The organism is Mucilaginibacter lacusdianchii, from assembly GCF_009770985.1.
GTDB lineage: Bacteria > Bacteroidota > Bacteroidia > Sphingobacteriales > Sphingobacteriaceae > Mucilaginibacter > Mucilaginibacter lacusdianchii.
Genome location: NZ_WSRW01000002.1, coordinates 1,441,786 through 1,498,981, shown reverse-complemented (window position 1 = coordinate 1,498,981; position 57,196 = coordinate 1,441,786). Strand labels below are relative to the sequence as shown.

The window sequence follows — 57,196 nt, the reverse complement described above, 5'->3', positions numbered from 1 at the left end:
CTATGTCGTCATTCATCATCATTACCGCCGTTACCTTGCTTGCATTAGGCATTGCGGCATTTCTTATCTTTAAAAAGCGTTCGCACAAAGCAGTAGTGACACAGTCATCGCAGCCATTAACGGATAATTACCAACAACTGTTGCAACAGCAGGTTGCTTATTATCAAAAGTTGGATGCGGCAAGTCAGGCCAGGTTTCAGGGTTTAGTAGCCGAGTTTATCCAAACTGTGCGGATAGAAGGGGTGGGCCTGGAGGTGGATGATTTGGATAGACTGCTGGTAGCATCCAGTGCCGTTATTCCCATATTTGGTTACCAGGAATGGCGTTATAAAAATCTGACAAACGTTATTTTGTACCCGGATACTTTTAACAACGATTTTCAGTTTGAAGGCGAAAGTCGCAATATCATGGGCATGGTAGGTTCTGGCTATATGAACGGGCAGATGCTGCTTTCGCGAGCTGCCTTATTAAAAGGATTCTCTTCACAATCGGGCAAGCAGAATACCGGCATCCATGAGTTTGTGCACTTGCTGGATGGTGCGGACGGGGCAACAGACGGTGTGCCTGAGTATTTGCTGGCTCATGAATATGCCCAACCCTGGCTACGTATGATGCATCAGGAAATTAACAGAATTGAAAAAGGGCACTCAGACATTGACCCGTATGCGGCTACCAATGAGGCTGAATTTTTAGCCGTAGCTGCTGAGTACTTTTTTGAAAAGCCCGAACAGCTACAGCAAAAGCATCCCGAAATGTACGAACAGTTATGCCGCTTGTTTGCGCAGAATCCGGCGGCTGATTTATAAAATATTGTGCAGTTTAAGGTACTGTAACAGCATAATGGTTTTACCGTCCCGTATATCGCCGCTATCTATCATAGCCATTGCTTTATCAATGGTTACTTCCAATACTTCAATATGTTCGCTTTCTTCTTCCAAACCACCGCCCTGGTGTATTTTCATAGATTGAGTATATTCCGCAATAAAGAAGTGCAGTATTTCGGTTACGGAACCAGGCGACATGTAGGCTTCAAATATTTTTCGCACATCGGTAATCTGATAGCCGGTTTCTTCTTCCGTTTCACGGCGTATGCAATCTTCTGCATTGTCTTTATCCAGTAAACCTGCACAAGCCTCAATCAGCATCCCGGTAGCATTGCCGTTGATGAAAGTAGGCAAGCGGAATTGCCGGGTTAAAATGACCGTTTTTTGCAGTGTGTTGTAAAGCAAAATAGTAGCACCATTGCCCCTGTCATAAGCCTCGCGACTATGCACCTGGCTGGTGCCGTCGGGCAAGGTGTGCTCATATGTTACTTTGTTAAGGATGTACCAGTTGTCTGATAAAATTTCAGTGTTTAGAATTTTAACTTGTTGGTTCATGGATTTTTGTGATGTTATGGTTGGTTGTTAGTCTATGTCGGAAATTTTATTGAGTTTGTTACACTGTTGGAGAAGTTAAATAATCAACAATCATCCCGGCCCAGCAACACCCGTTCAATTCGCGGGTCGGGTATGAACCACACAATGGCTACCAGTGTAAATAAGGCTAAGCTGATGTTGGCGTTCACAAAGGTTAGCCCTAAAGCAGCAGCATAAATAGCCATCGAAACTTTGCCTTTTGTATCCTTACCATATGCTTGTGCCAGTGCCGAATCGGGCCCGGCCTGTTTAGCCAGTATAGCCGCAAGTAAGGTAAACGCCACAGCGTTCATCAGCAGTACAAAACCGTAAAGTGCTACCGGCCATTGCGCAAAGTGGTTTTCACCCATCCAACCCGTTACGAACGGAATCATGGATAGCCAGAACAGTAAATGCAGGTTGGCCCATAACGCCGCACCACGTACCTGCTTTACGGCATGCAGCATATGGTGATGATTGTTCCAATAAATGCCCACGTATACAAAACTAAGTACATAGCTTAAAAAGGTAGGAATAAGTGGTTTAAGAGCGGTAAGGCTTTCACCATGCGGCGTTTTTAGTTCCAGTACCATGATGGTAATGATGATGGCAATTACCCCATCACTAAAAGCTTCTAAGCGTCCTTTGTTCATGTAGTAGGTTTTGAGTTGTATCGTATACATCGCAAAATAACAGGTTTAACCCGTACCACCCGCATCATTAGCACGCTGATCAAAAATTATTTCGGATATTTAGCACAATGTATATGCGTAAATGCGGCTGGTTGCTGGCACTATGGGCCATTATGTTAGTAGCCTGTAATCCAGCCGACGAGAATTCGAATAAAAAAGTATTTAATATTAACCTCGATCAGGGTCTTACCTCTATGGATCCGGCTTTTGCCCGTAACCAAAATGCCCTATGGATGGACAACCAGATTTACAACGGACTGGTGCAGCTTGATGATAATTTACACATTCAACCCTGCATTGCCAAAAGTTGGAATATATCGGCGGATGGCAAGCTATACACCTTTCAATTACGTAATGATGTTTACTTTCAGGATGATGCACAGTTCAAGAACGGTCAGGGGCGCAAGGCTACTGCTGCTGATTTTGTATACAGCTTTGGCCGCTTGGTAGATCCTAAAGTGGCCTCCTCTGGCTCGTGGATTTTTAGTGATAAAGTAGATGCCCAAACGGCCTTTACAGCGCCCAACGATACAACCTTTCAAATACATCTTAAACAGCCGTTTCCTCCGTTGATGAGTTTACTTACCGCGCAGTATTGCTCTGTTGTGCCGCATGAAGTAGTGGCGCATTATGGTAAAGATTTTCGGAATCATCCGGTAGGCACAGGGCCGTTTAAATTTAAGTATTGGAAAGAAGGAGAAGTAATGGTGCTGCTCAAAAACGAGCGCTATTGGGAAAAAGATAAACAAGGCCATACCTTACCGCATCTGGATGCTGTCCGCGCCACTTTCATCAGCGATAAGCAAACCGCCTTTATGGAATTCATCAAACAAAAGCTCGACTTTTTTAACGGTATTGACGGCAGCTACCGCGATGATATTTTGACTAAATCGGGTCAGGTAACTAAAAAGTATAATGGTAAGTTCCGGCTCGTCACCCAACCCTTTTTGAATACTGAATATCTGGGAATGTTGGTTGATACAACACTGCCCATTGTTAAACACTCGCCTTTACGTTTATTAAAAGTACGCCAGGCTATCAACTATGCCATCGATAAATCAAAAATGATCAAATATCTGCGCAATAGTATTGGTACCATTGGGTATGCTGGTTTTATACCCGAGGGCATGCCGGGGTTTGATGGCAAAACTGTACAGGGATTCACTTATAATCAGATCAAAGCCAGGCAACTGCTGGCCGAAGCAGGTTTTTCGGACGGTAAAAATATGCCCGAAATTGTGCTGAGTACCAATACCAGCTACCGCGATTTGATTGAGTATATACAAGGGCAGTTGCAGGAGGTTGGCATCCGCTCACGTGTAGAAATTATTCAAAGCGCCAGTTTGCGCGAGATGATTGCCAAAAACGGGATCAATTTTTTTAGAGGTAGTTGGATAGCCGATTATCCGGATGCCGAAAACTATTTGTCGGTTTTTTATTCTAAAAACAAGATACCGTTTGGCCCGAACTACACCGGCTTTCATAATGCTAAGTTTGATGCACTGTTTGAGCAAGCTTACCAAGTAAATAACGATGCCGAGCGCTTTAAGCTATACCAGCAAATGGATAACCTGATTATGCAACAGGCACCGGTAGTGGTATTGTATTACGATAAACTGGTAAATCTTTATCAAAACAGTATCAGCGGCTACAGCCATAATGCGCAGAATCTGCTGATTTTAAAAAATGTACAGAAGCAATAAACTGAATGGCACAAGCAATAAAAGTTCCGCATCCGCTCAGTATATTAATGGCGGTTATTGTTTTGGCAGCATTGGCTACATGGTTGGTGCCTGCCGGTAAATACGACACCTTAAGCTATGTCGAAAAAACGTTTACCTTAAACAAAAACGGGAAAGACGTAACTGTGCCCTTCACCCAAAAAACGCTCGATAGCTTACATATACAGGCATCTGTATCGGCGTTTGAACAGGGAAGCATCCGCAAGCCGGTATCCGTTCCCGGTTCTTATCACAAGTTGGATAAAAATGCACAAGGCATAGTTAACATTATTGAAGCGCCTATAAAGGGCATCTATGATACCATAGACATTATCCTGTTTGTATTACTGATAGGCGGTTTTATACAAGTGTTTAATACCACCGGCGCTATGGAGCAGGGGCTGAAGCAACTGGCCGTGCGTATGCAGGGGCGGGAGGGCTGGCTCATCATCATTATTACCTTTCTGCTGTCATTCGGCGGAGCCTCTTATGGTATGGCCGAGGAAGGCTTTGCCTTTTATCCGGTTTTGGTACCGCTGTTTTTGGCTGCAGGGTATGATTTGCTGTTGCCGGTGGCTGTTATTTTTGGTGGCACACAATTGGGCACCTTGTCGTCATTTTCCAATCCGTTTTCTACCATCATTGCGTCTAACGCCAGTGGCATCAACTGGACGGATGGCTTTAACGGGCGCTTACTGATGTTCGTCGTATCTACCGTTATATACATTGGCTTTTTGGTACGCTATGCACAACGGGTAAAACGAAACCCGGCTGCCTCGCTGGTGTACCGTACTGATGGGAATGTGCAAAGTCCTTTTCCTGCATTCGGTACTGGTTCGGCAGAGGGTACATCAAGCAAAAAGAATATTTTACTGTTGATCCTATTCTTTCTAGCCTTTGCTGTGATGATTACCGGCGTGGTAAAATGGAGTTGGTGGCTGCTCGAAATGTCGGCCGTATTTGTAGTAGCAGCTGTATTGATTGCTATTATTCAGCGCATGCCGCAAAAATTGTTTATTGATACTTTTATTAAAGGGGCTGAAGGACTGCTGAGTGTGGCCTTTATTATCGGCGCTGCACGCGGGGTAACGGCCATTTTAAACAGCGGCAACATCAGCGACAGTATTGTGTATTATGCTACGCAATTGATTAGCGGATTGCCGTCGAGCGTTTTTATAGTGATATTGCTGCTGTTGTTTTGTGTGTTTACGCTGTTTATATCCAGTACATCAGGCATGGCAGTGGTTACGATGCCTATCATTGGTGCATTGGCGCTGGCCGCCCATGTGCCCGGACGCGAGATTGTGAACAGTTACCTGTATGGCATGGGCATTATGGGTATGATTACACCCACTGGACTATTACTGCCCTCTTTGGCACTGGTAGGCATCAGCTTCAAAACGTGGTGGCGTTTTATATGGCCAATACTGGCAGTGCTATTGGTAGTTTGTGTAGCTTTTTTGCTGATAGGGATACAGCTATAATAATTTGCTACGTAACCTAAGTAAGCTACCCTAAGGCTTCCAAATGGTTAAATAACCATATTCTATGCGAATTACAATTATTTAACTCATATTTGCCTGTAACGTTCTTTACAAAGAAAAATCTTCCAGCAGCAAAGGTTTCCGGTTAGCGCCGGAACGAAAAAGGAACCGTGTGCAAATCACGGGCTGTCGCGCAACTGTAAGTTTTATGGTGAATGGAGAGTGGTAGAGTAGTAAGTGTTTTGCTTTTATTTTATTCTCTGTTTACCGCTGTTAAGCAATATGTCACTGTAGGTTATCCAATAAACCTATGGGAAGGCGCTTAACAGTAAAACGAGCCAGGATACTTGCCTATGCTGTGTAAAAGACCAATGCTTTCGCGATTGAAGCAGTAGTCAATGGACAAACACGAATGACCATAACACACAGGGAAGAGTTGCGCCCTAACGTGAAGGGCATTCTATTGTTTATTTCTACCCCATCTCCGAAAGCATACCAAAACGTAAGGAGCATTAATTTTTATTAATGTTTAACCCAAAGTTTATGCGTATGCTCAAAAACAACCTCGGCTACCCCCGTATGGGCAGCCACCGACAACTCAAAAAAGCCTGCGAGCAATATTGGTCGGGCAAAATTACCAGGGACGAGCTTAACCAAGCCGCCCGTAAAATTAAAGAAGAAAACTGGCAGCTACAGGTAAATGCTGGTATTGATCTGGTGCCTTGTAACGATTTTAGTTTTTACGATCAGGTGCTGGATATGAGCCTGCTGTTAGGCGCTATTCCAGCCCGTTACACACCCGTGCTGTCTACCGTAAAAACCAATCAGGAAATTGACCTGTACTTTGCCATGGCACGCGGTTACCAGAAAGATGGACTGGATATTACCGCCATGGAAATGACCAAGTGGTTTGATACCAACTACCACTACATTGTGCCCGAGTTTACGGTCAATCAGGAGTTTCGCATTTTTTCAGAAAAGATATTTGCAGAATTCAACCATGCCAAGCAAATTAGCGGAAAAGCAGCTAAGCCGGTATTGTTAGGTCCGGTGTCTTATCTGTTATCCGGTAAGGAAAAAGAAGCTGGTTTTGAAAAGATTGATCTAATCAAAAAACTGGTTCCGGTTTATATCGAGATCATTAACCGGTTAAAAATACACGGTGCCGAGTGGATCCAATTGGATGAACCTTACCTGGCTTTAGATTTAAGTAAAAAAGAAAAAGAAGCGCTGGTATATACTTACGGCGAAATTGCCCGTCGGTGCGGAGGTATTAAAATTTTGGTAGCCACTTATTTCGATGCATTGCTGGATAATACCCAACTGGCGGTAAATTTACCAATTGCTGCTCTGCATATTGACTTGGTACGTGCTCCCGAGCAATTAGACGAAATACTTGCTTTAGTGCCCGAAAGTCTGAGCTTGTCATTAGGTGTTATTGATGGCCGCAACGTGTGGAAAAATGATTTCAAAAAGTCATTAGCCCATATTACCAAGGCGATTGGTGTTGTGGGTACCGAGCGTATCATGATTGCGCCGTCATGCTCGTTGTTGCATACGCCGTTCGATCTGGATCAGGAAACCGAAATCTACCCCGAAATTAAAAACTGGATGGCCTTTGCCAAACAAAAGCTGCAAGAAGTAAATGCCCTTTATCAAATTGTAAATGGCAATACCGATTTGTACCATGCCAATCAGGAAGCTATTACAGCCCGTCAGTTTTCTGCCTTAACTAATAATGCGGCGGTTAAAGCCAGGGTAGAGGGTATTACCGATGCTGATGCACAGCGCAAAAGTGCTTTCCCAGTTCGTCAGCAATTACAACAAGAGCGGTTTAAGCTGCCATTGTTTCCAACTACTACCATCGGCTCGTTTCCGCAAACGGATGATATACGTCAGTTGCGTGCTCAACTGAAAAAAGGTGAACTGACCCAGCAAGAGTACGATACAGCCATCGAAAAAGCTACCATCGATTCTATTCATCTACAGGAGCAAATTGGTATTGACGTATTGGTGCATGGCGAATTTGAGCGTAACGATATGGTGGAGTACTTTGGTGAACAGCTGGACGGGTACCTGTTTACCAAAAACGGCTGGGTGCAAAGCTATGGCAGCCGCTGCGTAAAGCCGCCGGTTATTTACGGCGATGTAAGTCGGCCTAAAGATATGACCGTGCGTTGGAGTAACTTTGCACAGCAGCAAACTGATAAGCCAATGAAAGGTATGTTAACCGGACCCATCACCATTTTACAATGGTCGTTTGTACGGGATGATCAGCCACGGTCAGTTACCGCTAACCAAATCGCTTTAGCCATACGTGACGAGGTAGTAGCCTTAGAACAGGCAGGCATCGGCATCATTCAGATAGATGAACCGGCCATTCGCGAAGGATTACCACTACGCAAAGCCAACTGGCCAGCCTATTTAAATTGGGCGGTTAAAGCGTTCCGTATATCGGCTAGCGGTGTGCAGGATGATACCCAAATACACACGCACATGTGTTATAGCGAGTTTAATGATATCATTGAAAATATAGCCGCTATGGATGCCGATGTGATTACCATTGAAACCTCACGTTCGCAAATGGAGTTGTTGGAAGCGTTCAGTGATTTTGAGTATCCGAACGAGATTGGCCCAGGTGTGTATGACATCCACTCGCCACGTGTACCGTCTGTTGAAGAGATGGTCGACCTGCTCGAAAAAGCAGCCACATCATTACCTGCACAGAACATATGGGTAAACCCCGATTGTGGTCTTAAAACCCGCAAATGGCCCGAAACCATCGCTGCTTTGCAAAACATGGTAGATGCTGCCAAACAGGCACGTGAAAAACTGGCCGAGCCGCAAACTGCATAAAGTTATCTATACCTATCCTTATCCAAACAAAAAACGCCGTTGCTTTTGGCAACGGCGTTTTATATAAGCTACTTAAATTAATTAAGCTTGCACTTGTTGTTTGCGGATGATGTTTAACGCACCACCTGCTTTAAACCACTCAATTTGTTGTGCATTGTAAGTATGGTTTACAGCGAATGAATCTTCTGAACCATCTTTGTGATGCAACACTACGGTTAACTGTTTGCCAGGGGCAAATTCAGTTAAACCTTTGATGTCGATAACGTCATCTTCCTGAACTTTATCGTAATCGGCAGTATCAGCAAAAGTGATACCCAGCATACCTTGTTTTTTCAGGTTGGTTTCGTGAATACGCGCAAATGATTTTACCAGGATGGCACGAACGCCTAAGTGACGTGGCTCCATCGCAGCGTGCTCGCGTGATGAACCTTCACCATAATTCTCGTCGCCTACAACGATTGAACCGATGTTGTTGGCTTTATAATCGCGCTGAGTAGCCGGAACCGGACCGTACTCGCCGGTCAGTTGGTTTTTAACGCTGTCAGCACTGTTGTTAAAGTAGTTGATGGCACCAATCAGCATGTTGTTACTGATGTTATCCAAATGACCACGGAATTTTAACCATGGACCGGCCATTGAAATATGGTCAGTAGTACATTTGCCTTTAGCTTTAATTAACAGTTTTAAGCCGGTAATGTCGGTACCTTCCCACGCTGCGAATGGCTCTAATAATTGTAAGCGAGAAGATTTTGGATCAACCTTAACGTCTACCTGGCTGCCGTCTTCGGCTGGGGCCTGGTAACCTGCATCTTCAACAGCAAAGCCTTTTACCGGTAATTCAATACCCAGTGGCTCGTCTAATTTCACTTGCTCACCATTTTCGTTGGTCAGCGTGTCGGTTAACGGGTTAAAGGTTAAATCACCGGCAATAGCAAACGCAGTTACAATTTCAGGTGATGCCACGAATGCGTGTGTATTCGGGTTACCATCCTGGCGTTTTGCAAAGTTACGGTTGAATGAAGTGATGATGGCATTTTTACGGGTAGGATCATCTGTATGACGAGCCCACTGACCGATACAAGGGCCACAAGCGTTAGCTAATACTACACCGCCAATTTGTGCAAAAGTATCTAAATAACCATCACGCTCAACAGTGTAACGTACCAGTTCTGAACCTGGTGTTACAGTGTATTCAGCTTTAGTTTTCAGGTTCTTATCAGTAGCCTGTTTAGCAATAGATGCCGCACGGGTAATATCTTCGTATGATGAGTTGGTACAAGAACCAATCAAACCAACTTCCAGCTCGGTAGGCCAGCCGTTTTCTCTAACTGCGGTAGCAAATTTAGAGATTGGCCAAGCTAAATCGGGTGTAAACGGACCGTTTACATGTGGTTCTAGTTCGCTCAGATTAATTTCGATAACCTGGTCAAAGTATTGTTCAGGTGTTGCATAAACTTCAGCATCACCAGTTAAGTGTTCTTTAATGGCGTCAGCAAGGTCGGCAATATCTTCACGTTTAGTACCACGCAGGTAAGCTGCTGCTTTTTCGTCGTAACCGAAAATAGAGGTAGTTGCACCAATTTCGGCACCCATGTTACAGATAGTGCCTTTGCCTGTTGCAGATAATGACTGTGCACCTTCGCCAAAGTATTCTACAATAGCACCGGTACCACCTTTTACAGTTAAGATACCAGCTACTTTCAGGATAACATCTTTTGCAGAAGCCCAACCAGATAATTTACCGGTTAAGTGAACACCAATCAGTTTAGGAAATTTAAGCTCCCAAGGTAAGCCAGCCATAACGTCGCAGGCATCAGCACCACCCACACCAATTGCAATCATACCTAAACCGCCGGCGTTAGGCGTGTGCGAGTCGGTACCAATCATCATGCCACCTGGGAATGCATAGTTTTCCAGCACTACCTGGTGAATAATACCAGCACCTGGTTTCCAGAAACCGATACCGTATTTATCCGATACAGATGAAAGGAAATCGTAAACTTCTTTGTTAATATCTTTAGCAGTTGATAAATCTTCCGCCGCGCCAACTTTAGCCTGAATTAAGTGGTCACAATGTACAGTTGAAGGCACAGCCACCTGCGGGCGACCAGCTTGCATAAATTGCAGTAACGCCATTTGTGCAGTTGCATCCTGCATCGCAACGCGGTCAGGTGCAAAATCAACGTAATCCACACCACGTGCAAAAGCTTGTTTTGCTTCGCCTTCAGAAAGGTGGGCGTATAAAATTTTCTCGGTTAAAGTTAAAGGTTTGCCTGTAGCTTTACGGGCAGCCTCGCTGCGGCTGCTGTAACGCTCATACACCTTTTTGATCATATCTAAATCAAAAGCCATTGTATTGATTTTTAGGTGGTAAAAATGAACTATTCGAGTTCGAGAACCCTAAAAGGGTGAACGCCGCGAATGTACGAAATTTAACGCCCAAATGGTAGCTCTGGTTTTAGTAAACGTTATTTAGATTTGTTATGAATAGTAGGCGGTTGTAGGGGGATTACTGCTTTTAGAATAAACTGGAGGATATATGTATTCATACTGACATTAATCTTTTCAATCAATATATTGATTGAAAAGATTAATCAGGATTATTGTAATCTACTTTACTTGTAAAGACATCACATCAAAATGCCCAACAAAATACGTATAGCGCCAACCCCCAGTGGATACCTGCACTTAGGTAATATCCTATCGTTTGCTTTAACGGCTGCGTTGGCTGAGCGGGTAGATGCCCGCATACTGCTGCGTATTGATGATATGGACCGCCAGCGTGCCAACTCGGCGTATGTGCAGGATATTTTTGATACCCTCAATTTTTTAGAAATACCCTGGCACGAAGGGCCGCGCACCTTACAAGAGTTTGAAAGCGAATGGTCTCAGATTCACCGTATGCCGTTGTATCAACAGGCTTTAGAGCAGTTATTACAAACCGAACAAGTATTTGCCTGCAACTGTTCGCGCTCACAAATACGAAGTCTGAGTATTGATGAAAGCTACCCGGGTACCTGCAGCCATGAAGCAGTGCCGCTGGACGGTAGTGAAGTTAACTGGCGCATAACTACGCCAAGGTATTCGGAAATACAGATACAGCTTTGGCCACAAGGCAATCAATCTGCCAAGTTGCCTGCCTTGATGCAATATTTTGTAGTGCGAAAAAAAGATGGTTTCCCCGCTTACCAATTAAGCTCGCTGGTAGACGACGTGCATTTTGGTATCACCCACATTGTACGCGGTGTTGATTTGTTACCATCCACCTTAGCGCAGGTGTATCTGGCACAGATACTAAGGGCTGATAGCTTTACGCAGGTGCAGTTTTACCATCATGGTTTACTGATGGGGGCCGATCAGCAAAAGCTATCTAAATCGGCCGGTGCTACTTCTATCCGTTATTTGCGTGAGCAGGGATACAAACCAGAGCAAATTTACCAGCAGATTGCAAACCTAACAGGAATAGATGAGTTGGTTACCAATTGGCGGCAATTAGCTGAGGTCGTTTTCCATAAACGGATATAAATGCTTAGTTTATTTAGTATGATACTTATTTCTTTTTAGTTAAAACAAATATCGCTTGGGTAACTTCTTTAAAATAAAAAAGATACGTAATGAAAGTGTTAGTATTAAACCAAAAGAAGTATATTTTACAGGTATTTGTATTGCTTTTGAGTTTGTCTGTTGTATCCTGCTCTAAAAAGGTTGCTTTTATAAACTCAACCGTGGTTCCGGCGGCACAAGGCAAAATTACTATCGATAAAGATGACAATAACAACTATACCATCAATATCAACATTGGCCGGCTGGCAGAAGCGTCAAGGCTAACACCTCCCAAAAAAGCTTACGTGGTTTGGATGGAAACTGAAAGCAGTGGTACCAAAAACTTAGGTCAGTTAAGAAGCGAAAGCGGTTTTTTTACCAATTCCCTAAATGCATCTTTAAGAACGGTTACTCCTTTTAAACCAAAACGTGTTTTCATTACAGCCGAAGATGAAGTTAATATCCAAAATCCAGGTTCTCAAGTTGTTCTAACAACTAAGTCGTTTTAACGGCTGAAAGTTAATTTACAAACAGCTCATGAACCTTTACCGGTATAATTAACTAACTAATTGTACCGGTGAAGGGTTGCTTTTATTAACAGGCTGTAACTTATTATGCAAATATGCCATTGGCCTGCGTTAAAATAACAGGCATGCCCGACGTTACCATAATAGTATGCTCATGCTGGGCTACATAGCCGCCTTTGTTGCCGGTAAGTGTCCATTTGTCGGCACCGGTATCGGCCCAGGTAGATTTAGTTGAAATGAATGTTTCAACGGCTACAATGCTGTTTTTTTTAAAACGGGCGGTGTTAAACCGCTCATAATAATTCAGAATATCATGAGGCTCTTCGTGCAAGCTGCGGCCTACGCCATGGCCGGCTAAGTTTTTAATAACGGTATAACCCCGTTTAGCCGCTTGCGTTTGAATAAGCTTACCGATGTCGGCTATTTTAACGCCTCCGCGTATTTGGTTCAATGCAGTTTCCAAAATTTCTCTGGATGCAGTAACTAAAGGCTGATGATTGTTGATATCCTCACCTAATACAAATGAGCCACCATTATCGGCCCAAAAACCGTTCAACTCGGCAGATACATCTATGTTAATTAAATCCCCTTCTTTCAGAATTACATCTGCTGATGGGATGCCGTGTGCAACAACGTTGTTAATGCTGATACATGTGTATCCCGGAAAGCCGTAAGTAAGCTTAGGGGCCGATTTGGCACCCATTTGAGCTAACAACTGACCGCCGTACTCATCAAGCTCTTGGGTAGTTATGCCCGGTTTGCAGTATTCGCGCATGGCCTTTAGTGCCAGTGCAACACAGTCGCTTATTTGTTGCATTCCAAGTAATTCGGCATCTGAAGTAATAGACATAGTTGAATATTTTTGAACAAAGGTAAACAATTTAGGTGCCAGCAATACGCTTGCAGCTATATGATGGAGTTATAAGATAATTAATCAATGATTTTAAATAAGTAGATTTAAGCAGGCAGCTTCTCAAACCTAAATCCTGCCTTGCTCCAAGCCTCCAAAGCTTTGGGTAATACATACTCTAACCGGTTAAATGCTTTCAGGCTGTCATGAAATACTACAATAGCGCCATTGCTTGTATGTTTCAATACGCCTTTCAGGCACTCTTCGGGCTTCAACGACATATCAAAGTCTCCACTCAGTACATCCCACATAATAATCTGCAAATCGGGCCGGGCTGCTTTGAGTAATTTAATTTGTGAGCGTTTAATACGGCCATATGGTGGACGAAACAACGATGTGTTCAATAACTCATCAGCCAATAAAAAGTTATCCCGATAAATTACATCGTCGGTTTTCCAGCCCCTCAGGTGGTTAAAAGTGTGGTTACCTATAGCATGACCGTCGGCTTGTACATATTTAAATATATCGGGGTGTTTTTCTACGTTATCACCTATGCAAAAAAAAGTAGCCTGTGCATGGTACTGCTTCAGGGTTTTTAACACAAAAGGTGTAACTACCGGAATAGGGCCATCATCAAAGGTTAAATAAATAACCGGCTCATTCCGGTTGAGGTTCCAGGTAAGTTGCGGATATATTTGTTTAAGCAGCCAGGGCGTTTTAACCACGTACATGCACAAATAAAGCAAAAAAATATCAGGTAGCGTTTAATTACAAAGCTGTGCTTTAAAGTAATAAAATTAGTTAACGCAATTAATTTTAACGTCCGCTTTTTGGCCATGTATAAATTGCGCTGATTACACGCCTACTTGTGCTATTATTTTTTTTACTTTGCTGTGCCGGAAATTTATTTAACTGCACCGGCAGAGACGGATATTGCATGCAAGAAGCGCAAAATAATAAGATACTGGTAGTAGGAGGGGGCAGTTGGGCCACCGCTAATATTAAAATGTTAACGGATAACACCACTCAAAAAGAAGTTTTTTGGTGGATGCGCAATACACAGGCGGTAGAAGACCTGCAAAAATTCAGACATAACCCTAATTACCTCAGCTCGGTTGAAATTAAATTGCCGCCCGAAAATATCTCTACCGATTTAAAATCACTGCTACAGCAAGCAGACATGGTGCTGTTGAATGTGCCCGCCGCCTTTTTGAAAGAAGCCTTGTCTGACGTAACCCCAGCGGATATGGCCGGCAAAAAAGTAATATCTGCCATAAAAGGTATTGTGCCTGATGAGAATTTAATTATAGGTGAGTTTTTGCATAAATATTATAATGTATCCTTTCAGGACTTTTTGGTGATTAGCGGACCTTGCCATGCGGAAGAAGTAGCCCTCGAAAAGTTATCTTACTTAACTATTGCGTCGCAGGACACGGAGCTGGCAGCTCATTTTGCCGGTATGCTGAGTACACGGTATATTAAAACCATTGCATCCGACGATATTTATGGTACCGAATATGCCGCCGTATTAAAAAATATATATGCCGTGGCCAGTGGCATTTGCCATGGTGTGGGATATGGTGATAATTTTCAGGCTGTACTAATCTCTAATGCCATTCGTGAAATTAAGGATTTCGTAGATGCGGTGCACCCTATAGACCGGGATATTAAAGAATCGGCATATCTGGGCGATTTGCTGGTAACGGCCTATTCTCAGTTTAGCCGTAACCGTACTTTTGGTAATATGATAGGCAAAGGTTATACGGTAAAATCGGCACAGTTGGAAATGAATATGATAGCCGAGGGATATTATGCAGTAAATTGCCTACACCAGATAAATAAACAATACATGGTAAATATGCCTATTTGTGAGGCTGTATACGGTATTTTATATAAAAAACGTTCTCCAATACTGGAAATGAGACGTTTGGCAGAACAATTGAGTTAGTATCTAAAATAAGGAAACTAATTTCAATTGAAACCATGAAAAACGTATTAAAAATAGGGATACTGGCAGCCGGCTTATTTGCCGCTGTGCATACCGAAGCTCAAGTAGTAAAAAAAACTGAAAAGGCAGTAAGCAAAGGCGCCAAAGCTGTAGGTAACGGTGTAAAAACCGGCTACAAAGCAACCAAAAAAGGCGTTAAAACAGGCGCACGTAAAACTTCAGAAGTAGCATCTAAGGGTGCATCAGCTGTGGTTGATAAAAAATATGATGGTAAAGTAGGGCCAGGCGGTCAAACTATATATATTGATGACCATTCAGCTTATTACTACGTTAACAAAAAAGGTAAACGCGTTTACGTAAAAGAGTCAGAACTGGTAGTTAAACCATAATATATTGACAAGCGCCTGCCTGGCAGGCGCAACTTTTCTTATTAATTACCATGAAAAACTTTGCCTTGATATTTGTACATGTTGCCTGTGCATTTATCCTGTTTATGGCCGCCTGCTCTGATACTGGAAAAAGTAATTTAAAGGGCGATTGGCATACGCAAGACGGTAGTACCCGCTTGCGCATTACCGATAAACAATTTGTATTATTAAGTGAATCGGATGTGCCGGAGGATTATTTTTTGAAAGGCGACACTATTTTTACTTCGTTTGAAGGCAGCCAGCCTTACACCCGCTTTGTAATTCAAAAGTTAGATGATCACAGCTTGAAGCTGCTTTACCCCGATTCTGTAAGTATTGATTTTGTTAGATAAAACAAAAGCCTCCCCGAAGGAAGGCTTTGCTAACTAAACTAAAACTAAACTTTGCTTCATATAAATGAAGCTGAAAAACTATTACTTAAAACCGTTTCCGGCGTTCGCCACGATCTTCGCGACGTTTGCCTGAAAAATCGCGGAACCCTGAGCCACTGCGCTCATTGCCGCGGGTGTTACCACCCTCACGACGGTTACCACCATCTCTGCGATCGCCACCGCCTTCACGTTTCTTGTTAGACCATCCACCGCGGCTTTCGTTACGGTCACCATCGGCAGAAATTTCAATTCTTACCTGGCGGCCTTTAAATTCAGCCGATTTGAAAGCGTTAAATGCCTGATCTACATCGGCGTTAGGTACTTCGATGAAAGAGTAAACACCTTTTACGTCTATTTTACCAATGTTACGGCCAACTAAGCTGGTTTGGTTGCAGAAGTAACCCAGCAAATCGCCGCGGCCAAAACCATCAACCGAACCTAAGTTGATAAACAGACGGGTAAAATCTGCGCGCATACCTGTACGCGGGAATTTTTCGTTGCTATCACGACCGGCACGTGTATCTTCCGGTACATTCAAATCAGGTGCGTTTTTATAGTATTCTAAGAAGCTGTTAAACTCGATAGATGCAAAACGCTTAATTAAATCTTCTTTGCTCAGATCAGCAAACTCGTCCATAATGCGCGGAATGTACTGCTCAATTTGCTGTTCATTCACTTCAACATTATGTACTTTATGTATCAAACCAAAAAGTTGTTTTTCGCAAACATCAAAACCGGTTGGTATTTCGGCTTTAATGAATTTTTTGCCAATAACACGCTCAATCTGGCGGATTTTACCAATCTCTTTTGAGTTGATGATAGAAATAGATACACCTGTTTTACCGGCACGGGCGGTACGTCCGCTACGGTGGGTGTAGTTCTCAATTTCATCAGGTAATGAATAGTTAATAACGTGTGTAACGTCGTTAACGTCAATACCACGGGCAGCTACGTCGGTTGCAATAAGCAATTGCAAGCTGCGCTCACGGTAACGTTTCATTACTTTGTCGCGCTGTTGTTGCGATAAGTCACCGTGCAACGAGTCGGCATTGTAGCCGTCTTTAATCAGCGCTTCGGCGATTTCCTGAGTTTCAATTTTGGTACGGCAAAATACGATACCAAAAATCTCAGGGTTAAAATCTACAATACGTTTAAATGCTGCATATTTATCACGGGCACGTACAATGTAGTACTCATGTTCAATGTTGGCATTACCAGTATTTTTCGCACCCATAGTTAACTCATACGGGTCGGTCATATACTTTTTAGAAATGCGGCGAACTTCGCTTGGCATAGTGGCCGAAAACAGCCAGGTTTTTTTATCCTCGGGCGTAGTGGATAAGATACTATCAATGTCTTCCTGAAAGCCCATGTTGAGCATTTCATCAGCTTCATCCAATACTACATATTGTACCTGCGAAAAATCAATAGCCTTGCGGTTGATAATATCGAGCATACGGCCCGGTGTAGCAACAACAATCTGTACGCCACGTTTAATTTGGCGTAATTGGTCTGAAATACTGGCGCCTCCGTAAACAGCCACAACATTTACGTTGCTCATGTTTTTAGAGTAGTTTTTCAGATCATTGGTGATTTGTAAACAAAGTTCACGTGTAGGGCACAATACCAGTGCCTGTGGATAATTTTCTTCAAAATCCAGCAGTTCCAATAATGGTAAGCCAAAAGCAGCAGTTTTTCCGGTCCCGGTTTGGGCTAATCCGACAAAATCGTTGCTGCCTGTTAACAATACCGGAATTGACTGTTCCTGGATTGGCGTAGGATTTTCAAATCCTAACTCAGTGATGGCATTAACAATATCATGACGGATTCCCAGTTCAATAAATGGGTTGTTCATGAATTAAAATAACGTATTTAGCTACATTGCTAAATCGGGTGCAAAAGTAAGGATTTTAATTGGCTTTTCGAATGCGTAAATTAAAATGAGATTTGGGTGATGAATATAAAGCTTGAATTAAATGTAATATATTTACATACAATAGCTTAAATCTACATCATGAAAATTTTAGGAACCTTTTTATTGGGCGCACTATGTACAATATTAGTATTTGAAGCTTCGGCACAAAGCGCAAAATCGCCATTTGACACCACCATGTATGGCCGAAATGCCAAAGTGGGACGATACTTGAATACCCGCGGATTTAAAATGTATTACGAAGTATACGGCAAAGGCGAACCGTTACTGATTATTCATGGTAATGGTGGTTCTATAAATAACTTTTTATACCAGATACCTTATTTTGCTAAGAACTATAAAGTAATATTGGCTGACAGTCGGGCGCAGGGTAAATCGGTAGATAACAGCGATTCATTGAGTTATGAAATGATGACTGATGATTTAAATGCTTTGCTGGATAGCCTGCACCTGAAACAGTGCTATGTAATTGGCTGGAGCGACGGTGGTATCAACGGATTACTAATGGCTATCCGGCATCCTGATAAGGTGAAAAAACTGGCCGTTACCGGTGCTAACTTATGGCCCGATACTACCGCAGTTGACCCGGCAGTGTACCGCATGGTAATGCAACAGAACAAGATGATGGATGACTCACTGAGAAAGATGAAAAGCCCGCCGGCAGGGTTTAAGAACGCCCGCAAATTAATGCACTTGCTATCGTATGAGCCGCATATAAAAGTAGAACAACTCAAAACTATCAGTTGCCCTACACTGGTGATAGGCGGCGACCATGATGTGCTGCTGCCGCAGCATACCATGCTTATTGCACAATCTATCCCAAAATCATATTTGTGGATTTTACCCAACTCGGGCCATTCAACCCCGATCTTTTATAAGGATGATTTTAACAAAACAGTGGCCGATTTCTTTAAAAAGCCTTACCGGGTAATTGCTGGTGAGGGGCGCTTTAACTAGCGTAGCCTATCAGCCGAGCGAACCAGTGCCTCGTCCTTTTTTATAGCGCGGATAGCTAAAAATATCAACAATATACCCAGTGGTGGTAAAAACATGCCTACACCAAAATTGTCTGATTTTAATACCACGCCTGCCGCTTCTTCAGTAGCGTTTTTAACGGTTTGCGCCATCCAAAAGCTATAGCCCAATATCACCAAAATAGCGCTGTAGCACAAAGCAACTTGCTGCTTGCGGTTGCGATATAAAAAGATGATGGCCAAAGGCAAAAGAGCAATAACAGCCAACACCGCGGTAAGTGCTACAAACGAGCTGACATGCTGCTGTGCACCATTAACGTCCTGAAAGAGGCCGGTTATTTTGATAGAGGTTGGCTTACCGCCGATGTAAACATTATTAGCCAGGGTTACCATATATAAGGCAAACAGTGCCAGGCTGGCAAAAAACAGGTATATACTTTGTACGCGTTGTAACATAATTGATTAATTAGCACGGCAAATATAAAATTGTTTGGCAAATTATAAATTGAGCATTGTTAAGGGTTTGCTACCTTTGTAATGTGTCTCAATATCAACGATACTTTTTAGAACTGACTTATGAGGGTACACGCTACCACGGTTGGCAAATACAGCCAAATGCTGTAACCGTACAGCAAAAGTTGAATGAAGCACTGGCCATACTGTTACGCCACCCTGTTGAAACCACAGGTGCCGGACGAACGGATACCGGTGTACACGCTCGGCAATTATTTGTGCATTTTGATTATCCTGATAGCCTGAAAGCTATTGATCTTGTACGGTTCGAGGCTGGCATTAATGCACTGTTGCCTATTGATATTGCTGTTAAACGCGTCACTCCTGTACATCCCGATGCCCATGCGCGTTTTGATGCTATAAAGCGATCATACGAGTATCATATTCATTTTCATAAAAATCCGTTTAAAAACAACTACTCCTGGTTATTAAAAGGAAACCTGGATGTGGAGGCTATGAACCAAGCCGGGCAAATTATTATGGAGTACACTGATTTTAGCTGCTTTAGTAAATCAAACACTCAGGTAAAAACCAATAACTGCAAAGTGACCCGTGCAGAGTGGGTGCAAACTGGTGATGGACTGGTGTTTTACATATCGGCCGACCGGTTTTTGCGTAATATGGTACGGGCCATTGTAGGAACCTGCCTGATGGTTGGTCGCCATGAAATAGAGCCTGATGGTATCCGTCAAATCATCGAAAGCAAAAACCGCAGCAATGCCGGAACATCTGTGCCTGCCTGCGGGTTATACTTAACGGAAGTAAAATATCCTTATTTATAATTCATCAAGAATTATCATCTCAAACAACAGTGAGAGATGATAATGGCAAAGTAGAGTGACAAACAAAATCAAGCATTCCGTCATTCCATAAATTATTAAGTAAACAAATGTCTCAAGTAACCGGAAAAGCCATAGATTGGAAGCTGCTGTTGAGGATAATGCATTACGTAAAGCCGTACCGCACTACGTTTATTATAGCAGCTTTCCTTACCATATTTGTAGCCGTTATTGCCCTGGCGCAGCCTATCCTGATGGAAAAGGCAATGGACGATTACATTGTGACCAATAATTATAACGGTTTAGTATTTATTGTTGGTTTGATGATTGTTCAGTTGGTGGTACAAACCATCACACAGTATTACCAAACTTACCTGACCAACGCCCTCGGGCAATCTGTAATACGCGATTTGCGGATTCATGTGTTTAATCATATCATCAGTCTGCGCCTAAAGTACTTCGACCGTACGCCTATCGGCATGCTTATTACCCGTACGGTATCTGATTTGGAAACCATTGCCGATATTTTTTCGGAAGGTTTGATATCCATCATGGGCGACATGCTGCTTTTGATATCCATCATTATTTATATGTTGTCGAAGGATTGGAAGCTAACGATGATTACCTTAATTCCAATCCCTTTTTTGCTGGCCGCTACATACATATTTAAAGAAGCTATCAAATCGTCTTTTCAGGAAGTGCGCACCCAGGTAGCACAACTCAATACCTTTTTACAGGAGCATATCTCGGGCATCAGCATCATCCAATACTTTGCCCGCGAAGACCAGGAGATGCGTAAGTTTAAAGAAGTGAATGTTAAATATCGTGATGCCAACATCCGGTCTAACTGGTATTATTCCATCTTTTTTCCGGTAGTTGAAATATTTATGGCGCTGTCTATCGGTCTACTGGTTTGGTATGGTTGCAAACGCATCCTTACTGATCAGCAAATGGCGGATATGTCGGCATCACATAAAGGCATTACCCCCGGATTGATCATCGCCTTTATTGCCTTGCTTAACCTATTGTTCCGCCCGATACGCCAACTGGCCGATAAATTTAATACCCTGCAAATGGGCATGGTTGGAGCCGACCGTATTTTTAAGGTACTGGATACCGACGAGGTGGTAGTGAATGATGGCAAAGTAAAAAGTGGTGCCTTGCGTGGCGAAATTGTGTTTAACGAAGTATGGTTTGCTTATAACGATGACAACTGGGTGTTGAAAAATATAAGCTTTGCCGTAAAGCCTGGCGAAACTTTGGCGCTGGTAGGTGCCACTGGTGCCGGTAAATCATCTACTATTAACATCCTAAACCGTTTTTACGAAATAGGGCAGGGCCAAGTAACCGTAGATGGCGTAAATATTAAAGATTATGAATTGAATTATCTGCGATCACAAATTGCCACCGTAATTCAGGATGTTTTTCTTTTCTCAGATACCATTGCCAATAATATTAGTCTGAACAATCCGTCTATAACTCGTGAACAAATTGTGGCCGCTGCTAAAAACGTGGGTGCGCATGAATTTATTGAGCGCTTACCGGGCGGCTATGATTATAATGTAATGGAGCGCGGCGCCACCTTATCGGCTGGCCAGGCGCAGTTAATTTCGTTTGTACGGGCGTTGGTTTATAACCCGGCTATTCTGGTTTTAGACGAGGCTACATCATCTGTAGATACCGAAACCGAGCTGCTGATCCAAAACGCTATTGATAAGCTAATGCAAGGCCGTACTGCCATTGTAATTGCTCACCGGTTATCCACCATCCAGAGCGCCGACAAAATCATTGTGCTTGATCATGGTGAGATCAAGGAAATGGGTACCCATCAGGAATTGCTTCGTATCGAGAATGGTTATTATCGTAAGTTATACGATTTGCAGTTTAATTCGGCTGGGATTGAGCGGTAGAGGGAACGTGTGTTGTTTGGCTCTGCTATTTATTTTTCAGGTTTGTGTTGTTTGAACTTATTGCAGTGGTCATTTACTTACTTCGTCTGCTCATTGCCGCAGGGGCTAGTTCTTTTGTCATAGCTACAAAAGAACCAAAAAAGCCTAGCTGTTGCGATCACCTATCTGCCCGCAAGGCCGTCGCTGGCCCGGGCGCAACAGCGGGCCTTTGCGCTTCTTTTTGCTTTTATCCTCTTCTTTTCATTTAACATAAAGCACTGCCAGAACAAGACCTCAAAAAGTCGGCATTCAGCTTTTCCGGGTACCATTGCCTTAAGTTGAAGTACTGGCAGAATATAGGAAAAGGTGCGGCCGAGAGGTTTCTTTTTGGTTACTTTTTCTTTTCCGGCAAAAGAAAAAGTAACATCCACAGGCTGTGGTATAATTACTTAACCCATCCTAACAGGGCGCAACCAGAAGTCAAAGCACTAACAAAAGTATATAGAAAAGCCCTTAGCTATTAACTAAGGGCTTTCAAATATCTATTAATGGATACCTCTAAATATCCTGCTCCAACGTATCTTGTGTAGGAAGGACGCGTTATCATCCCAACTCATCCAGATAAATAAAGCCTTACCTACAATGTGATCTTCGGGCACAAATCCCCAGAAACGTGAATCTAATGAATCGTGGCGGTTATCACCCATCATCCAGTAATAATTCATTTTAAAAGTATAGCTAGTGGCTTTTTGGCCGTTGATGTAAATATCATTGCCTTTAGTCTCCAGCTTATTGCCTTCATAAACGGTGATAGCGCGCTTGTAAACAGGTAGCGTTAAGCTGTCTAATTTAACCGTCCAGCCTTTTTTAGGGATCAGGATAGGGCCAAAGTTATCCTGGTTCCACTTACGATAATGCGGATCATTTGGAAACACCGGCTGACTGTAAATATCTACCGAATCTTTTGGCGCCAAGTTAGGTTTGATTGACGTAATGCTTGAAAAGCCTCTCAGTTTATCAGCCGACTCTTTGGTCATCGTAGGATTAGCAAAACCATCATAATATGAGATTTTTAATTGCTCTAAAATCAATGGATTCAGCTGCTCACCGTTGGTTGTAATCTTATAATCAATTTGGCTTTCTGGTGGATTTTCATTCGCTTTGCCATTTACAAAAACCTGCCCGTCAACAATCTTTAACGTGTCGCCGGGTGCGCCCTGGCAGCGTTTAATGTAATTTTCGCGCTTGTCAACCGGCCGGTAGTAAGGCGAGTCGGCTTCCATAGGCCAGTTAAACACCACCACGTCACCTTTTTTAACTTCGCTTAAACCCGGCAAACGGTAATAAGGCAGTTTAACGCCATCCCAATAAGCCTTAGTACCTAATACAGGCATGGTGTGATGGGCAAATGGAAAGGCAATTGGTGTCATGGGGGTACGGGCACCGTAGTTCACCTTGCTTACAAACAAAAAGTCGCCTACCAGCAGTGATCGCTCCATAGACGGGGTTGGTATAGTATACGCTTCAATAAACAGCGTACGGATAAGCGTAGCAGCAATTACCGCAAATAAAATAGCATCTACCCACTCGCGGGTGGTGCTTTTTTTCTTTTTAGGCTCGCCCTGTTTTTTATTCCAGAATTTCCAGTTCATGTAATGTTAATCTCGTATAATAACTTGTAATCAGGCACTAAAGTTAAACATATCTGTTACCGGATAGCAGCCTTTTTTATCTTTTATCCATTCGGCCGCTAGTACTGCCCCCAAGGCAAAGCCGTTGCGGTTGTGTGCCGTATGTTTAAATTCTATGGTATCTACTTCCGAATCATAAATAACGGTATGGGTTCCAGGTACATTTTCAATGCGTAACGACTCAATCAGCAACTCATTATCGCGCTCGTTAACATTGCTGTCTGCATCATCTGTATCGCTTACCAGCGCCTTGGTCCATTCGGTTTTAACATCCAGGTTTTCAATAATGCCTTCGGCAATGGTGATGGCTGTGCCGCTGGGCCAATCCAGCTTTTGCGTGTGATGAATTTCTTCTACCTGTACACCGTAATACGGATAGTTGTTCATCACTTTGGCCAGCATTTTATTGATGTGAAAAAACACATTAACGCCTACACTAAAATTGGTACCGTATAAAACAGCGCCGCCGGTTTGCTCGCACAATTGCTTTACTTCGTCCAAATGGTCATACCAACCGGTTGTACCCACTACTATCGGCACACCAGCTTCCACACAAGTTTTGATGTTATTAAAAGCGGAGTCGGGGGTGCTAAACTCAATCACCACATCTGCCTGGCGCAGGTTGTCGGCGGTTAGTTCATGGGTATTATCTTTATCAATTTTTAATACAATTTCGTGCTTACGGTCAAGAGCCATCTTTTCGATGATTTTGCCCATTTTGCCATAGCCTGATAATGCGATTTTCATGAATACAGTTTATAATTAGCTTTAACAGTAAGCGCTTGCGCCCTATACTACCAGCCTTATTTAAAATTTAAAGAAACTTTTAAAACGGGTGTAAATGTACTACTAAAATTGGAAGCGTAAGCCGTGTTGTTATTTAGTAAGCCCGGCGTGATTTTTAGTCCCAAGTCATTATCCATCGTATAAGAATGCTTAAACTTGGCATCGATATAAGCATCAACCATTTGTATGCCCCAGGCAGCAACCGTTCCTAAAATACTTAACTGAAAGTTACGCAGATTGGCATTTTTAGCATCTACCAACGCCTGATAAGAGACATTTGATGATAAGGCTTGATACTCTTTTAGGTACTTGCCGCCGTATTGTGAGTTAATTTGATCAACGGTTAATCCATCGCGCTTGTAGATGGCCATTTGCAGGTACTGCCTATAATACCGGTGATTGAATTCAAGAGCCAAACCAAGTCCGCCTAATCCTGCATAAATTAAGGGTACTTTCCACCATTTGCCATTATAAACTTGCCCCCAGCCTGGTATCATGGCCGAACGGCGAACAGCCAATCCTGGGCTATGCGTACTATCGGGGCGATAAATTTTTACTTTAGACGGCTTGGGTGCAAAAGGTTTTAAAGGTTTTGCTTTAGCCGAGTCACGCTTACTATTTAGACGGCTCAGGCTATCGGCAGCCGTTTTTACCTTAACCGTATCAGGGCCTTGAGCCGCAGCACGAAAGGTCACAGCTAAAAACAAACCTATGAGTAGTAACAACCTGCCCATTTTACCAATCCAGCATTTCGAGGATACGGCCCAGATCATCTTCCGACATAAACGGAATTTCGATGCTGCCGGCACCTTTGTTGCCTACTTTAACTTTTACTTTAGTGCTAAACTTAGATGCCAGATCGTCCTGAATTTTCTGAACCTGGAAAGAAATTGGCTCTGGTTTTTTGCCTTCCTTTTTTACCGGCGCTTTTTGCAAATCGCGCACCATCTCTTCTACCTTACGTACCGACAAGCCCTGTTGTAAAATCAATTGATGAATGTACAACTGCTTGGTTGGGTCAGTTACGTTGATTAAAGCACGTGCATGCCCCATGCTGATGTCGCCATCGCGAATAGAGGCTTGTATGCTGGGCGGTAGTTTAAGCAACCGCAGGTAATTAGTAACGGTAGACCGGTTCTTACTTACCCGTTCGCCAAGTTCATCCTGCTTCAGGTTACATTCTTCCAGCATACGCTGAAAGCTTATGGCAACTTCCATAGCATTCAGATCTTCGCGCTGAATGTTTTCTATCAACGCCATTTCCAGCAATTGCTGGTCGTTAGCGGTGCGTATATAAGCCGGAATGGTAGTTAAACCGGCACGTTTTGAGGCACGCAAACGGCGTTCGCCGGATATCAGCTGGTAAGCATGTGCATTTACACGCCGTACGGTAATAGGCTGAATAAGGCCTTGCACTTTGATGGATTCAGCCAGTTCATAAAGGCTTTGTTCGTCAAAATCAGTACGGGGCTGAAATGGGTTTATTTCAATTTCAGAAATACGTATCTCACTTATGGCCCCCAAGCTGTTGCCAACCGTTTCGGCTGCTACAGGCTTTTGTTGCCGGTGCGGTGCTACCTCGGCTGTATCATTTAAGAGGGCGCTTAACCCTCTGCCTAGTGCTTTCTTTTTGTCTACGCTCATTTAATTAAACAGCTACGGTATTTTCGTGGCCGGATGGTTTCAATAACCCATTTTTTCTAATAATCTCGCGGGCCAGGTTCAAATAGTTAACAGCGCCTTTACAGGTAGCATCGTGCATAATTACCGATACACCAAAGCTTGGCGCCTCGCTAAGGCGGGTGTTGCGCTGTATAATGGTATCAAATACCAAATCTTCAAAGTGCGTACGCACCTCTTCAACCACCTGGTTTGACAGGCGCAGGCGCACGTCATACATCGTTAGCAAAATACCTTCGATGTCCAGCTGCGGGTTAAGGCGGTTCTGTACAATTTTGATAGTATTTAACAGCTTGCCCAAACCTTCCAATGCAAAATATTCACATTGTACCGGTATAATTACCGAGTGAGCAGCGGTAAGGGCGTTAATGGTAATTAAGCCCAGTGATGGCGAGCAGTCGATGATGATAAAATCATAATTGGGGCTCACCTTTTCCAACACGTCACGCATTTTGTATTCGCGGTCGGTAAGGTTTATCATTTCAATCTCGGCACCTACCAGGTCAATATGCGCTGGTAGCAAATCCAGATTGGGTGTTTCCGTTTTTTGTATGGCATCATTAGGGTCAATCTGGTTAATGATGCACTCATAAATACTGTTTTTAATGGTGCGCGGATCAAAACCAATACCCGAGGTTGAGTTAGCCTGCGGATCGGCATCCACCAATAAAGTCCGGTATTCCAGCACGGCTAAACTTGCCGCCAGGTTGATAGAAGAAGTGGTTTTACCCACACCGCCTTTTTGATTAGCTAACGCAATTATCTTACTCATTTTTATATACTCCAAATATTACAACACATCCCTATTACCGGTATAGCCAAAAGTAAAGGTAAAATTTAATACTTTCGCACGCTTAATCCGGGGGCTAAAGATACGAAATTAAACAATTGGCAACCCCGCCTGTTGCGCTAACTTATAAACAATATTAAGATGATTACCATCATTGCAGGCACCAATCGTCCTGATAGTTCAACTCTAAAGTTATCAAAATATTATCAGAGATTGTTGCTGAATAAGGGTTTGGAAGTGAATTTATTTTCGCTGATGGATTTACCTGCCAATTTTATACAAACGGATATGTTTGGCAAGCGTAGCGAAGCGTTTGTGCCTATGCAGCAAATGGTAGCCGATACGCAGAAGTTTTTATTCGTTATACCCGAATACAATGGCAGCTTTCCGGGAGTGTTGAAAGCTTTTATTGATGCCTGCGATTTTCCAAATAGTTTTTATGATAAAAAAGCAGCTTTGGTGGGCCTTTCGTCAGGTAAGTATGGCAATATTAGGGGTATAGAGCATTTTACAGGCGTGTGCAATTATATGCATATGCACATCATGCCGCTAAAAATACATATTCCGGCTATACATAAAGAGTTGGACGAAGAAGGAAATCTACACAAAGCGGATACTTTAAAATTTGTGAACGAGCAGATAGAAAAATTTGTAAAATATTAAGTTTTGTGTAAGAAAAGCTTGTAAACAAATACTTACAAACAATAGTGATAGCTATGAGGTTGTGGTTTCAGTAAACATATACTGCTACCATGAGAAACATAAACTGGATATATGGCCTTGCCGTATCGGCAACGATACTTGCCAGCTGCTCTTCCAAAAAGAAACCAGACCCGAAACAGGCCGATACCGTAAGTGTTAGTACGGGCGATACGGTACATTTGCCACCGCCTTATCAAACCAAATCTACCACGGTTTTTTGTGAACTGATTGGCTGGCCTAAAGACACTTTACCCAAAGCGCCTAAAGGTTTTAAAGTTAGTTTGTATGCTGATAAACTGGATAACCCTCGCAACCTTTATGTAGCACCTAATGGCGATGTGTTTGCAGCGCAGGCTACTACCGAAGCCAATGGCACTACCGCTGTTAAAAATGCGGTTAGCGGTAAAAGCAAGTCGCAAAATATGGGTAAAAGCGCCAACAATATCATCATTTTCCGCGACTCGAACGGTGATGGTGTAGTAGATAACAAAGGCGTTTTCCTGAGTGGTTTAAAACAGCCTTATGGCATGACCATAGTAGGACGGTATTTTTATGTAGCTAACACTGATGGCCTATGGCGCTACCCATACACTCCTGGTGATACCCGTATTACCAAACCTGGCGAACGTATTGTAAAATTACCAGCTGGCGGTTACAATAACCACTGGACACGTAACCTGCAGGTAAGTCCGGATAGTACCAAGATATATATTGCAGTTGGTTCGGGCAGCAACGTGGCGGAACATGGTATGGCTAACGAAGCTCGTCGCGCCGATGTGTTAGTCGTTGGATTGGACGGTTCTAACGAAAAAATATATGCTAGCGGTTTACGTAATCCGGCAGGTATCGATTTTCAGCCAGGCACTAATGTGCTGTGGGCAGCCGTAAACGAACGTGATGAACTGGGCGACGAACTGGTGCCTGATTACCTGACCAGCGTTAAAGAAGGCGGCTTTTACGGCTGGCCATACGCTTACTTTGGCCAGCATGAAGACCCGCGCCGAAAAGGCGAACGCCCTGATTTGGTTAAAAAAACTATAGTGCCTGATGTACCATTGGGTGCACACACAGCATCATTAGGGTTGGCTTTTTATGACGGTGATAAATTCCCGGCTAAGTATAAAAACGGTGCGTTCATCGGCCAGCATGGGTCGTGGAACAGCTCTAAACTGGTGGGTTATAAAGTTATGTTTGTACCTTTTACCAACGGCAAACCAGGCAAACCTGAAGATTTTTTAACTGGCTTTATTGCCGATCCGGCTACCAGCCAGGTACATGGACGCCCAGTTGGTGTAGCAGTAGCTAAAGACGGTGCCCTGCTGGTAGCTGACGATGCGGGAAATACTATTTGGCGGGTAAGTGCAGAAAAGTAATTTTGCATAAACGCAGCAGTATAATTTTTAGCTAAAAACAAACATAGCCCTTCAAACAAAAGGGCTATGTTTGTTTTGTATATCCAACGCATGATAAAATTTTACACCGCCTTATTGTTGGGCTTTTCTTTTACACAGGTACAGGCTCAGCATCGTACAGATACTTTACACAACGATACAACCAAACGCTTAAAAGAAGTTACCGTACGTGCTTATCTATCGGAGCGGCCAGTATTGCGCATTCCTGCTTCAGTAGGCGTTTTAGGTGTTAATCAGTTGGCATTGCAACCCAGTAACTCGCTGGTAAGCGCATTAAATACTTTGCCGGGTATACGCATGGAAGAACGTACGCCGGGCAGTTACCGTTTATCTATTCGCGGCAGTTTGTTGCGCTCGCCTTATGGCGTTCGGAATGTGAAGATTTACTTTGATGAAATACCTTTAACAGATGCCGGCGGTAATACTTACCTGAATGCACTGGACATTACCAGCTTACATAGCCTCGAGGTTTTAAAAGGGCCAGATGGCAGTTTATTTGGTGCCAACTCTGGTGGTGTGGTATTGCTCAATCCTATCAATCGTTATACCGATAGCACTTCGGTAAGTTTGGGTGCCAATGCCGGCTCGTACGGTTTGTTTCACCAAAATGCAGCTATCCATCACCGATGGAGCAACAACGAATTAAATATCAATCAGGCCTACCAAACGTATGATGGCTACCGCGACCATAGTTACATGCAACGGCATTACATTCAGCTGGCCGATCGCTATTACTACGGCAACCAAAACCAGTTAAAAGCTTTGGGCTTTTACTCTGATTTAAAATATCAAACCCCCGGCGGACTAATGCTGGCGCAATATCAGGCTAATCCACGGGCCGCCCGTCCGGCTACACCGGCCGTTTTAGGAGCCATAGACCAAAACATTGGCATCAGTACCAAAATGCTGTTTGGCGGATTAGTGAATGAAGCTCATTTGACCGATCGTATTCGCAATGTGGCTACCATATTTGGTAGTCGTGTTGATTTTGCCAACCCTTTTATTACCAATTACGAGCAGCGCAAAGAGAATACTTATGGCGGCCGCACTTACTTTGAATTGAACGGACTGCCTTCCTCAACTATCGATTGGAAATTTAACCTGGGTGCCGAATGGCAGCAAACTAATGCTGATATCAATAATTATGACAATAACCGGGGTGTAAAAGCTAACCCACAGGCGCTTGACGAGGTAAATACCAACCAGCACTTCTTCTTTGCACGCTACGCCGCTACTTTATTTAAGCGATTGGATGTAGAAGCAGCGCTGAGTTTAAACTATTATCAATACAAGTTCCGCAATATTTTTCCGCTTAATCAATCGGGCTTTAATACACGCAATTTTTCGGCGGAGTTAATGCCGCGTATTGCCATGTCATACCAAATTAATCAGGATTTTATTTGGCGGGCGTCTGTAAGTCGAGGTTACTCGCCGCCTACCATTGCCGAGGTGCGCCCAAGCAACAATATAGTCAACACCGATTTACAGGCTGAAACCGGCTGGAACTATGAGACCGGTTTTCGGCTGCGTAACCGTGACGAAAGTATTTTACTGGATGCGTCGGTATTTTACTACCGCTTAACCAATGCCATTGTTAACCGTCGTAATGTTAACGAAACCGACTTCTTTTTAAATGCCGGTGGCACTAATCAGCCGGGGGCAGAGGTAAACTTTATGGCCTGGATTATTCGCCAACGTACTAATGGCTTTATCCGCGGCTTACAATTTAACGAAGCCTTTACCTACAACAAGTTCAAATTCAGAGATTATACCGCTTTAGGCAACAACTACTCAGGCAACCAAGTAACCGGCACGCCTCGGCAAGTCATCGTCAGTAGTTTACAACTCAGATTACCGCAAACTATTTACTTTTTTGTGCAACACAACTACACCAGCCGCATACCGGTTAACGATGCCAATACAGTTTACGCCGGGCATTACAATCTGGTACAGGCTAAGGCTGGTTGGCAGCCATTTACGGGGCGTAAGTATAAGTTAGAGATTTACGCAGGGGCTGATAACCTACTTAATGAACATTACAGCCTGGGCAATGATTTGAATGCGGTAGGTAACCGATATTATAATCCGGCGCCTATGAGAAATTACTATGCCGGATTTAATGTGATGTTTTAGGTCTTAGAAGTTTCAAATAATGTCATCTCGAACGACAGTGAGAGATCTTTTTGAAGCAACTGGTTAACTAATCGCTTTCAAAGGATTTCTCGTTAGCACTCGAAATGACATTTTTTATTTATTGAATTTTTTGTCCTTCCTGCTGGGAAGGGTTTGGAACGGGTTACACCTCAAACTTAATCCATCCCTCACCTTCATATCCAAAAATAAACTGTTTTGGATAAATAATCTCGGCCAGTATCTCGACCGAATCTACCACGCGAGGGCCGGGGCGGTTAAAGTAGTGGTTGCCATCGGCAATGTACAGGCGTTTATTTTTTACCGCCTGTAAATCGGCAAAGCCGGGTAGTTGCAGCAAAATGTCAATTTCTTTCAAAGTGCGTTCGATGGAAAAGCCGCAGGGCATTACTACAATCACCTCTGGGTCTTGCATGCGCAGGTCTTCCCATTCTATGTAGGGCGAGTGCTTGCCCGCTTCGGCCATTACAGCCCTACCGCCCGCTATGCTTACCAGTTCGGGCACCCAATTGCCGGATACCATGAGCGGATCTAACCACTCGATGCAAGCTACCGTAGGCTTATTTTCGATAAACTTTAGTTTATGACGGATAATATCTACCCGCTCCTGTAAATCTTCCAACAAGGTTTCGGCAGCAGGCAAGGCATCTAATACAGTAGCCACTTCACGGATATTAGCAAATATCTCATCCAGGCTGTTAGGTTGCAGTGAAATAATCTGGGCTGATTTATTCAAATCCTCAGCCAGCGCTTGCTCTACTTCAGGTAGTGATACGGCGCAAACCTCGCATTGGGCTTGTGTAATTACCACGTCGGGCTGTAATTGATTAATAAGCTCCCGGTTCAGCTCAAATACAGATAGTGCATCAGCCAAACGCTGTTTTACCTGACGGTCAATCTCGCCGCTACTTAGGCCTGCGCCAATTTTATCGTACGAGCATACAGGAAGCTGTTTTACACTTTCAGGATAATCGCATTCATGAGAGCGGCCAACCAGTTGAGGCTCGAGGCCCAGGGCACAAACAATTTCGGTAGCGGCTGGTTGCAGGGAGATAATTCGGGGAGCAGACATGTAAACTGTTTTATAAGAAAAATGCAAATAACGATAATTTAATACTGAACTAAAACAATGTTTCTGTATAGTTTCAAAAATCGGATTACTTTTGGGTAATGATTTTCCTGACGTTTTTTTTGGGACTGATAGCCAACTTTACCGGTTACATCCCTCCAGGTAATATAAACCTAAGCCTTGTACAATTAACTATAAACCGTGGCATGCGCCAGGCGCTGCGTTTTATTATTGCTTTTTCGAGCGTCGAATTCTTTTTTACTTTTTTTATAATGCAGGCGGCCAAGTGGCTGTCAGAGCAACCTCACGTAGAAACCATTATTGATTGGGTGATGGTGGTGCTATTTACCACATTAGGTACCATTACCTGGCTTAACCGTAATAAGCCGCCTAAAGCTAAGTATTCAGACCGCGAGGCTATTCGTTACGGTATTTTGCTAGGCTTTATTAACCCTATGCAAATCCCTTTTTGGATGATTGCGGGTACATACCTGCTGGCTCACCAATGGATATTACCGGGTTTGTGGGCGCTGGGCGTATTTAGTTTAGGATCGGCATCAGGAGCATTTTTGTGTTTATATGCTTATGCCCGTTCCGCACAATATGTACAATCAAAATTTGAATTGAGTACCAAAGCTATTAATACCAGTATTGCTTTACTGTTTTATGCTTTTTCGGCTTATCATATTGTAAAACAACTTATCCTGATTTTTAAACATCATTAGCAGAAGTAATACCAGAGTTTGATTTAGGCTCCTCATCAGTTCGTAAATTCCATATCTTTTCGGCCCGTCTGCCAATAAACCAGAACGACGCTGCCAGAATAGCAAAAAACAGTGTGTATGGGATATGGTTCCACAAGTACTCAAAATACTTGGTATAAATAAAAACGAGCAGAAAAGTGATACCAAATTCACGGGCAATGGCATCTTTGGTTTTTAGTCCGTACAGCAAGAAACCACCGGCTACAGCACCTGATATAATGCCCCAATAAAACAGGGATATTTGCTTTACCTGCCACCAGTCTTCCAAATGGCCGTAGTTTCCAAAAATACTCAGTAACCACAGCGACAGGAACAAATACAGCAAGCCTACTACATAAGTTAAATCCCAGAACTGGGCCATCCACTTTTTGCTACGAAGTAAGTAGCAGGCAGCAACCAGTAGTATTCCAAACGCCACAAAGCGTAGCGGGTAATTCATACCCAGAAAATAATATTGCCAACGAGTTTGATACCCGGTTTCGGTGCCAAACCAACTCCCTAATGATATAAGGGCAAACAGCCATATCATCTTGGAATCAAGTTTCCAGGCCAAAAAGCCATAAACAAAAACAGAAATCAGGAACAGCAATGAGAAGTGACCAGAACCATTATCAAATGTTTTACCAAGATAGGCAATGGAGCAGGCTGTGAATAACACGCCTGTAAATATGGTAGCTTCATTACTAAATACACGCTCGGGATGTAGTCTTTTACGGCGGCGACCTACATAAAATGAGCCGGCTGCAATTAACGCAGCACCTACGGCAATAACAATATCAGGAGTGTAATACAGGCTGCGAATCCAATCCAATACTTTGTCGCTGATGATGAGCGACCCTACGGCAATCACGCCACAAAACAACGCGACCCAAAAAGAGTATTGCGCTAAACGCATCCAGTCAAAACCTTTTACCTCGGTTGAGGTACGCAACCTTTCAGCTTGCTCTGGTGTAAGCAGTTGTTCTTTTTCCCAATGCGCAATGGCCCGGTTTAAAAACTCACTTTCCTGTTTATCAAGGTTTAGCTTCATTGGTTTACAATCATGATTTGCGAATGCACCATTGCTTTATTTCTGGCGATAACGCGTATTGAATTTACATTCAAAATCCTAATCTATGAATTATAAGTTAAAATGGAAATTAGCCATTCAGCAAAGTTAACACCGATTTTTGGTCGAGCGCCAGCTGTTCTTTCAAGCCTTCCAATGACGAGAACTTTACGTCGTGCCTTACAAAGTTGTGAAGGTGCATCCGCAGCGTTTGATTGTAAATATCCTGATTGAAATCGAAAATATTCACTTCTATATTCCGCGTCATGCCGTTGATGGTAGGGCGGTGGCCAATATAGGCCATGCCTTGGAAAGTCTGTCCTTGCACTTCTACAGTAGCTGCAAAAATACCATCAGCCGGTATCAGCTTATAACTTTCCTCAACCAACAAATTAGCCGTTGGGTAGCCCAACTGCCGGCCAATCTGGTTGCCCCGTATTACCTTGCCGGTTAAAAAGAAGGGATAGCCCAAAAAAGTATTAGCCTGCTCGATATTAGCTTGTAACAGTGCTTCGCGGATGCGGGTAGAACTTACTGCTACATGGTCGATATCCTGCTCGGGTATTTCAATAACCTCAAAACCGTATTGTGGTGCCGCTTGCTGCAGCTCGGTCAAACCACCTTGGCGGTCTTTTCCAAAACGGTGATCGTATCCAATAATAATGGTTTTGGTTCCGATGTGCTCAACCAATATATCCCGGATATAAGCTTCGGCAGATTGATTAGAAAAATCACGCGAAAACGGCGTGATGATCATATGATCAATACCCAATTGTTCCAGTAATTCTGCCCGCTCGTGTATGGTAGTTATCAATTTCAGATCCTGATCTTCCGGATGTAAAATCATTCGCGGATGCGGAAAAAAGGTAAGCAGCACAGTTTCGCCACCGGTTTTGTCGGCTATTTCGCGTATGCGCGAAATAATTTGACGATGCCCCTGGTGTACCCCATCAAACGTCCCGATGGTAACCACAGCATTTTTTAAGGGCGTAAATTCATCAATATGATGATAGATTTTCATTGGATGGCAGATTGTTAGGTTGCAAAAGTAAATTATTTCTGCACTTCGGGTTCTGTTTTTAATTCGCGGATAATATTCACCAGTTCCATTACTTCCCAGGCATCTTCAATTCGAAAATTACCGCTACGTGTACGGCGCAATTTGGATAGGTAGGCGCCGCTGTTTACAGCTTGACCAAAATCATTTACCAGTGAACGAATATAAGTGCCCTTACTGCACACTACCCTAAAATCAACCTCAGGCAACTCAATACGGGTGAGTTCAAATTCTTTAATGGTCACACTACGCGCTTTCAATTCAACATCCTCACCACGACGGGCTTTTTCATACAAGCGTTCGCCGTTAACTTTAATGGCCGAGTGTGCCGGTGGATATTGTTGTATATCACCCATAAACTGACTCAACGCATCATTAAGAGATTGTTCGGTAAGGTGGGTAATATCAAAAGTTTTATCTGGCTCTGTTTCCATATCGTACGATGGCGTAGTAGCGCCCAGTGTCATGGTACCGGTATATTCCTTTTCTTCGGCCTGGAAGGTGTCAATCTGCTTGGTCATTTTACCGGTGCATACAATCAGCAAACCAGTAGCCAGCGGGTCGAGCGTGCCGGCATGACCTACTTTTAGTTTCAGGGGTTTAAAGGCGTTGCGTATTTTGCCTACAATGTCAAAACTGGTCCAGCGGTAGGGTTTGTTTACCAACAGTAGTTCGCCTTCGGCAAAGTTGAAGTCTTTATGTTTGGGATGTAATTCGCTCAATGTGTATCAGATAAATTGCAAAGGTACGCATTTTGGGAGAGACAAAGCGAGGAGCCAATACAAAAGAACACTCGTGAAATAATACAGCAAATTTAAACTTCAACAACAAAAAGCCCCATACCTGAAAGATATGGGGCTTTACTATTTTATTGCAGAAGCAATTTATTATATCACTTCCAGATTGTGACCGCTCATATAAAGGCCGATAATTACAGCACCTACAATGATGCGATACCAGCCAAACAGCACAAAGCCTTTGCGCTCTAAAAATGTAATAAATGTACGGATAGCCAACAGGGCCACTACAAAGGCAATAACATTACCAACAGCCAGCAACTTGATTTCTTCGCCGGTAAAGGTGTGCCCTTCTTTATAAAAGTCTAACAGCTTTTTGGCAGTAGCGGCAAACATTGTAGGCACAGCCAAAAAGAATGAAAATTCAGCGGCGGCTTTGCGGCTTAATTTCTGCGTCATGCCCCCTACAATGGTAGCGGCCGAACGTGAGGTGCCTGGTATCATGGCAATGCACTGAAAAAAACCGATTTTAAGTGCAGTTAGGTAGCTGATATCTTTCTCTTCCTCAACAGCAGGTTTGTTAAACCACTTATCGACAAACAGAAGGATAATACCGCCAATAAAAAGGGTGATGCCTACCGTAAGTGCACTTTCCAGTAGTTGATCAATCTTTTTGCTAAATAATAATCCGAAAACAGCAGCCGGAATAAAAGCAATTACCAGCTTAATATAAAAATCGAATGAGCGGAAGAAGCGTTTGAAATACAATACCGCTACCGAAAGGATGGCCCCTAATTGTATAGCTACAGTAAACAGCTTTACAAAATCATTAGAGGCAATACCCATAGCCGATGAGGCAATAATCATGTGCCCGGTGGATGATACAGGCAGAAACTCAGTCAGGCCTTCAATGATGGCCAGAATGATCGCGTGAAAAAGCTCCATGTATTAGTTAGATGAAGGCTTTTTAAAGATGGCGTAAAAGGCTAGTCCGAAACCGGCCAACACCACTAATGGCGCAATTACAATTTTGGTATTGCTGTAGATGTCTGTTGTGCCCGACATCAGCATAAAGCCTAATGCCACGATAACTACGCTGGCGGCCAGCAACTGGTAATTAGCTTTGCCAAAGGCAAACTGCACAGGTTTGTTTTCGGGTGCGCCGTAAGGCTTTGAAGCCGATGTTAACGGCGAAGTATATTTTTGAGCCATAAATAATTATCTATATAACTGATAAATTTTTAAACGTAAAAAGCGATTAACAGCTAGCAGCGTACTAAAGCCGGCAATAAAAATACCTAAAGCTACTACCCCTAAAAAGATAATACCAAACTCGGTATAATTACGCAACACTACCAAATCAGGTATCTGCTGATACACCGCGTATAGCGTGCCTACCAGCAGGATGATGGCTATTAAAGCAGCCAGCAAACCATGCCATATACCATACAATAGGAATGGCTTACGGATAAATCCTTTGGTTGCACCTACCAATTGCATAGATTTAATCAAAAAGCGCTGCGAATAGATAGCTAAACGGATAGTGTTGTTGATTAGCGCTACTGATACCACCACAAAAATGGCGGCAAAGCCCAGGATCACCAAGCTAATAGTGGTCAAATTTTGGTTCATTTGGTCAACCAGAGAAGGTTGATATTTTACCTCTTTAACCAATGGGTTTTGTAATAGTTGAGCTTTAAACTTATTGATATCGGCATTGTTGGCATGCTCAGCCTTCATATACACATCAATAGATTGCGAAAGCGGGTTTACCCCTAAAAACTTAACAAAATCTTCGCCTAAGTCTTTTTGCAGGTTACGGGCCGCCAGTTCTTTACTTACATATTGGCTGCGCTTTACATAAGGGTTCACATCCAGTTGTTGTTGCAGCTGCAATACGTCTGTTTCGCGGGCACCTTCATCCACAAACACGTTTACCACCATGTTTTCTTTAATATAGCGCGACAGATTATTGGCGTGTACCAGTATTAATCCCAGCATACCTATCATCAGCAAAACCATGGCTATACCAAATACGGTTGAGATGTAAATGGTTTTGGTTTTTTTGGCCGATGTACTTGCTTCAAATTCTTCCATAATATCCAGTTGGGATGCGAAATTAAAAAACGCGTGGTTAAAGGTAAAACTTTATTCACTATTAATGTGCTTTGAACACATATTAGCAAATGGTTTTAACAAAAATTAACGCTTAGTATCGGCTGTTAAACAAAGCTCACGTACAAACTGTTATGTATAAAAATTAATATCATGACAAATCCAGCCAATTCTCACGATAAGCCTTCACCATCCGACACGCCAAGCGACCGCCCTGATGATAACGGTGGTAAAGCCGTTATCCGCAAACCGGATTTAGAATACAAAGCCGATGAACCCGACTTTGGCAACATTGCCAAACAACACGAGCAGGATGAAGAGCCGGTAAACCCGGTTAAAACGCCGCCCGAAGAGTTTAAGAATCCGGAGAATAGTACACAACCGCCGCCTACGCATGAACAGCGGGATGATTTGTAGAGTTTGATACGCTGATTTTTTGTTAGTGCTTTAACTTGTTTCTGTTCTTCGTTAGGATAGGGATGTATTTTAACCACGGCCTGTGGAAGTTACTTTTTCTTTTACCGGAAAAGAAAAAGTAACCAAAAAGAAACCTCTCGGCCGCACCTTCTTTCTACTTAAGACAGTGCTTTTACTTACAGTAGTAGCTACCGAAAGAAGCTGAATGCCGATTCTTTTTGTCTAAGTTGTTCCGACAGTGCTTCACATTAGATGATACGATTAAGGAACAGAAGTAGCGCAAAGGCCCGCTATCGCGCCCGGGCCAGCGTTGGGTATGTGGGCCGACAGCGGATCGCGAGAGCTAGGCCTTTTGCTTACTTTGTGGCTATGACAAAGTAAGTAGCCCCTGCGGCAATGAGCAGAAGAAGTAAGTTTCGTAGCTCAAAAGGAAGTTAAATTAACAGCACTAACAAAAACTAGCATAACAAGCAAAGAATCAGACTCAAACTAACCTCTCTACCGCAAACCTATCAGCCAAAATATTTAAATCCTCAACTACCGCATCAACCAACGGAATACCGTTTAACCTGCGCTCGGCTTCAGCAGCCAGTTCAGGTTCTCCAGGGATTATTACTTTTTGATCAGTATTAATTGTTTGAGCCGATTTAAAGCGTTCAATCCAGTTATCCAGGTTTGATTTAAACTCCTCCACAGGTCTGAAACCATCTACCCGCATAGCGCCTACAAAATGGCCGATGCCCTGGCCCGGTGCATTTTCCAGTGGATTCATAAAAGCAACAAATGGAGGTACCCAAGGACCATAATTGGCACCGGATAACACGCCGGATAAAATATCAACCGTGGCACTTAAGCCAAAACCTTTGTGACTGCCATGTTCACGATCGCTACCCAGGGGAAGAAGAGAACCGCCAGATTTTAACGCATGAGGATCAGTTGTGTAGTTACCGGTACCATCTTGTATCCAACCTTCGGGTACAGGCTTGCCGGAGCGCTGGGCAATTTCCAACTTGCCGTTAGCAGCTGCTGAGGTGGCCATGTCTACAATTACCGGTGGATATTGGCCTGCCGGAAAAGCGTAGCACATAGGATTGGTACCCAGTAAACGTTCGTTAGCAAAAGTAGGTGCTACCAGCGGACTAGCATTCGTCATGGCAAAGCCAATCATGTCTTTTTCTACCGCCATCAGGGCATGATAGCCGGCAATGCCAAAATGGTTAGAATTTCGTACCGACACCCAGCCTGATCCGAATTGCTCAGCTTTTTGTATGGCAATTTGCATGGCATAAGGTGCTACAACCAAGCCAAGCCCCGCGTCGCCGTCTACCGTGGCGGTGGTTGGCGTTTCGTGAACAATACGGATATTTGGGGTAGGATTGATGCGCTGTTTTTCCCAAAGCCGCACATAGCCACTTAAGCGGGCCACACCGTGCGAATCAATTCCCCGTAAGTCGGATTTTAACAATACGTCGGCCGCAAGTAAGGCGTGTTCATCAGAGCAGCCAATGGCTTTAAATATGTCTTGCGTAAAGGTGCGGAGTGTAGCTTCAGGAAAAACGTTTTGCATAGAACGCAAAGCTAAAGGTTTGCGGAGAGGGATGCAATGCCGTGAAAAGTAATTCGGGTAATTATAACTCCTATAAATGTTGATTCAAGTTACTCTGTCACCACTGTAAACTTAAATTCCAATGGTTCAAAAAGCCGGATCAGTTCGTCGATGAAAGATTGTCCCCATTTAACGTAAAACAAGCCAAAATTCTCGGTGCGTTCCTGTAAACTGTTTTTCGGAAAAAGGTCTTGCTTAATGGCATCAATTTGGGTGAGCCGGGTGGAAAAGTTTCGTTTCTCGGCTTTTACCAGTTTTTTTTCCAGGTTGTCTATCGCATGCTTTAATCTGGCTTGTACAGCGCTGGTTGATGTAGATAGGGTAGGGTCTATTTTATACGAGCGCAGTTTGATTTTTTCAAACACACATTGCAGCTCGCGCCATTCTTCTTTTAAAGATAAATCGTGCTCGGTATGCTTGCGGGTCCAATCATTCTTAATAACATCAGCACTTTGGAATAGTTGAGCAGGCTCAATATCCATTCGGTGTATTTTAACAGCAGTTTCTTTGCGAACTACCAGGCCCGAGTTGCGCAGAATCAATGCCGGAAAATCAATTACATAATGGTCAAAATTTGCTTTAAGCTGTAACCAGTATACAATTTCGGCACCGCCACCAATATAGGCAATGTTAGGTAAAATACATTCTTGGTATAGGGGCCGCATCACCACATTCGGGCTAAACCGGTCAGGGTGCTGGCTGATTTCCTGCTTTAATTCATCTTCCGTAAAGCGAATGTCTGCATCTAATACCTCATACTGGTTGTTATGCAACACCAGGCGTTCGCGCAAATCATCTTTCAGATAAAAAAAGTTTATCTCACGCGGATTTACCTGCGTATGTACCCCTAGCTTTTGCAAGGCGGCGTTGCTTTCAGATATATATTTAAAGCTATTTTGCTCCAGAATATCCTGCTCAATAATTGGGGCAAACTGTTGTTTTAGCCGGATGTCATCAGCATCAACAATCACCAAGCCGTACTGGCCGAATAGCGCATTAACCAGGTAACGAGTACCATCAGCTAATCTGGTGAAGGAGCCATAAGCCGTTTCAACCAGTTGCGACAGCTCGGTGGCATAGTTATCCAAACCCAAAATGCCTTTGTACTGGTTCAGCGCATCGCGCATTGCCTTAGTGTCTAAGCGGCCGGTTGCACCGCTCACTTCCTGCTGCCATTGTATTTTTTTGCCGCCTATGTTAGTGTAATTAATTTCGGCAAAGTCATGGTCTTCAGATGCCATCCAGTAAACGGGCACAAACTCTTTGTCCGGAAACTCGGCTTTGAGTTGCTGCGCCAGTTTAATGGCGGTTACTATTTTATAGATAAAGTACAGCGGACCTGTGAAAACATTTAACTGGTGCCCGGTGGTAATCGTGTAGGAGTTATCTGCAGCCAGTAAATCAATATTAGCCTTAACAGTATCGGCGTGAGCTAACTGTGGCGCGTCGGCTTTAAAATATTGCTCGGTAAGCACCTGCACTAATAACTGGCGATTGGCGGTTACCTTTTTGTTAGCAAGTAACTGGGTGAAGCCATTTAAATCGGGACGATAACTGTAAAAAGATTGAAGCTCGGGAGCATTATCCAGGTAGTCAATCACGGTTTTAGAAAAAAAGCCGGTTTCTTTATAGTCGATACAGTTAGCGTCCATATATGCGGTCAAAAGTAAGGCGCATGATTTACATGCGCCCTGTACTTTTTATTATTTTACAATTTGTCCATAGAGGTCAAAGTCCTCGGCACTGTTTACTTGCACGTTTACAAAACTGCCAACGTTGGCATATTGTTGTGTAGCATCAATCAATACCTCGTTATCTACCTCGGGCGAGTCAAACTCAGTACGGCCAACCAGGTAGCCGTTATCAATTTTATCAATCAGTACTTTGTAGGTGTTGCCTATCTTTTCCTGATTCTTTTCGTAAGATATACCTTGCTGTACTTCCATAATCGCATCAGAGCGTTCCTGCTTAATTTCTTCCGGAACATCATCTATCAAGGTATGCGCATGGGTTTTTTCCTCGTGCGAGTAAGTGAAGCAGCCTAGGCGGTCAAAGCGGGTTGCTTCCACCCAGTTGTACATCTCTTCAAAATCCTGAACGGTTTCGCCGGGGTAACCGGTAATCAGCGTGGTACGCAGTGCAATGTTAGGCACCTTGTCACGAATGGCGTTCACCAAGTCCGTAGTTTTTTGCTTGGTAATACCACGACGCATAGATTTCAGCATGTTATCAGTAATATGCTGTAAAGGCATGTCCAGATACTTGCAAATATTGTCGCGCTCGTTCATGGCATCCAGTATTTCCATGGGGAAGCCTGAAGGGTAGGCGTATTGCAAACGGATCCACTCAATGCCTTCAACGTCAGACAGGCGGCGCATCAATTCATCCAGGTTACGTTTACCGTACAGGTCTAAACCGTAATAAGTTAAATCTTGTGCAATCAGTATCAGCTCGCGCGTGCCTTGCTTAGCTAAACTCTTCGCCTGATTTACCAACTGATCCATTGGTGTGCTTAAGTGCTTGCCGCGCATCAACGGAATAGCACAGAAAGAGCAGGGTCGGTTGCAACCTTCAGCAATTTTAAAGTAAGCAAAATGCGATGGGGTAGTGAGCATACGCTCGCCCAGTAACTCGTATTTGTAATTAGCGCCAATAGTTTGCAGCACATCCTGCAGGTTATTGGTACCAAAGTAAGCATCAACGTTAGGTATCTCGGCTTCTAATTCGGGCTTGTAGCGTTCAGACAGGCATCCGGTTACGATAACTTTGCCAACCTTGCCCTGCTCTTTCAGCTCGCTGTATTGCAGAATAGTGTCAATTGATTCCTGCTTGGCATTGTCAATAAAGCCGCATGTATTGATGACGATAATGTCATTTTTACCTACATTCTCGGCCTCATGTACCACATCAAACAGCTGACCTTTCAGCTGGCCCATCAACACTTCCGAATCGTACACGTTTTTGGAACAGCCTAGGGTAACTACGTTCACACGCGGCTTTTCTATCTGTACAGGCTGCTTAACTAATTTTGTTCTCATTTACTGATTATCTCTCGTTCCCTTACTCACGCTCAATCTTTTCAAATTGAAAATTATGTTTTGCTGTCATTTCGAGTGCTAACGAGAAACCTTTTAAAAGCGATTAGTTAACTGGTTGCTTCGAAAAGATCTCTCACTATCGTTCGAGATGACATTTTATTTTTCCTTCCTTCTAAAAGGACTAGTTATTTTTTAAACAATGAATCCACAAAGGCTTTGCGGTCAAATAACTGCAAATCGTTCATGCCTTCGCCCACGCCAATGTATTTTACCGGTATTTTAAACTGGTCGGATATACCGATTACCACACCGCCTTTAGCAGTACCATCCAGCTTGGTTAATGCCAGGGCATTTACCGCAGTAGCTTCCGTAAACTGTTTACACTGCTCAATAGCATTTTGACCGGTTGATGCATCCAGTACCAGCAAAATTTCGTGCGGAGCCCCGGGAACTACCTTTTGCATTACGTTTTTAATTTTGGTAAGCTCATTCATCAAACCTACCTTGTTGTGCAAACGGCCGGCAGTGTCAATAATAGCCACATCGTCGTTGTTAGATACGGCCGAACGCAGGGTATCGTAAGCTACCGAAGCTGGGTCTGACCCCATGGCCTGCGCCACTACACGTACGCTAACACGCTCGCCCCAAAGTTTTATCTGGTCAACCGCTGCGGCACGGAAGGTGTCAGCCGCACCTAGTACTACTTGGTTACCTGCTTGTTTAAGCTGATGGGCAAGCTTGCCGATGGTGGTGGTTTTGCCTACACCGTTAACACCTACCACCATAATTACGTATGGCTTATGGCTGCCGTATTCAAAGCTATTAAAATCGTTGCTGTTGTTTTCGGCCAGCAGTTGCTGTATCTCGTCGCGCAGCAGATTGTTTAGTTCTGATGTGCTTACGTACTTATCGCGGGCTACCCGCTCTTGTATGCGTTCAATAATCTTAAGGGTAGTTGTCACCCCTACATCCGAAGTTACCAGAATTTCTTCCAGATCATCCAGTACATCATCATCAACGGTAGATTTACCCGCAATGGCCTTGGTTATTTTGGAAAAAAAGCTGTCTTTAGTTTTCTCCAAGCCAGTGTCCAGTGCCTCTTGTTGTTGCGGTGTTGCTTCTTTTTTCTTGAAAAAATCAAATAATCCCATGTTTCAGATGTGCAGATTGTTGGATGTGCTTATGTGCAAATATAAGTAAAAGCCCTGCAATAGCCTAAAGGCTAGCGCTTACGGATGGAATAATGAATATGCTATGATAAATGTTTGTTTCAGTTATCACTTCGAGCCTGCCTAATCTGTCATTTCGAGTGATAACAAAAAATCTTTTAAAAGGAATTAGTTAACCTGTTTATTCCAAAAGATCTCTCACTATCGTTCGAGATGACAGCTTTTATTTTAAGTTCTCCCTACCGGGGAGGGATTGGGAGTGGCCATAAAAAAAGCCCCCTTGGCTTCAAGGTGGCTTCAATATTTTTTACCGAGTACAGATTACTGTGCTTTTGCTTCGTTAAGCGCGTCTTTAACGTGGTCGTTATGTACGATTAATTCTTTGAATGAATAAGCACCAGTTTTAGGCGACTTAATCATAGTAATCACTTTAGAGTACTCTTTACCTTTACCGGTTTTCAGGGTTGCAACTACTTTCTTTGCCATTGTTTGTTAATGTTTGAGTTATGGACTGACTGAATGAGTGAGTAACAGACAAAAATCAACTACTTAACTCAATCAACTAATCAACCAACAACCAGATTACTTAATTTCTTTATGAACGGTTACTTTACGTAATACCGGGTTGAATTTTTTCAATTCTAAACGCTCGGTTGTATTCTTTTTGTTCTTGGTGGTAATGTAACGAGACATACCTGGCATACCGCTCTCTTTATGCTCGGTGCACTCCAATATTACTTGAACTCTGTTGCCTTTTTTTGCCATTTTCTTGAGTTATTATGTTAGTCAGTCAATGAATCTGTTACTAGAGATTAAGAAGCAATTTCTTAATTAACTCTATAACTGAATTAACTTACTTAACGGTCTACTATATATATCCTTTTTTTACAAATTTATTGATACAAGCAGTTATACCATTTTTGCTGATGGTTTTAACGGCTGAAGTAGAAACTTTCAGCGTAATCCATTTATCTTCTTCAGGGATATAAAACTTCTTGATCTTTAAGTTAGGATAAAACTTACGTTTGGTCTTTACGTTTGAATTAGAAACGTTGTGGCCGTTCATCGGGCTTTTTCCTGTTAAATCACAAATTCTTGACATGACAAAACTTTTTTAAGTGTTTCTCTTTTTCCAAAAAGAGTTTGCAAATATCAGAAAATTAAGTCAATAATTCAATAGTGCCTTCAAAAATTTTCAAATAATTTTTAACCTCGGGCTAGTTGGTCTTTAAAGACGGAATTTAACGTCACGTTTTTATGAAAAATAGGCTTTCATTTGATTGTTTACCGCTAAAACTTCTATATTACCGCCGCCTTTATAACCTACAATAATTATTATGAAAATCACCTCTTTTGAAGAATATCAAAAAGTGTATCAGCAAAGCGTAGAACAACCCGAACAGTTTTGGGATAACGTGGCCGATACCTTTTACTGGCGAAAAAAATGGGACAAAACGCTGGAATGGAATTTCAAAGAACCAAATATAAAATGGTTCCAGGGCGCTAAGCTAAATATCACCGAAAATTGTTTAGATCGCCATTTGGATACCATCGGCAACCGCCCGGCCATCATCTGGGAGCCAAACGACCCTACCGAGGCGCACCGTGTGCTTACTTACAAACAACTGCACGATAAGGTATGCCAGTTTGCCAACGTACTGAAAAACAACGGTGCAAAAAAAGGCGACCGCATTTGCATATATATGCCCATGATTCCCGAACTAACGATTGCTGTACTGGCTTGTGCCCGTATTGGTGCTGTGCATTCGGTGATTTTTGGTGGCTTTTCAGCACAATCGATTGCCGACCGTATTCAGGATGCGCAGTGTAATGTAGTAATTACAGCTGATGGTGGGTACCGTGGTAATAAAGATTTGCCGTTAAAATCGGTGATTGATGATGCGCTGGTACAATGCCCGTCAGTAAAACGAGTGATTGTGTTAACCCGCAGCCATACGCCCGTAAGCATGATTAAAGGCCGTGATGTATGGTGGGAGGATGAAATTAAGAAAGTAGAAACTCAAGGCAATCCCGAATGCCCGGCCGAAGAAATGGATGCCGAAGATATGCTGTTCATCCTGTATACATCTGGTTCAACAGGCAAGCCTAAGGGGGTGGTGCATACCTGTGGTGGTTATATGGTGTTTACAGGTTATACGTTTGATACCGCGTTCCAGTACCAAGCAGATGAGGTATATTTCTGTACGGCAGATATTGGCTGGATAACCGGCCACTCCTACATAGTTTACGGTCCGCTGAGCCAGGGCGCTACTGCGCTGATGTTTGAGGGCGTGCCTACCTGGCCCGATGCCGGTCGGTTGTGGGACATTGTAGAAAAGCATAAAGTTAACATTTTATATACGGCACCTACGGCTATCCGTTCGCTGATGAGCTATGGGCCTGATTTTTTAAATAACAAAGATTTAAGTTCATTAACCAAATTAGGTTCGGTAGGGGAGCCGCTGAATGAAGAGGCCTGGCACTGGTTTGACGAGAATATAGGTCACGGCGAATGCCCCATTGTAGATACGTGGTGGCAAACCGAAACCGGTGGTTTCATGATATCGCCTATTGCCAACGTAACGCCTTTGAAGCCGGGCTACGCCAGCTTGCCGTTGCCGGGTGTACAGCCCATATTGGTTGATGAGAACGGTAAAGAGATTGAAGGCAATGGCGTGAGCGGTAACTTGTGTATCAAATTCCCGTGGCCAGGTATGCTGCGCACTACCTATGGCGACCATGAGCGCTGCCGCCAAACCTATTTCTCTACCTACGAGAATATGTACTTTACCGGCGACGGCTGCCTGCGTGATGAAGACGGTTACTACCGCATTACCGGCCGGGTAGATGACGTGCTTAACGTATCAGGTCACCGTATTGGCACAGCCGAGGTAGAGAATGCCATTAACATGCACAGCAGTGTGGTGGAGTCGGCGGTGGTAGGCTACCCGCACGAAATTAAAGGACAGGGCGTATACGCTTTTGTGATTTGCCCCGACAAGCACGAAAACGACGAACTTACCCGCAAGGATATCTTGATGACGGTATCGCGCATTATTGGCCCTATTGCCAAGCCCGATAAAATTCAGTTTGTAACCGGCCTCCCCAAAACCCGTTCCGGCAAAATTATGCGCCGCATACTGCGTAAGATAGCCGAGGGTGACACCAGTAATCTGGGCGATACCAGTACGCTGTTAGATCCGGGTGTGGTGGAAGAGATTAAGGAAGGGGTGTTGTGAGGTTGTCTGAACGGAATGGAATTATATAGTCAACAGGTAAGGCCTCTCCGAAAAGGCGCCTTGTTTATTGATAAGAAATAGTATATATTTTTTAATAACAAAGTATTTTACTGGACGTTTTTGTCAAGTTTTGATTTAATAAGATGTTCATCTTAATATTATTCGCAATTGCAATTGCATTAGGTATTTGGCAAGGGATTAAAAAATTTGGAGTGAGCAGATTGGCTAAAAAACAATTCCGCAATTTAGCTTCCACTAATCCCAATTTCAAACCTGATAAATTATTTATTCAACCTAATGGCACCTGCTTTATTGCTATAGATGATACTACAAAGCAGTTTATGTTTGGTATGCAACTTTCCCAAGCAGAAATTGCTTTAGCTAAGCAAAAAAATAAGGGTATTAGCTCCACTGTTGTAACCCATAAAATTGTAAGTTATAATGATATACTACGTAGCCAGATTATAGTAGATGTAAACACTAGTACACATTATCACCATCATCACCGACACGTATCAGAAACAATTAATACTATAAAGCTTAAATTGCTTTTAAATGATGTACATAACTCAGCTTACGAGTTATTATTTTATAACAAACAATTTGATAGACCGTTGGCAAAACATCTGCAGTCGGAATGCGAGAAATGGCAAGATACGCTAACAGTTGCTCTAAACAATAAGCATGCATCAACAAGAGCTTTCTAGTGCGTTTATTCTCTGTGTTAATATGGGGACTCGAAGAATGAATTAACAGGTGCGATTATAAAAAGACGGGAGGCTTCATATGAAGCCCCCCGTCTTTTTATAAATAAGTTGTATATATTCTCTGTAACGTTTAAAAATAATATGACTAACTATCTCCAGTCATACTGAACCTCTTTCAGCATCCCAAGTGCAAAGTAGGTAACATGCTGGTCAACCTGTCCTATGGGATGCCGAAACAAATTAGGCATGACGGAAGGGTAAAGTTTTTGTCTTAACAGAGCCTCTAGACAGAGGACCCTACGTTAATGAATTTACAACACCACCCGCTTCCCGCTCGCAGCCGAACGCTTAGCCGCATCTAGTATCTGCATCACAATCATATTGTATTTCAGAGATGAAAGATCATCACCCGCAGTAATCTTATTCTGTAATACAGCGGTTAAATAAGCAATCGGATCATGGTAAGGTGCTTGCAGCGGAGCAGCTTGTTTGCTGTTAGGCTGGCCGTTGCGTTTGCGGCTGAAGATGTTTTTGCCGTCCAGTGCGTGCAGGTAGCCGTTTTCGCCAAAAGCTTCCATATCTTTGATAGAGTAGGGCCAGTTCCACGAGGCTTCAATCAGACCAGTGGCACCGGGATATTCTAAAATAACAGTAGCATCATCATCTACCTTAGGATATACGGCTGGTTTGTAGTGGCGGGTTACGGCGGTAACGGCAATAGGTTTCTGGCCTTTCATAATCCAGGTCATCAGGTCGGCACCGTAGCAGCCAAAATCATTCAGGGCACCTGCGCCGTTTAAAACCGGGTCGGTAAGCCATTGTAAAAATTCCTGGCTACAGCCCAGTTCTTTAGGGCCTTCGTGACCATCGTGTACCACTAACTTTTTTATTGAACCAATGCTGTCAGTGTTCAGTGTGCGGTAAATATCATGGAATGAGGCATACCAGGTGGTTTCGTAATTAGTAAGCACTTTTACCTGATACTTGTTGGCCAGTTGTTCAATTTGTTGGGCCTGCTCCAATGTAGCCGCCAACGGTTTTTCAACCATAACCGGTATGTGCAATGGCGCGCAAACTTTTACCACATCCAGGTGACGGCCTACTTCATTGTAGCCCAAAACCGCATCAGGCTTTTTACCTTGCAAAGCCGTTTTTAAGTCGGTATAAAAAACCGATTCGGGCAGGTTGTATTGTTTGCCAAATTTAGTCCACAGTTTTTTATTAGGCTCGGCTACGCCGATAATGTCTACCTCCCCCTTTTTGTAGGCTTGCAGAATGTTGTAAATATGATCGTGGTTTAAACCGGCCACAACTACCTGTAACTTTTGGGCAAAGCTGCTTAAAGTAAAGCAGAGCAGTAAGGTTAAGATTGCGGTTAGCTTTTTGGTGAAAGATGATAAATGGTGTAATTGGTTTTTCATGGCAATTTTTAAGGCGCTTGAATAATAAAAATAAAGGTAAGTTTAATTACATTAAAGCCTATTAATACGCACTCTTAAGTTTGTAATAATGTGCTGACACAAGCCCATCAGATATATAGGGATCAACCTTCATTTTTCCAGCCCCTGATTGCGAACCGCAAACCAAACGCGTTCTATCCTGTTATACTAATAACTTAAATAATACGATTATGGATAAGCTAGAAATAAAAGGCGGTTGGAACGAACTGAAAGGTAAAATTAAACAAGCCTATGGCGATTTAACCGAAGACGATTTAACTCACGAAGAAGGTAAAGACGACGAGATGTTAGGCAAGCTCCAACAAAAAACCGGTAAAACCCGAGACGAGTTGGTGAAATGGATTAACAGTTTGTAAACAAAAAAAGGTCCGGCATACAGCCGGGCCTTTTTTGTTGATTAGTTTTTTAATGGGTTGAAACAGTTTGAGAAAGGCAAAACAACCTACGCTGAATACAAATTGGTTTAATCAATCAATTTGATACCGCCTGTAGTGCAATTTTACCCAAATCGGCAACTGGTTTATCCTTGTCGGTAAAGGCGGGCACTTTGATGATTTTAAGCTGGTAACCTACGGCGTTTACACTAAGTTGATAAGTGCCCGATTCGGGTACCTGTAACAAAAACGAACCATCTTCTTTTGTGAGTCCTCTTGTTATCGGCTTTGCGTTGCAGCATCTTTGATGGCTATGGTGATATAACCTAGTAGAGCGTTTTTTGCCGAGTCGGTTACTATGCCTTTCACGGTTGCAGTGCCGGAGAGCGTTTGGGCCAGGGCAAAAGTAGCCATGCACCCGCAAATTACGGTGAGTATTAATTTTTTCATGAATAAGCGAATGGGTTGATCTTTAATTACGGGCAGCATGCCAATTATTGTTTATCGCAAATAATGTCCGGTTTTAGCCTGTTTTTGATCTGCAAAACACCGCAAAAAATTAATCGTTGCATGTAACCTGCGTTTTGCAACCAAGCTGTATTGTTATACGTAAATGGTCTGGTGCAAACACATCAGTATCATTTGATGTTGTGCCATATATCGTTTGCTGATACTACTTATGCGTTTGAAAATTTTAAAATTATTTGTACTCCTTTCGTTGTTTCTTCCTTTGTCGTCCAGCGCTTTCTCTATACTGGCGCACGAAGCTATTATTGATGCGGAGTGGGAACGTACTATGGTGCCCATCCTTAAAAAAAAGTATCCCAGTGTTACTTTGCAGGATTTAATCAAAGCACACTCTTATGCTTATGGCGGCAGCCTGGTAGCCGACATTGGTTATATGCCCGGTGGAAATTCGCAGTTTACCGATTTGCTCCATTATGTACGCAGCGGCGACTTTATCATAAACCTGATTGAAGAAGCTCAAAATTTAGATGAGTACGCTTTTGCCTTAGGTGCACTTTCTCATTACATTGCCGATAAATACGGACACTCTATGGCTACCAACGTAACGGTGCCAAGGTTATATCCCGAATTGCGTCAAAAATTTGGTAATGTGGTTACTTACGAAGAAGATCACACCTCGCACAGCCGTATGGAGTTTGCGTATGATGTGGTACAAGTAGGCCGCAGCAATTACGCAACGGTTGCTTATCATGATTTTATTGGATTTAACATTGCCACTCCGCCGCTGGAAAGGGCTTTCCAGAAAACTTACGGGCAGGACATGCATACCTATTTTAAAAACTTTTCATCTAATATTGGCATGCTGCGCTGGGGCGTTAAAAATTTGTTTCCGGCCATGACCAAGCAGGCATGGAAATCTAAAAAAGACGACATCATCAAAACTAATGCTGCAGCCAAAAGCAAAACGTTTCGATACAAAATGGCCCGCCGCATGTACAATGAAGAGTTTGGCGGTAAAAGTAACCGGCCCGATTTTAAGGCACGTGCATTGGCATTCATTATTAAAATTGCGCCTAAAATTGGTCCGCTTAAAAACTTAAAGTTTGTATACCCGGGTGTTGAAGGCGAAAAGCGTTTTGTGGCTGTTTTTGATACTATTGTATCAAAGTATGGTGATGCTCTGCGCCAGGTAAATGCCGGCCGGTTACGTATACCCGATATAAATTTTGATACCGGCGAGTTAGCAGCTTATGGCGACTATCGTTTGGCTGATGAAACCTATTGCAGATTAGTGTCTGATTTGCAAAAGAATGGTATGCAATACATGTCGCCCGCATTGCAGCAACATATCGTACAATATTACCGCTACGCAGATCTGCACAGTTTATTTAAAGAGTCGCCAGAGAAGGTGCCGGATTTTAAATTGGCTTTGCAGCAAATTCAATCATACAATGTGACAGAAAACGCTATGAATAATTCTGCTAAAGATAATGTGCAGCAGTAATTGTTAAATTGGATGTAAGAGCCTCCATAGCAACCTGGCTAATAAAACCACTAGCTTTTAATTGATTACTGGACCGGTTACTGAATTATATAATCAAAAATGCCCTGCATAATAATTATGCAGGGCGTTTTTATAATGTTAAATTATCAATCTTTCTTTTTTGAAGATTTTACGCAGTTTGGAACGGTTTTGCCGTTCTTTTCTTTGGTTCCCTTCTTTTCGTAACCTTCCCAACACGATTCCTTTTTTCCTTTAGTAGCTGCCATAACGGTTTTGTTTAGTTATTGATAGTGTTGCAATTACCGTTCCATTTTAGTTAAAAAGCCGATTCAACTGACCCGCCATCAACCCGGTAGTTACTGCCATTTACAAAACTGGCTTGTTCGGATACTAGAAAAGCAATTACGGCGGCCACTTCCTCTGGTTTTCCACGACGACCGACAGTGATATTAGGTCGCTTGTTTTTCAAAAACCATTCAACAGCCTCTTCGCGGTTACTGTTTCTTTGCTGGGCCAGTTCATCCATCATGGCGTTGGTCATCGGGGTTTCTATATAAGCTGGCGACACACAGTTGAATAGCAGGCGATCTTTTGAGTAAGCTCTGGACAGGCATTTAGACAAATTGATAATACCGGCTTTACAGGCATTGTAAGGACTTTCTTCCTCATAAGGCTGATAAGCATTTTCAGACGATATCAGCACAACACGGCCCCAGCCTTTTTGCTGCAATTGTGGGATAAAGGCACGGCATACACGTACGGCTCCCATCAAATCAGTATTGATGGTTTGCATCCAGTCATCATCGGTCAAGCTCAAAAAATCGCCGGCTGCGCCACGGGCGCCTGCACAGTTAATTAAAATGTTGGCTCCGCCAAAGCTTTGCTGTACACTTTCGGCCAATTGCAATACGCTTTCGTTGCTATCTATGTTAGCGGCAACCGCTTCTATACGACTGCCCGCTGCGTGAGGGCGTACCTGGTTGGCGGCTTTTTCTAAGCCGTCTTGATTAATATCTGATAATACGATATGTACACCTTCGGCTGCCAAAAGCTTGGCGGTAGCTAATCCTATACCCGAATCGGCACCAGTAATTACAGCTACTTTATCTTTTATTTGTAAGTTCATAATATCTGTAAAATAAACTGACCGCCCCTATTAAGAGGCGGTCAGTAAACTATAAGGTACTTTTAGTTATACTAAATTATTGCGCGTCACGCAGGGCTTTGATACGGTCATGAGCCTGGTTAATTTCTTGCGATTGTGCAGAAACAACCTGTACTGCTGCCGAAGTTAAGCCGCCATCTTCCAAAGCTTCTTTATAAGCCTTTTTGATAGTGTCTTCACCACGTTCGCACTCATTCAAAATTGATTCGCGGTCGCCACCAGTAAATAATGATTTTACGTCGATCCAGGCACGGTGTAAAGTGCCGCTAACGCTATTGCCGGTAGTAGTATCTGCACCGCTTTGCGCAGCTACTGCAGTTAATTCTTGTGAAAATCGGCGGCTTTGCTGGCTATAATATTCAAACAATGATTTTAAGTCGGCATCTCCATCGCCCAAATCTTTCAAGGCTTTTTCGAAACCGTCATTACGGTCATTATTCAATTCGATTAAGTTATTTACTAATTCAGCTGATTTTTCAAAGGTTTCCATAGTTAAATGTTTTAATATGGATTATAAACTCTTAACTACAAGGAATGTTTTGCGTTTTTTAATTTGAGGCATCTCGTATTATTTTATTCGTTTTAATAATATTATCTGGTTTATATGATGACTGAGTTAATTATGTCTTAACGTATTTATAAACTTATTTTTCGGCATCATTTGGTAGATATATTAATTGTAAATGAAGTGTTGTTTTGTGATATAAAATTGCTTTTTGAGATAGTTAAGTTATAGTATTATGTAATATAAAATATATTCTTTTCATAATATTTTTTATATCTATATTGTCTATCGAAACAAAAATAATTAAAACGATATTCTAATGTTGATTTAGGATATTGATTTAATGACACCTAAACTCACAGCCATGATCAAAACAATTATTACCGCAATTTTTATTTTATTTGCCTACTGTGTTTCTGCGCAGGTAAAAATTACTAAAGAGGACAGGGCTTACTGGAACGGGTTTGTGGAATATGTTGAAGCTCATGGATTAAAAGGTTCTTCGGATCTTAATCGTAAAGATTTAGGTTTAGCCGAAAAGCTGTTCAATCAGTATAATAAAGCTAATAAGAGGGTATTAAACTACTCAGCATTTATAACGTTAGTGCAAGCTGATATAAAAGAATATCGGGAACAAGCATTAGCGCAAATACGCACTAGCCGTGCTAAGCACTCAGAAAATCCTGATTTCCCTTTAATGTTTGATGGAACAGATGAGGAGTTTATGCCTGGTTTATCAATAGTGGACGGTTTTGCCGGTGTGAAAACTACATCGTGGAAATTTCCGAACGAAATAGTGTTGGGATTAGCTTACCTAAGAACCAATGACATCTATCGTAATAGCGAACAATTCAACAGGTAAGGCTTTATAGCTCATCCAATTTAATTAAGGTCGCTGGTCTTGTGGCTTATCATGCGGGTAACGGCGACCTCTGTCTGTACGGCGGCCATGTGGATCGCGCGATAAAAAGCAACTGTTCAGTAAGCAGCTTAATGCAAATACGTATAGTACAGTGCTGATTTTGGTCTTCATATATAAAATAATATATTCTTATACGTTATTTTTAAGATTGAGTTTCGTTAATGGCGATATTGCTGCTTTTAAGCTAGCTGGATGGTAATGGTTTGTACGCAAAGTTGGTTGAAAAGGAGACTTTCGCTAAAATAATCCGTTTACCTGTGCTTTAATTACAATGCTCAAATCATTGAATTTTAACATAAGTAAGCGGATGGAGTTAGAAGGGTATTTGGTAGATATATGAGCATACTTGCTAATATATATCCGAGTAAGCAGCAGGATGCATCAATATAATATCTGCTTTGCTAACATTTTTTTGATATTCTGCCGCACCAGATAGTTTTTTCCATTCTGCATCATCAGAAAAGTTTTTCCAGTGCTCATTGCGGGCAGTTTGGCTATCAAAGCTGGTCATGTACATCAGGTTGGGCATTCGGCTGCCTGCCAGTACATGGGCATAAAAAACTGCATTAAAGTTTAAGCGGTTAAAAAGCGATACCTCGCCACCCGTATTAAACATTTTTACTTTCGAAACATATCTTTCTTCTGTGGGGCTTTCATAGCTTCTTAATTCAAAAATGTGTTCCTCGCGCGCGCCTTTTAATGTAGGAACTTTATAGCGGGGCGCTTTTTCAAAGGCGGTTAGCAGGATGTTTTCCATTCGGGCATATGCCGGAAATACTGCATCAGGAACAATTTTATGCACATCATTTAACTGTTTCAAAGGTATCCACATTACTATTTTTTTATCCGCGCTGGTATCATTAGCTATTGGAAAAAATACACCCACTTTGTTGAATCCTGATTGATGGAGTTGCCGCACATAGGTGTTTTGCAAATAGCTGCTTAAGGAGTCGGTTTGCGATTTGGTTGTAGTATGATAAATGCGGATTTGATAATAATCGCCGTAAGGCTTGCCAAAGTTCTGTGCCCTAACATTTGTAATCAAAACACCAATAAGCAGAGTCAGTATTAAACTAAAGTTTTTCATAGGTTTATAAGAGAGTTACAACACAAATTAAGTGAATAAGTAATTTAGTTGTCGTGTTATACTATAAGTTAATTACATATTGTTTATAAAAGGCGTCAGGTTTGGGTTTAAAACAAATGTTGGTTTATCTTTGTTGCGAAACGCCGGACTTTTATAAGCCCTTTAAAGTGCATAATTATAACAGCAATTATGGGTTTGTTATTAACGGCAGGTTTGCTGGCTGCAGAAAAATTATATAACATTCTTAAATTAAAATCTAAGCATGTCGGTAAATAACCAAACTGATACAATTGCCATTATTGGTTTAGGATATGTAGGCTTGCCATTGGCTGTTGAATTTGGTAAAAAATATAAAGTTGTTGGCTTTGATATCAATACCAGCCGAATCAACGAACTAAACAGCGGCAACGATCATACCCTCGAAACCAGTCCCGAAGAACTAAAGGCTGTTTCAATGCCGGCTAACAGTAGTAGCGGTGTGTATTTCACAGCAGACAGCAATTACCTGCAAGCTTGTAATATCTTTATTGTTACGGTGCCTACCCCGGTAGACCAGTATAACAACCCAGATTTAAGCTCTTTACTTAAAGCATCTGAAACGGTAGGGCAGGCGCTAAAAAAAGGCGATGTAGTAGTTTACGAATCGACCGTTTATCCCGGATGTACCGAAGAGGTATGTGTACCGATTTTAGAAAAAACTTCCGGACTTCACTTTAATGCCGATTTTTTTTGCGGGTACTCACCAGAGCGTATTAACCCCGGAGACAGCACCCGCCGTTTACCCAATATAAAAAAGGTAACATCAGGATCAACGCCCGAAATTGGTGCGCAAATAGATCAACTATACAGCTCTATCATTACCGCAGGTACTCATCTTGCGCCGTCTATTAAAGTAGCCGAAGCAGCAAAGGTGATTGAAAATGCGCAGCGCGATATCAATATTGCCTTTGTAAATGAGTTATCCAAAATATTTTACCTGCTTGGGATAGACACACTCGAGGTATTGGAGGCAGCCTCAACCAAATGGAATTTTTTGCCGTTTAAGCCGGGTTTAGTAGGTGGCCATTGCATTGGTGTTGATCCTTATTATCTGGCACAAAAAGCTAACTCAGTTGGCTACTATCCCGAAATTATTCTTTCCGGCCGCCGTATCAATGACGGAATGGGAGCTTATATAGCCGACGCTGTAGTAAAGCTAATGGTGAAGAAAGAAATTATTGTGTGGGGTGCCGATGTACTGATTCTGGGTATTACCTTTAAAGAAAACTGCCCTGATGTGCGTAATACCAAGGTGGTTGATATTATCAAAGAGCTGCAACAGTATAAAGCTAATATAACCGTTTTTGATCCTTGGGCCAATTGTGCCGAAGTGAAGCATGAGTATGGTATTGATTGCCTGAACAGCCTGCAACCTGCAAAGCGGTACAGTGCGGTGATACTGGCTGTATGTCATGATGACTTTCAAGAGCTTGATTTTAAATCATTGCTGGTTGATGGCGGCGTGTTGTATGATGTAAAAGGCATGCTGGATAAATCGATGGTGGACGGTCGTTTGTAAATTTTACAATATATACCAATGTACGATAACCCTTACCATAATTGTGATTTAAGCAAATTTACCTTTCTAG

At 42.7% G+C, this 57,196-nt stretch carries 57 protein-coding genes and 1 riboswitch (1 of these 58 cut by a window edge); of the genes, 24 read left to right on the top strand and 33 right to left on the bottom strand.

From position 1 onward, the window contains the following. Window positions 1-2: 2 nt before the first annotated feature. Window positions 3-806 carry a M90 family metallopeptidase gene (locus tag GPM24_RS13485; protein ID WP_158827256.1) on the top strand — a complete coding sequence of 268 codons (804 nt, stop codon included), beginning with the start codon at window positions 3-5 and terminating at the stop codon, window positions 804-806. Here GPM24_RS13485 and nudK read toward each other — a convergent pair. Then, window positions 801-1,379, bottom strand: coding sequence for a GDP-mannose pyrophosphatase NudK (gene nudK, locus GPM24_RS13480; RefSeq protein WP_158827255.1), 579 nt, complete (start codon window positions 1,377-1,379; stop codon window positions 801-803). The genes GPM24_RS13485 and nudK overlap by 6 nt on opposite strands. Before the next feature lie 83 nt (window positions 1,380-1,462). Beyond that, window positions 1,463-2,050 carry a TMEM175 family protein gene (locus tag GPM24_RS13475; protein ID WP_158827254.1) on the bottom strand — a complete coding sequence of 196 codons (588 nt, stop codon included), beginning with the start codon at window positions 2,048-2,050 and terminating at the stop codon, window positions 1,463-1,465. A 107-nt stretch (window positions 2,051-2,157) separates the two neighbouring features. On the opposite strand from GPM24_RS13475, the gene GPM24_RS13470 reads away from it, so the two are divergent. The 3 genes from GPM24_RS13470 to metE all read left to right on the top strand — a co-directional run bounded on the left by GPM24_RS13470 (window position 2,158) and on the right by metE (window position 8,150). Further along, a complete protein-coding gene (locus GPM24_RS13470; RefSeq protein WP_369409695.1) occupies window positions 2,158-3,792 on the top strand; it encodes an ABC transporter substrate-binding protein in 1,635 nt (544 codons plus the stop codon). Between the two features lie 5 nt (window positions 3,793-3,797). Next, a complete protein-coding gene (locus GPM24_RS13465) occupies window positions 3,798-5,294 on the top strand; it encodes a YfcC family protein (RefSeq protein WP_158827253.1) in 1,497 nt (498 codons plus the stop codon). A 118-nt stretch (window positions 5,295-5,412) separates the two neighbouring features. Then, a riboswitch (cobalamin riboswitch) is annotated at window positions 5,413-5,663 on the top strand. Between the two features lie 180 nt (window positions 5,664-5,843). Next, window positions 5,844-8,150 (top strand): 5-methyltetrahydropteroyltriglutamate--homocysteine S-methyltransferase, encoded by a 2,307-nt coding sequence (metE, locus tag GPM24_RS13460; protein WP_158827369.1) that lies wholly within the window; start codon window positions 5,844-5,846, stop codon window positions 8,148-8,150. Window positions 8,151-8,231: 81 nt separating this feature from the next. Here the strand turns inward: metE and GPM24_RS13455 are convergent, their stop codons facing one another. Further along, window positions 8,232-10,502: an aconitate hydratase gene (locus tag GPM24_RS13455; RefSeq protein ID WP_158827252.1), complete on the bottom strand. Its 2,271-nt coding sequence runs from the start codon at window positions 10,500-10,502 to the stop codon at window positions 8,232-8,234. 288 nt (window positions 10,503-10,790) lie between these two features. Here GPM24_RS13455 and GPM24_RS13450 point away from each other — a divergent pair, with 288 nt between their 5' ends. Then, window positions 10,791-11,675, top strand: coding sequence for a glutamate--tRNA ligase family protein (locus tag GPM24_RS13450; RefSeq protein ID WP_158827251.1), 885 nt, complete (start codon window positions 10,791-10,793; stop codon window positions 11,673-11,675). 89 nt (window positions 11,676-11,764) lie between these two features. Then, window positions 11,765-12,202 (top strand): hypothetical protein, encoded by a 438-nt coding sequence (locus tag GPM24_RS13445; protein WP_233268827.1) that lies wholly within the window; start codon window positions 11,765-11,767, stop codon window positions 12,200-12,202. 103 nt (window positions 12,203-12,305) lie between these two features. Here GPM24_RS13445 and map read toward each other — a convergent pair whose 3' ends face one another. Next, window positions 12,306-13,070: a type I methionyl aminopeptidase gene (gene map / locus GPM24_RS13440; protein ID WP_158827250.1), complete on the bottom strand. Its 765-nt coding sequence runs from the start codon at window positions 13,068-13,070 to the stop codon at window positions 12,306-12,308. 107 nt (window positions 13,071-13,177) lie between these two features. Beyond that, on the bottom strand, window positions 13,178-13,801 hold the full coding sequence (locus tag GPM24_RS13435) for a polysaccharide deacetylase family protein (protein WP_158827249.1): 624 nt from the start codon (window positions 13,799-13,801) through the stop codon (window positions 13,178-13,180). A 206-nt stretch (window positions 13,802-14,007) separates the two neighbouring features. Between GPM24_RS13435 and GPM24_RS13430 the strand changes: the two genes are divergently transcribed. Genes GPM24_RS13430 through GPM24_RS13420 form a run of 3 tightly spaced genes read left to right on the top strand, consistent with a single transcriptional unit; the run spans window position 14,008 to window position 15,778 of the window. Beyond that, complete coding sequence (locus tag GPM24_RS13430; protein ID WP_158827248.1) at window positions 14,008-15,018, top strand: NAD(P)H-dependent glycerol-3-phosphate dehydrogenase; 1,011 nt, start codon at window positions 14,008-14,010, stop codon at window positions 15,016-15,018. Window positions 15,019-15,053: 35 nt separating this feature from the next. Beyond that, complete coding sequence (locus GPM24_RS13425) at window positions 15,054-15,407, top strand: hypothetical protein (protein WP_158827247.1); 354 nt, start codon at window positions 15,054-15,056, stop codon at window positions 15,405-15,407. Window positions 15,408-15,457: 50 nt separating this feature from the next. Continuing rightward, window positions 15,458-15,778 (top strand): hypothetical protein, encoded by a 321-nt coding sequence (locus GPM24_RS13420; protein WP_158827246.1) that lies wholly within the window; start codon window positions 15,458-15,460, stop codon window positions 15,776-15,778. 85 nt (window positions 15,779-15,863) lie between these two features. Here the strand turns inward: GPM24_RS13420 and GPM24_RS13415 are convergent, their stop codons facing one another. Further along, window positions 15,864-17,672, bottom strand: a complete 1,809-nt coding sequence (locus tag GPM24_RS13415) for a DEAD/DEAH box helicase (protein ID WP_158827245.1) — start codon at window positions 17,670-17,672, stop codon at window positions 15,864-15,866. Window positions 17,673-17,831: 159 nt separating this feature from the next. Here GPM24_RS13415 and GPM24_RS13410 point away from each other — a divergent pair, with 159 nt between their 5' ends. Further along, complete coding sequence (locus tag GPM24_RS13410; RefSeq protein ID WP_158827244.1) at window positions 17,832-18,707, top strand: alpha/beta fold hydrolase; 876 nt, start codon at window positions 17,832-17,834, stop codon at window positions 18,705-18,707. Here GPM24_RS13410 and GPM24_RS13405 read toward each other — a convergent pair. Next, complete coding sequence (locus tag GPM24_RS13405) at window positions 18,704-19,180, bottom strand: DUF4293 domain-containing protein (protein WP_158827243.1); 477 nt, start codon at window positions 19,178-19,180, stop codon at window positions 18,704-18,706. The genes GPM24_RS13410 and GPM24_RS13405 overlap by 4 nt on opposite strands. Before the next feature lie 83 nt (window positions 19,181-19,263). On the opposite strand from GPM24_RS13405, the gene truA reads away from it, so the two are divergent. After that, window positions 19,264-20,019: a tRNA pseudouridine(38-40) synthase TruA gene (gene truA / locus GPM24_RS13400; protein ID WP_158827242.1), complete on the top strand. Its 756-nt coding sequence runs from the start codon at window positions 19,264-19,266 to the stop codon at window positions 20,017-20,019. A 107-nt stretch (window positions 20,020-20,126) separates the two neighbouring features. Continuing rightward, on the top strand, window positions 20,127-21,926 hold the full coding sequence (locus GPM24_RS13395; RefSeq protein WP_158827241.1) for an ABC transporter ATP-binding protein: 1,800 nt from the start codon (window positions 20,127-20,129) through the stop codon (window positions 21,924-21,926). Between the two features lie 524 nt (window positions 21,927-22,450). On the opposite strand, the gene lepB is transcribed toward GPM24_RS13395, so the two are convergent. The 5 genes from lepB to GPM24_RS13370 are packed head-to-tail and all read right to left on the bottom strand — an operon-like array spanning window position 22,451 to window position 26,834. Further along, window positions 22,451-23,557, bottom strand: coding sequence for a signal peptidase I (gene lepB / locus GPM24_RS13390; protein WP_158827240.1), 1,107 nt, complete (start codon window positions 23,555-23,557; stop codon window positions 22,451-22,453). 30 nt (window positions 23,558-23,587) lie between these two features. Further along, window positions 23,588-24,343, bottom strand: coding sequence for a 4-hydroxy-tetrahydrodipicolinate reductase (dapB, locus tag GPM24_RS13385; RefSeq protein ID WP_158827239.1), 756 nt, complete (start codon window positions 24,341-24,343; stop codon window positions 23,588-23,590). 56 nt (window positions 24,344-24,399) lie between these two features. Then, window positions 24,400-25,116, bottom strand: a complete 717-nt coding sequence (locus tag GPM24_RS13380) for a DUF5683 domain-containing protein (RefSeq protein WP_158827238.1) — start codon at window positions 25,114-25,116, stop codon at window positions 24,400-24,402. A gap of 1 nt (window position 25,117) precedes the next feature. Next, complete coding sequence (locus GPM24_RS13375) at window positions 25,118-26,026, bottom strand: ParB/RepB/Spo0J family partition protein (protein ID WP_158827237.1); 909 nt, start codon at window positions 26,024-26,026, stop codon at window positions 25,118-25,120. A gap of 4 nt (window positions 26,027-26,030) precedes the next feature. Continuing rightward, window positions 26,031-26,834 (bottom strand): ParA family protein, encoded by an 804-nt coding sequence (locus GPM24_RS13370; protein WP_158827236.1) that lies wholly within the window; start codon window positions 26,832-26,834, stop codon window positions 26,031-26,033. 159 nt (window positions 26,835-26,993) lie between these two features. Here GPM24_RS13370 and GPM24_RS13365 point away from each other — a divergent pair, with 159 nt between their 5' ends. The 3 genes from GPM24_RS13365 to GPM24_RS13355 all read left to right on the top strand — a co-directional run bounded on the left by GPM24_RS13365 (window position 26,994) and on the right by GPM24_RS13355 (window position 31,099). Then, window positions 26,994-27,515, top strand: a complete 522-nt coding sequence (locus GPM24_RS13365; RefSeq protein ID WP_158827235.1) for an NADPH-dependent FMN reductase — start codon at window positions 26,994-26,996, stop codon at window positions 27,513-27,515. Window positions 27,516-27,604: 89 nt separating this feature from the next. Then, window positions 27,605-28,927 carry a PQQ-dependent sugar dehydrogenase gene (locus GPM24_RS13360; RefSeq protein ID WP_158827234.1) on the top strand — a complete coding sequence of 441 codons (1,323 nt, stop codon included), beginning with the start codon at window positions 27,605-27,607 and terminating at the stop codon, window positions 28,925-28,927. A gap of 90 nt (window positions 28,928-29,017) precedes the next feature. Beyond that, the gene (locus GPM24_RS13355) at window positions 29,018-31,099 is read left to right on the top strand and encodes a TonB-dependent receptor (protein WP_158827233.1); all 2,082 of its coding nucleotides are present in this window, start codon (window positions 29,018-29,020) and stop codon (window positions 31,097-31,099) included. A gap of 163 nt (window positions 31,100-31,262) precedes the next feature. Here GPM24_RS13355 and GPM24_RS13350 read toward each other — a convergent pair whose 3' ends face one another. Next, complete coding sequence (locus GPM24_RS13350; protein WP_158827232.1) at window positions 31,263-32,189, bottom strand: cobalamin-binding protein; 927 nt, start codon at window positions 32,187-32,189, stop codon at window positions 31,263-31,265. A gap of 98 nt (window positions 32,190-32,287) precedes the next feature. On the opposite strand from GPM24_RS13350, the gene GPM24_RS13345 reads away from it, so the two are divergent. Further along, window positions 32,288-32,911 carry a LysE family transporter gene (locus GPM24_RS13345; RefSeq protein ID WP_158827231.1) on the top strand — a complete coding sequence of 208 codons (624 nt, stop codon included), beginning with the start codon at window positions 32,288-32,290 and terminating at the stop codon, window positions 32,909-32,911. Here GPM24_RS13345 and GPM24_RS13340 read toward each other — a convergent pair. From GPM24_RS13340 to GPM24_RS13315, 6 genes are all read right to left on the bottom strand, one after another. Next, entirely contained in the window at window positions 32,898-33,980 is a 1,083-nt protein-coding gene (locus tag GPM24_RS13340; protein ID WP_158827230.1) for a DUF2157 domain-containing protein, read from the bottom strand. The two genes, GPM24_RS13345 and GPM24_RS13340, sit on opposite strands and share 14 nt — an antisense overlap. A 109-nt stretch (window positions 33,981-34,089) precedes the next feature. Beyond that, window positions 34,090-35,019: a bifunctional riboflavin kinase/FAD synthetase gene (locus GPM24_RS13335; RefSeq protein WP_158827229.1), complete on the bottom strand. Its 930-nt coding sequence runs from the start codon at window positions 35,017-35,019 to the stop codon at window positions 34,090-34,092. Between the two features lie 32 nt (window positions 35,020-35,051). Next, window positions 35,052-35,777 (bottom strand): tRNA pseudouridine(55) synthase TruB, encoded by a 726-nt coding sequence (gene truB / locus GPM24_RS13330; RefSeq protein ID WP_158827228.1) that lies wholly within the window; start codon window positions 35,775-35,777, stop codon window positions 35,052-35,054. Between the two features lie 165 nt (window positions 35,778-35,942). Beyond that, a complete protein-coding gene (locus GPM24_RS13325; protein WP_158827227.1) occupies window positions 35,943-36,737 on the bottom strand; it encodes an undecaprenyl-diphosphate phosphatase in 795 nt (264 codons plus the stop codon). Window positions 36,738-36,740: 3 nt separating this feature from the next. Further along, on the bottom strand, window positions 36,741-37,004 hold the full coding sequence (locus GPM24_RS13320) for a DUF3098 domain-containing protein (RefSeq protein WP_158827226.1): 264 nt from the start codon (window positions 37,002-37,004) through the stop codon (window positions 36,741-36,743). Between the two features lie 6 nt (window positions 37,005-37,010). Then, the gene (locus tag GPM24_RS13315; protein WP_158827225.1) at window positions 37,011-37,889 is read right to left on the bottom strand and encodes a cell division protein FtsX; all 879 of its coding nucleotides are present in this window, start codon (window positions 37,887-37,889) and stop codon (window positions 37,011-37,013) included. Between the two features lie 171 nt (window positions 37,890-38,060). On the opposite strand from GPM24_RS13315, the gene GPM24_RS13310 reads away from it, so the two are divergent. Next, window positions 38,061-38,324 (top strand): hypothetical protein, encoded by a 264-nt coding sequence (locus tag GPM24_RS13310; protein WP_158827224.1) that lies wholly within the window; start codon window positions 38,061-38,063, stop codon window positions 38,322-38,324. A gap of 484 nt (window positions 38,325-38,808) precedes the next feature. Here GPM24_RS13310 and GPM24_RS13305 read toward each other — a convergent pair whose 3' ends face one another. The 7 genes from GPM24_RS13305 to rpmB form a co-directional block, all read right to left on the bottom strand. After that, complete coding sequence (locus GPM24_RS13305; protein WP_158827223.1) at window positions 38,809-39,891, bottom strand: Ldh family oxidoreductase; 1,083 nt, start codon at window positions 39,889-39,891, stop codon at window positions 38,809-38,811. 89 nt (window positions 39,892-39,980) lie between these two features. After that, entirely contained in the window at window positions 39,981-41,582 is a 1,602-nt protein-coding gene (gene bshC, locus GPM24_RS13300; RefSeq protein WP_158827222.1) for a bacillithiol biosynthesis cysteine-adding enzyme BshC, read from the bottom strand. A gap of 51 nt (window positions 41,583-41,633) precedes the next feature. Beyond that, complete coding sequence (gene rimO / locus GPM24_RS13295) at window positions 41,634-42,968, bottom strand: 30S ribosomal protein S12 methylthiotransferase RimO (RefSeq protein WP_158827221.1); 1,335 nt, start codon at window positions 42,966-42,968, stop codon at window positions 41,634-41,636. Between the two features lie 185 nt (window positions 42,969-43,153). Next, window positions 43,154-44,119: a signal recognition particle-docking protein FtsY gene (ftsY, locus tag GPM24_RS13290; protein ID WP_158827220.1), complete on the bottom strand. Its 966-nt coding sequence runs from the start codon at window positions 44,117-44,119 to the stop codon at window positions 43,154-43,156. Window positions 44,120-44,458: 339 nt separating this feature from the next. Continuing rightward, on the bottom strand, window positions 44,459-44,623 hold the full coding sequence (locus GPM24_RS13285; protein WP_158827219.1) for a DUF4295 domain-containing protein: 165 nt from the start codon (window positions 44,621-44,623) through the stop codon (window positions 44,459-44,461). Window positions 44,624-44,719: 96 nt separating this feature from the next. Further along, window positions 44,720-44,902, bottom strand: a complete 183-nt coding sequence (rpmG, locus tag GPM24_RS13280) for a 50S ribosomal protein L33 (RefSeq protein ID WP_074490316.1) — start codon at window positions 44,900-44,902, stop codon at window positions 44,720-44,722. A gap of 103 nt (window positions 44,903-45,005) precedes the next feature. Beyond that, window positions 45,006-45,239 carry a 50S ribosomal protein L28 gene (gene rpmB / locus GPM24_RS13275; protein WP_158827218.1) on the bottom strand — a complete coding sequence of 78 codons (234 nt, stop codon included), beginning with the start codon at window positions 45,237-45,239 and terminating at the stop codon, window positions 45,006-45,008. A 235-nt stretch (window positions 45,240-45,474) separates the two neighbouring features. On the opposite strand from rpmB, the gene acs reads away from it, so the two are divergent. Both acs and GPM24_RS13265 read left to right on the top strand, forming a co-directional pair. Then, on the top strand, window positions 45,475-47,376 hold the full coding sequence (acs, locus tag GPM24_RS13270; RefSeq protein ID WP_158827217.1) for an acetate--CoA ligase: 1,902 nt from the start codon (window positions 45,475-45,477) through the stop codon (window positions 47,374-47,376). Between the two features lie 143 nt (window positions 47,377-47,519). Further along, the gene (locus GPM24_RS13265; protein WP_158827216.1) at window positions 47,520-48,083 is read left to right on the top strand and encodes a hypothetical protein; all 564 of its coding nucleotides are present in this window, start codon (window positions 47,520-47,522) and stop codon (window positions 48,081-48,083) included. Window positions 48,084-48,394: 311 nt separating this feature from the next. Here GPM24_RS13265 and GPM24_RS13260 read toward each other — a convergent pair whose 3' ends face one another. Further along, window positions 48,395-49,504, bottom strand: a complete 1,110-nt coding sequence (locus tag GPM24_RS13260; RefSeq protein WP_158827215.1) for a Gfo/Idh/MocA family protein — start codon at window positions 49,502-49,504, stop codon at window positions 48,395-48,397. Between the two features lie 209 nt (window positions 49,505-49,713). On the opposite strand from GPM24_RS13260, the gene GPM24_RS13255 reads away from it, so the two are divergent. Then, a complete protein-coding gene (locus GPM24_RS13255) occupies window positions 49,714-49,899 on the top strand; it encodes a CsbD family protein (protein ID WP_158827214.1) in 186 nt (61 codons plus the stop codon). 115 nt (window positions 49,900-50,014) lie between these two features. On the opposite strand, the gene GPM24_RS13250 is transcribed toward GPM24_RS13255, so the two are convergent. Together GPM24_RS13250 and GPM24_RS13245 are read right to left on the bottom strand one after the other, a co-directional pair. Further along, window positions 50,015-50,164: a hypothetical protein gene (locus tag GPM24_RS13250; RefSeq protein WP_158827213.1), complete on the bottom strand. Its 150-nt coding sequence runs from the start codon at window positions 50,162-50,164 to the stop codon at window positions 50,015-50,017. Window positions 50,165-50,196: 32 nt separating this feature from the next. Beyond that, window positions 50,197-50,367 carry a hypothetical protein gene (locus GPM24_RS13245; protein WP_158827212.1) on the bottom strand — a complete coding sequence of 57 codons (171 nt, stop codon included), beginning with the start codon at window positions 50,365-50,367 and terminating at the stop codon, window positions 50,197-50,199. A gap of 229 nt (window positions 50,368-50,596) precedes the next feature. On the opposite strand from GPM24_RS13245, the gene GPM24_RS13240 reads away from it, so the two are divergent. Continuing rightward, on the top strand, window positions 50,597-51,889 hold the full coding sequence (locus GPM24_RS13240) for a zinc dependent phospholipase C family protein (RefSeq protein ID WP_158827211.1): 1,293 nt from the start codon (window positions 50,597-50,599) through the stop codon (window positions 51,887-51,889). 316 nt (window positions 51,890-52,205) lie between these two features. Here GPM24_RS13240 and GPM24_RS13235 read toward each other — a convergent pair whose 3' ends face one another. Both GPM24_RS13235 and GPM24_RS13230 read right to left on the bottom strand, forming a co-directional pair. Then, entirely contained in the window at window positions 52,206-53,015 is an 810-nt protein-coding gene (locus tag GPM24_RS13235) for an SDR family NAD(P)-dependent oxidoreductase (RefSeq protein ID WP_158827210.1), read from the bottom strand. 76 nt (window positions 53,016-53,091) lie between these two features. Beyond that, complete coding sequence (locus GPM24_RS13230) at window positions 53,092-53,544, bottom strand: PA2169 family four-helix-bundle protein (RefSeq protein WP_158827209.1); 453 nt, start codon at window positions 53,542-53,544, stop codon at window positions 53,092-53,094. A 379-nt stretch (window positions 53,545-53,923) separates the two neighbouring features. Between GPM24_RS13230 and GPM24_RS13225 the strand changes: the two genes are divergently transcribed. Beyond that, complete coding sequence (locus GPM24_RS13225) at window positions 53,924-54,421, top strand: hypothetical protein (RefSeq protein ID WP_158827208.1); 498 nt, start codon at window positions 53,924-53,926, stop codon at window positions 54,419-54,421. Between the two features lie 24 nt (window positions 54,422-54,445). Here GPM24_RS13225 and GPM24_RS13220 read toward each other — a convergent pair whose 3' ends face one another. Both GPM24_RS13220 and GPM24_RS13215 read right to left on the bottom strand, forming a co-directional pair. Beyond that, entirely contained in the window at window positions 54,446-54,592 is a 147-nt protein-coding gene (locus tag GPM24_RS13220; RefSeq protein WP_158827207.1) for a hypothetical protein, read from the bottom strand. A gap of 238 nt (window positions 54,593-54,830) precedes the next feature. After that, entirely contained in the window at window positions 54,831-55,568 is a 738-nt protein-coding gene (locus tag GPM24_RS13215) for an NIPSNAP family protein (RefSeq protein ID WP_158827206.1), read from the bottom strand. Between the two features lie 262 nt (window positions 55,569-55,830). Here GPM24_RS13215 and GPM24_RS13210 point away from each other — a divergent pair, with 262 nt between their 5' ends. Then, window positions 55,831-57,126, top strand: a complete 1,296-nt coding sequence (locus GPM24_RS13210; protein WP_158827205.1) for a nucleotide sugar dehydrogenase — start codon at window positions 55,831-55,833, stop codon at window positions 57,124-57,126. A gap of 18 nt (window positions 57,127-57,144) precedes the next feature. Further along, a protein-coding gene (locus tag GPM24_RS13205; RefSeq protein WP_158827204.1) for an SDR family oxidoreductase crosses the window boundary here: on the top strand, window positions 57,145-57,196 show its beginning. 941 nt of this gene lie beyond the right edge of the window; only the first 52 of its 993 coding nucleotides appear in the window; the start codon lies at window positions 57,145-57,147; its stop codon lies off the right edge, out of view.

Bases quoted from the DNA above. Each gene is read 5' to 3' on its own strand.
- rimO (WP_158827221.1), bottom strand. From the start codon at position 42,968: ATGAGAACAAAATTAGTTAAGCAGCCTGTACAGATAGAAAAGCCGCGT.
- GPM24_RS13320 (WP_158827226.1), bottom strand. From the start codon at position 37,004: ATGGCTCAAAAATATACTTCGCCGTTAACATCGGCTTCAAAGCCTTAC.
- GPM24_RS13450 (WP_158827251.1), top strand. From the start codon at position 10,791: ATGCCCAACAAAATACGTATAGCGCCAACCCCCAGTGGATACCTGCAC.
- GPM24_RS13230 (WP_158827209.1), bottom strand. From the start codon at position 53,544: ATGGAAACCTTTGAAAAATCAGCTGAATTAGTAAATAACTTAATCGAA.
- GPM24_RS13235 (WP_158827210.1), bottom strand. From the start codon at position 53,015: ATGAACTTACAAATAAAAGATAAAGTAGCTGTAATTACTGGTGCCGAT.
- lepB (WP_158827240.1), bottom strand. From the start codon at position 23,557: ATGAACTGGAAATTCTGGAATAAAAAACAGGGCGAGCCTAAAAAGAAA.
- GPM24_RS13415 (WP_158827245.1), bottom strand. From the start codon at position 17,672: ATGAACAACCCATTTATTGAACTGGGAATCCGTCATGATATTGTTAAT.
- GPM24_RS13240 (WP_158827211.1), top strand. From the start codon at position 50,597: ATGCGTTTGAAAATTTTAAAATTATTTGTACTCCTTTCGTTGTTTCTT.
- GPM24_RS13245 (WP_158827212.1), bottom strand. From the start codon at position 50,367: ATGAAAAAATTAATACTCACCGTAATTTGCGGGTGCATGGCTACTTTT.
- GPM24_RS13465 (WP_158827253.1), top strand. From the start codon at position 3,798: ATGGCACAAGCAATAAAAGTTCCGCATCCGCTCAGTATATTAATGGCG.
- GPM24_RS13350 (WP_158827232.1), bottom strand. From the start codon at position 32,189: ATGTCTGCTCCCCGAATTATCTCCCTGCAACCAGCCGCTACCGAAATT.
- GPM24_RS13475 (WP_158827254.1), bottom strand. From the start codon at position 2,050: ATGAACAAAGGACGCTTAGAAGCTTTTAGTGATGGGGTAATTGCCATC.
- GPM24_RS13315 (WP_158827225.1), bottom strand. From the start codon at position 37,889: ATGGAAGAATTTGAAGCAAGTACATCGGCCAAAAAAACCAAAACCATT.
- GPM24_RS13455 (WP_158827252.1), bottom strand. From the start codon at position 10,502: ATGGCTTTTGATTTAGATATGATCAAAAAGGTGTATGAGCGTTACAGC.
- rpmB (WP_158827218.1), bottom strand. From the start codon at position 45,239: ATGTCAAGAATTTGTGATTTAACAGGAAAAAGCCCGATGAACGGCCAC.
- rpmG (WP_074490316.1), bottom strand. From the start codon at position 44,902: ATGGCAAAAAAAGGCAACAGAGTTCAAGTAATATTGGAGTGCACCGAG.
- GPM24_RS13485 (WP_158827256.1), top strand. From the start codon at position 3: ATGTCGTCATTCATCATCATTACCGCCGTTACCTTGCTTGCATTAGGC.
- GPM24_RS13435 (WP_158827249.1), bottom strand. From the start codon at position 13,801: ATGTACGTGGTTAAAACGCCCTGGCTGCTTAAACAAATATATCCGCAA.
- GPM24_RS13255 (WP_158827214.1), top strand. From the start codon at position 49,714: ATGGATAAGCTAGAAATAAAAGGCGGTTGGAACGAACTGAAAGGTAAA.
- ftsY (WP_158827220.1), bottom strand. From the start codon at position 44,119: ATGGGATTATTTGATTTTTTCAAGAAAAAAGAAGCAACACCGCAACAA.
- GPM24_RS13360 (WP_158827234.1), top strand. From the start codon at position 27,605: ATGAGAAACATAAACTGGATATATGGCCTTGCCGTATCGGCAACGATA.
- GPM24_RS13365 (WP_158827235.1), top strand. From the start codon at position 26,994: ATGATTACCATCATTGCAGGCACCAATCGTCCTGATAGTTCAACTCTA.
- GPM24_RS13340 (WP_158827230.1), bottom strand. From the start codon at position 33,980: ATGAAGCTAAACCTTGATAAACAGGAAAGTGAGTTTTTAAACCGGGCC.
- GPM24_RS13470 (WP_369409695.1), top strand. From the start codon at position 2,158: ATGTATATGCGTAAATGCGGCTGGTTGCTGGCACTATGGGCCATTATG.
- bshC (WP_158827222.1), bottom strand. From the start codon at position 41,582: ATGGACGCTAACTGTATCGACTATAAAGAAACCGGCTTTTTTTCTAAA.
- GPM24_RS13215 (WP_158827206.1), bottom strand. From the start codon at position 55,568: ATGAAAAACTTTAGTTTAATACTGACTCTGCTTATTGGTGTTTTGATT.
- GPM24_RS13370 (WP_158827236.1), bottom strand. From the start codon at position 26,834: ATGAGTAAGATAATTGCGTTAGCTAATCAAAAAGGCGGTGTGGGTAAA.
- GPM24_RS13325 (WP_158827227.1), bottom strand. From the start codon at position 36,737: ATGGAGCTTTTTCACGCGATCATTCTGGCCATCATTGAAGGCCTGACT.
- GPM24_RS13445 (WP_233268827.1), top strand. From the start codon at position 11,765: ATGAAAGTGTTAGTATTAAACCAAAAGAAGTATATTTTACAGGTATTT.
- dapB (WP_158827239.1), bottom strand. From the start codon at position 24,343: ATGAAAATCGCATTATCAGGCTATGGCAAAATGGGCAAAATCATCGAA.
- GPM24_RS13260 (WP_158827215.1), bottom strand. From the start codon at position 49,504: ATGAAAAACCAATTACACCATTTATCATCTTTCACCAAAAAGCTAACC.
- GPM24_RS13210 (WP_158827205.1), top strand. From the start codon at position 55,831: ATGTCGGTAAATAACCAAACTGATACAATTGCCATTATTGGTTTAGGA.
- GPM24_RS13285 (WP_158827219.1), bottom strand. From the start codon at position 44,623: ATGGCAAAGAAAGTAGTTGCAACCCTGAAAACCGGTAAAGGTAAAGAG.
- GPM24_RS13305 (WP_158827223.1), bottom strand. From the start codon at position 39,891: ATGCAAAACGTTTTTCCTGAAGCTACACTCCGCACCTTTACGCAAGAC.
- GPM24_RS13265 (WP_158827216.1), top strand. From the start codon at position 47,520: ATGTTCATCTTAATATTATTCGCAATTGCAATTGCATTAGGTATTTGG.
- GPM24_RS13430 (WP_158827248.1), top strand. From the start codon at position 14,008: ATGCAAGAAGCGCAAAATAATAAGATACTGGTAGTAGGAGGGGGCAGT.
- metE (WP_158827369.1), top strand. From the start codon at position 5,844: ATGCTCAAAAACAACCTCGGCTACCCCCGTATGGGCAGCCACCGACAA.
- GPM24_RS13345 (WP_158827231.1), top strand. From the start codon at position 32,288: ATGATTTTCCTGACGTTTTTTTTGGGACTGATAGCCAACTTTACCGGT.
- GPM24_RS13375 (WP_158827237.1), bottom strand. From the start codon at position 26,026: ATGAGCGTAGACAAAAAGAAAGCACTAGGCAGAGGGTTAAGCGCCCTC.
- GPM24_RS13310 (WP_158827224.1), top strand. From the start codon at position 38,061: ATGACAAATCCAGCCAATTCTCACGATAAGCCTTCACCATCCGACACG.
- GPM24_RS13425 (WP_158827247.1), top strand. From the start codon at position 15,054: ATGAAAAACGTATTAAAAATAGGGATACTGGCAGCCGGCTTATTTGCC.
- nudK (WP_158827255.1), bottom strand. From the start codon at position 1,379: ATGAACCAACAAGTTAAAATTCTAAACACTGAAATTTTATCAGACAAC.
- GPM24_RS13395 (WP_158827241.1), top strand. From the start codon at position 20,127: ATGTCTCAAGTAACCGGAAAAGCCATAGATTGGAAGCTGCTGTTGAGG.
- acs (WP_158827217.1), top strand. From the start codon at position 45,475: ATGAAAATCACCTCTTTTGAAGAATATCAAAAAGTGTATCAGCAAAGC.
- GPM24_RS13420 (WP_158827246.1), top strand. From the start codon at position 15,458: ATGAAAAACTTTGCCTTGATATTTGTACATGTTGCCTGTGCATTTATC.
- GPM24_RS13380 (WP_158827238.1), bottom strand. From the start codon at position 25,116: ATGGGCAGGTTGTTACTACTCATAGGTTTGTTTTTAGCTGTGACCTTT.
- GPM24_RS13410 (WP_158827244.1), top strand. From the start codon at position 17,832: ATGAAAATTTTAGGAACCTTTTTATTGGGCGCACTATGTACAATATTA.
- GPM24_RS13220 (WP_158827207.1), bottom strand. From the start codon at position 54,592: ATGAAGACCAAAATCAGCACTGTACTATACGTATTTGCATTAAGCTGC.
- GPM24_RS13225 (WP_158827208.1), top strand. From the start codon at position 53,924: ATGATCAAAACAATTATTACCGCAATTTTTATTTTATTTGCCTACTGT.
- GPM24_RS13335 (WP_158827229.1), bottom strand. From the start codon at position 35,019: ATGAAAATCTATCATCATATTGATGAATTTACGCCCTTAAAAAATGCT.
- map (WP_158827250.1), bottom strand. From the start codon at position 13,070: ATGTCTATTACTTCAGATGCCGAATTACTTGGAATGCAACAAATAAGC.
- GPM24_RS13355 (WP_158827233.1), top strand. From the start codon at position 29,018: ATGATAAAATTTTACACCGCCTTATTGTTGGGCTTTTCTTTTACACAG.
- GPM24_RS13405 (WP_158827243.1), bottom strand. From the start codon at position 19,180: ATGTTACAACGCGTACAAAGTATATACCTGTTTTTTGCCAGCCTGGCA.